Annotated in this window: 52 protein-coding genes and 1 riboswitch (2 of these 53 cut by a window edge); of the genes, 24 read left to right on the forward strand and 28 right to left on the reverse strand. The window is 61.8% G+C overall.

Annotated elements, in window-relative coordinates:
* On the reverse strand, positions 1-1050 hold the 5' portion of the coding sequence (locus V6607_RS19060) for a DUF726 domain-containing protein (protein ID WP_008437056.1). 504 nt of this gene lie to the left of the window's left edge; 1050 of the gene's 1554 nt are visible here — the first part of the coding sequence; it begins with the start codon at positions 1048-1050; the stop codon falls past the left edge of the window.
* 181 nt (positions 1051-1231) lie between these two features.
* Here V6607_RS19060 and V6607_RS19065 point away from each other — a divergent pair, with 181 nt between their 5' ends.
* Positions 1232-1633 carry a RidA family protein gene (locus tag V6607_RS19065; RefSeq protein ID WP_003208087.1) on the forward strand — a complete coding sequence of 134 codons (402 nt, stop codon included), beginning with the start codon at positions 1232-1234 and terminating at the stop codon, positions 1631-1633.
* Here V6607_RS19065 and V6607_RS19070 read toward each other — a convergent pair.
* The 3 genes from V6607_RS19070 to V6607_RS19080 form a co-directional block, all read right to left on the reverse strand.
* Complete coding sequence (locus V6607_RS19070) at positions 1623-2519, reverse strand: LysR family transcriptional regulator (protein WP_236260825.1); 897 nt, start codon at positions 2517-2519, stop codon at positions 1623-1625. The two genes, V6607_RS19065 and V6607_RS19070, sit on opposite strands and share 11 nt — an antisense overlap.
* 116 nt (positions 2520-2635) lie before the next feature.
* The gene (locus tag V6607_RS19075; RefSeq protein WP_003208085.1) at positions 2636-2941 is read right to left on the reverse strand and encodes an XRE family transcriptional regulator; all 306 of its coding nucleotides are present in this window, start codon (positions 2939-2941) and stop codon (positions 2636-2638) included.
* On the reverse strand, positions 2934-3299 hold the full coding sequence (locus tag V6607_RS19080) for a type II toxin-antitoxin system RelE/ParE family toxin (protein ID WP_003208083.1): 366 nt from the start codon (positions 3297-3299) through the stop codon (positions 2934-2936). Before V6607_RS19080 ends, V6607_RS19075 begins: the two co-directional genes overlap by 8 nt.
* A 359-nt stretch (positions 3300-3658) precedes the next feature.
* Between V6607_RS19080 and V6607_RS19085 the strand changes: the two genes are divergently transcribed.
* Positions 3659-5467 (forward strand): monovalent cation:proton antiporter-2 (CPA2) family protein, encoded by a 1809-nt coding sequence (locus V6607_RS19085; protein ID WP_102604789.1) that lies wholly within the window; start codon positions 3659-3661, stop codon positions 5465-5467.
* Between the two features lie 72 nt (positions 5468-5539).
* Positions 5540-6118, forward strand: coding sequence for a hypothetical protein (locus V6607_RS19090; RefSeq protein WP_177069037.1), 579 nt, complete (start codon positions 5540-5542; stop codon positions 6116-6118).
* A gap of 146 nt (positions 6119-6264) precedes the next feature.
* Here V6607_RS19090 and V6607_RS19095 read toward each other — a convergent pair whose 3' ends face one another.
* From V6607_RS19095 to V6607_RS19105, 3 genes are read right to left on the reverse strand one after another with little or no spacing between them, the layout of a single operon-like run.
* The gene (locus V6607_RS19095) at positions 6265-6984 is read right to left on the reverse strand and encodes a dienelactone hydrolase family protein (protein WP_003208077.1); all 720 of its coding nucleotides are present in this window, start codon (positions 6982-6984) and stop codon (positions 6265-6267) included.
* Between the two features lie 12 nt (positions 6985-6996).
* The gene (cobF, locus tag V6607_RS19100; protein ID WP_003208076.1) at positions 6997-7752 is read right to left on the reverse strand and encodes a precorrin-6A synthase (deacetylating); all 756 of its coding nucleotides are present in this window, start codon (positions 7750-7752) and stop codon (positions 6997-6999) included.
* A gap of 58 nt (positions 7753-7810) precedes the next feature.
* A complete protein-coding gene (locus V6607_RS19105; RefSeq protein WP_003208075.1) occupies positions 7811-8374 on the reverse strand; it encodes a histidine phosphatase family protein in 564 nt (187 codons plus the stop codon).
* A gap of 27 nt (positions 8375-8401) precedes the next feature.
* Positions 8402-8541: riboswitch (cobalamin riboswitch) on the forward strand.
* 31 nt (positions 8542-8572) lie between these two features.
* Here V6607_RS19105 and V6607_RS19110 point away from each other — a divergent pair.
* The gene (locus tag V6607_RS19110; RefSeq protein ID WP_003208073.1) at positions 8573-8785 is read left to right on the forward strand and encodes a CbtB domain-containing protein; all 213 of its coding nucleotides are present in this window, start codon (positions 8573-8575) and stop codon (positions 8783-8785) included.
* Between the two features lie 15 nt (positions 8786-8800).
* On the forward strand, positions 8801-9529 hold the full coding sequence (locus V6607_RS19115) for a CbtA family protein (protein WP_032899583.1): 729 nt from the start codon (positions 8801-8803) through the stop codon (positions 9527-9529).
* Between the two features lie 40 nt (positions 9530-9569).
* On the opposite strand, the gene V6607_RS19120 is transcribed toward V6607_RS19115, so the two are convergent.
* Positions 9570-10124, reverse strand: a complete 555-nt coding sequence (locus V6607_RS19120; RefSeq protein WP_087694166.1) for a DUF4865 family protein — start codon at positions 10122-10124, stop codon at positions 9570-9572.
* Between the two features lie 92 nt (positions 10125-10216).
* Here V6607_RS19120 and V6607_RS19125 point away from each other — a divergent pair, with 92 nt between their 5' ends.
* Entirely contained in the window at positions 10217-11083 is an 867-nt protein-coding gene (locus V6607_RS19125; RefSeq protein ID WP_087694167.1) for a LysR family transcriptional regulator, read from the forward strand.
* Here the strand turns inward: V6607_RS19125 and V6607_RS19130 are convergent.
* A complete protein-coding gene (locus tag V6607_RS19130) occupies positions 11061-13154 on the reverse strand; it encodes an EAL domain-containing protein (RefSeq protein ID WP_102604784.1) in 2094 nt (697 codons plus the stop codon). The genes V6607_RS19125 and V6607_RS19130 overlap by 23 nt on opposite strands.
* A 233-nt stretch (positions 13155-13387) precedes the next feature.
* Here V6607_RS19130 and V6607_RS19135 point away from each other — a divergent pair, with 233 nt between their 5' ends.
* Positions 13388-14704, forward strand: a complete 1317-nt coding sequence (locus V6607_RS19135; RefSeq protein WP_134326847.1) for a serine hydrolase — start codon at positions 13388-13390, stop codon at positions 14702-14704.
* Between the two features lie 27 nt (positions 14705-14731).
* Positions 14732-15061: a DUF6388 family protein gene (locus V6607_RS19140; RefSeq protein WP_087694170.1), complete on the forward strand. Its 330-nt coding sequence runs from the start codon at positions 14732-14734 to the stop codon at positions 15059-15061.
* On the opposite strand, the gene V6607_RS19145 is transcribed toward V6607_RS19140, so the two are convergent.
* The 16 genes from V6607_RS19145 to tssA are packed head-to-tail and all read right to left on the reverse strand — an operon-like array spanning position 15058 to position 34962.
* Complete coding sequence (locus tag V6607_RS19145; RefSeq protein ID WP_134326848.1) at positions 15058-15936, reverse strand: serine/threonine-protein kinase; 879 nt, start codon at positions 15934-15936, stop codon at positions 15058-15060. The genes V6607_RS19140 and V6607_RS19145 overlap by 4 nt on opposite strands.
* Positions 15924-16661, reverse strand: coding sequence for a PP2C family serine/threonine-protein phosphatase (locus V6607_RS19150; RefSeq protein ID WP_134326849.1), 738 nt, complete (start codon positions 16659-16661; stop codon positions 15924-15926). The genes V6607_RS19145 and V6607_RS19150 overlap by 13 nt, the downstream gene beginning before the upstream one ends.
* Entirely contained in the window at positions 16658-20044 is a 3387-nt protein-coding gene (gene tssM, locus V6607_RS19155) for a type VI secretion system membrane subunit TssM (protein ID WP_134326850.1), read from the reverse strand. Before tssM ends, V6607_RS19150 begins: the two co-directional genes overlap by 4 nt.
* Before the next feature lie 15 nt (positions 20045-20059).
* Complete coding sequence (gene icmH, locus V6607_RS19160; protein WP_134326851.1) at positions 20060-20920, reverse strand: type IVB secretion system protein IcmH/DotU; 861 nt, start codon at positions 20918-20920, stop codon at positions 20060-20062.
* Between the two features lie 4 nt (positions 20921-20924).
* The gene (gene tssK, locus V6607_RS19165) at positions 20925-22253 is read right to left on the reverse strand and encodes a type VI secretion system baseplate subunit TssK (protein WP_134326852.1); all 1329 of its coding nucleotides are present in this window, start codon (positions 22251-22253) and stop codon (positions 20925-20927) included.
* 1 nt (position 22254) lies between these two features.
* Entirely contained in the window at positions 22255-22737 is a 483-nt protein-coding gene (gene tssJ / locus V6607_RS19170) for a type VI secretion system lipoprotein TssJ (protein ID WP_023658927.1), read from the reverse strand.
* 5 nt (positions 22738-22742) lie between these two features.
* Positions 22743-23924 carry a type VI secretion system-associated FHA domain protein TagH gene (gene tagH, locus V6607_RS19175; RefSeq protein ID WP_134326853.1) on the reverse strand — a complete coding sequence of 394 codons (1182 nt, stop codon included), beginning with the start codon at positions 23922-23924 and terminating at the stop codon, positions 22743-22745.
* A gap of 18 nt (positions 23925-23942) precedes the next feature.
* Entirely contained in the window at positions 23943-24074 is a 132-nt protein-coding gene (locus tag V6607_RS19180; protein ID WP_003208049.1) for a hypothetical protein, read from the reverse strand.
* Between the two features lie 33 nt (positions 24075-24107).
* Positions 24108-25640: a sigma 54-interacting transcriptional regulator gene (locus V6607_RS19185; protein WP_134326854.1), complete on the reverse strand. Its 1533-nt coding sequence runs from the start codon at positions 25638-25640 to the stop codon at positions 24108-24110.
* Complete coding sequence (gene tssH, locus V6607_RS19190) at positions 25640-28204, reverse strand: type VI secretion system ATPase TssH (protein ID WP_134326855.1); 2565 nt, start codon at positions 28202-28204, stop codon at positions 25640-25642. Before tssH ends, V6607_RS19185 begins: the two co-directional genes overlap by 1 nt.
* A 12-nt stretch (positions 28205-28216) precedes the next feature.
* Positions 28217-29224: a type VI secretion system baseplate subunit TssG gene (tssG, locus tag V6607_RS19195; protein WP_134326856.1), complete on the reverse strand. Its 1008-nt coding sequence runs from the start codon at positions 29222-29224 to the stop codon at positions 28217-28219.
* Complete coding sequence (gene tssF, locus V6607_RS19200; RefSeq protein ID WP_087694181.1) at positions 29188-30963, reverse strand: type VI secretion system baseplate subunit TssF; 1776 nt, start codon at positions 30961-30963, stop codon at positions 29188-29190. Before tssF ends, tssG begins: the two co-directional genes overlap by 37 nt.
* A complete protein-coding gene (tssE, locus tag V6607_RS19205; RefSeq protein ID WP_102604773.1) occupies positions 30953-31378 on the reverse strand; it encodes a type VI secretion system baseplate subunit TssE in 426 nt (141 codons plus the stop codon). The genes tssF and tssE overlap by 11 nt, the downstream gene beginning before the upstream one ends.
* The gene (gene tssC / locus V6607_RS19210) at positions 31375-32850 is read right to left on the reverse strand and encodes a type VI secretion system contractile sheath large subunit (RefSeq protein ID WP_134326857.1); all 1476 of its coding nucleotides are present in this window, start codon (positions 32848-32850) and stop codon (positions 31375-31377) included. The genes tssE and tssC overlap by 4 nt, the downstream gene beginning before the upstream one ends.
* 28 nt (positions 32851-32878) lie before the next feature.
* On the reverse strand, positions 32879-33376 hold the full coding sequence (gene tssB / locus V6607_RS19215) for a type VI secretion system contractile sheath small subunit (protein WP_003208038.1): 498 nt from the start codon (positions 33374-33376) through the stop codon (positions 32879-32881).
* A gap of 32 nt (positions 33377-33408) precedes the next feature.
* Positions 33409-34962: a type VI secretion system protein TssA gene (gene tssA, locus V6607_RS19220; protein WP_134326858.1), complete on the reverse strand. Its 1554-nt coding sequence runs from the start codon at positions 34960-34962 to the stop codon at positions 33409-33411.
* A gap of 476 nt (positions 34963-35438) precedes the next feature.
* Between tssA and V6607_RS19225 the strand changes: the two genes are divergently transcribed.
* Positions 35439-35954 carry a type VI secretion system tube protein TssD gene (locus V6607_RS19225; RefSeq protein WP_003208034.1) on the forward strand — a complete coding sequence of 172 codons (516 nt, stop codon included), beginning with the start codon at positions 35439-35441 and terminating at the stop codon, positions 35952-35954.
* Positions 35955-36009: 55 nt separating this feature from the next.
* On the opposite strand, the gene V6607_RS19230 is transcribed toward V6607_RS19225, so the two are convergent.
* On the reverse strand, positions 36010-36831 hold the full coding sequence (locus tag V6607_RS19230) for an aldo/keto reductase (protein ID WP_008437004.1): 822 nt from the start codon (positions 36829-36831) through the stop codon (positions 36010-36012).
* A 108-nt stretch (positions 36832-36939) separates the two neighbouring features.
* Between V6607_RS19230 and V6607_RS19235 the strand changes: the two genes are divergently transcribed.
* The 15 genes from V6607_RS19235 to V6607_RS19305 all read left to right on the forward strand — a co-directional run bounded on the left by V6607_RS19235 (position 36940) and on the right by V6607_RS19305 (position 56014).
* Positions 36940-37434: a DUF1543 domain-containing protein gene (locus V6607_RS19235; protein ID WP_003208031.1), complete on the forward strand. Its 495-nt coding sequence runs from the start codon at positions 36940-36942 to the stop codon at positions 37432-37434.
* A 104-nt stretch (positions 37435-37538) separates the two neighbouring features.
* Positions 37539-38639: a polyamine ABC transporter substrate-binding protein gene (locus tag V6607_RS19240; RefSeq protein ID WP_134326859.1), complete on the forward strand. Its 1101-nt coding sequence runs from the start codon at positions 37539-37541 to the stop codon at positions 38637-38639.
* A gap of 25 nt (positions 38640-38664) precedes the next feature.
* Positions 38665-40083: an aminotransferase gene (locus tag V6607_RS19245; RefSeq protein WP_134326860.1), complete on the forward strand. Its 1419-nt coding sequence runs from the start codon at positions 38665-38667 to the stop codon at positions 40081-40083.
* A gap of 56 nt (positions 40084-40139) precedes the next feature.
* Complete coding sequence (locus V6607_RS19250) at positions 40140-40997, forward strand: helix-turn-helix transcriptional regulator (RefSeq protein WP_102370284.1); 858 nt, start codon at positions 40140-40142, stop codon at positions 40995-40997.
* Positions 40998-41084: 87 nt separating this feature from the next.
* Positions 41085-41366 (forward strand): peptidylprolyl isomerase, encoded by a 282-nt coding sequence (locus tag V6607_RS19255; protein WP_003208024.1) that lies wholly within the window; start codon positions 41085-41087, stop codon positions 41364-41366.
* Positions 41367-41506: 140 nt separating this feature from the next.
* A complete protein-coding gene (locus V6607_RS19260; RefSeq protein WP_003208022.1) occupies positions 41507-43366 on the forward strand; it encodes an extracellular solute-binding protein in 1860 nt (619 codons plus the stop codon).
* A complete protein-coding gene (locus V6607_RS19265) occupies positions 43366-44427 on the forward strand; it encodes a microcin C ABC transporter permease YejB (RefSeq protein WP_003208021.1) in 1062 nt (353 codons plus the stop codon). Before V6607_RS19260 ends, V6607_RS19265 begins: the two co-directional genes overlap by 1 nt.
* A complete protein-coding gene (locus V6607_RS19270) occupies positions 44427-45449 on the forward strand; it encodes an ABC transporter permease (protein ID WP_003208019.1) in 1023 nt (340 codons plus the stop codon). Before V6607_RS19265 ends, V6607_RS19270 begins: the two co-directional genes overlap by 1 nt.
* 11 nt (positions 45450-45460) lie before the next feature.
* A complete protein-coding gene (locus V6607_RS19275; RefSeq protein ID WP_134326861.1) occupies positions 45461-47032 on the forward strand; it encodes an ABC transporter ATP-binding protein in 1572 nt (523 codons plus the stop codon).
* A complete protein-coding gene (locus tag V6607_RS19280; RefSeq protein WP_134326862.1) occupies positions 47029-48426 on the forward strand; it encodes a sigma 54-interacting transcriptional regulator in 1398 nt (465 codons plus the stop codon). Before V6607_RS19275 ends, V6607_RS19280 begins: the two co-directional genes overlap by 4 nt.
* A 296-nt stretch (positions 48427-48722) precedes the next feature.
* Entirely contained in the window at positions 48723-50114 is a 1392-nt protein-coding gene (locus V6607_RS19285) for a GntP family permease (RefSeq protein WP_102606532.1), read from the forward strand.
* A 7-nt stretch (positions 50115-50121) separates the two neighbouring features.
* Entirely contained in the window at positions 50122-50895 is a 774-nt protein-coding gene (locus V6607_RS19290) for a 3-hydroxybutyrate dehydrogenase (RefSeq protein WP_008436986.1), read from the forward strand.
* A 169-nt stretch (positions 50896-51064) separates the two neighbouring features.
* Entirely contained in the window at positions 51065-53023 is a 1959-nt protein-coding gene (locus V6607_RS19295; RefSeq protein ID WP_134326863.1) for an acetoacetate--CoA ligase, read from the forward strand.
* 135 nt (positions 53024-53158) lie between these two features.
* The gene (locus tag V6607_RS19300) at positions 53159-55696 is read left to right on the forward strand and encodes a PAS domain-containing protein (RefSeq protein WP_023658930.1); all 2538 of its coding nucleotides are present in this window, start codon (positions 53159-53161) and stop codon (positions 55694-55696) included.
* A gap of 42 nt (positions 55697-55738) precedes the next feature.
* The gene (locus V6607_RS19305; protein ID WP_010173346.1) at positions 55739-56014 is read left to right on the forward strand and encodes a peptidylprolyl isomerase; all 276 of its coding nucleotides are present in this window, start codon (positions 55739-55741) and stop codon (positions 56012-56014) included.
* A gap of 124 nt (positions 56015-56138) precedes the next feature.
* Here the strand turns inward: V6607_RS19305 and V6607_RS19310 are convergent, their stop codons facing one another.
* Both V6607_RS19310 and V6607_RS19315 read right to left on the reverse strand, forming a co-directional pair.
* Positions 56139-57047 (reverse strand): sugar kinase, encoded by a 909-nt coding sequence (locus V6607_RS19310; RefSeq protein WP_003208005.1) that lies wholly within the window; start codon positions 57045-57047, stop codon positions 56139-56141.
* 129 nt (positions 57048-57176) lie between these two features.
* Positions 57177-57671: the 3' portion of an amino acid deaminase gene (locus tag V6607_RS19315; protein WP_102369341.1), read on the reverse strand. 714 nt of this gene lie beyond the right edge of the window; only the last 495 of its 1209 coding nucleotides appear in the window; its start codon lies beyond the right edge, outside the window; it ends in the stop codon at positions 57177-57179.

Raw genomic sequence — 57671 nt, forward strand, 5'->3', positions numbered from 1 at the left:
CGCCACGTCCTGGGCGATTTCGCGATAGCTCACGCCATGACCACGGGCCAGGTTCATAAAGGTGTCGCCGCCCATGCGCTGCAACTCGATGGCCAGCTTCAAGGGCTCGCGCACGGTGGCGTCGATAGAGGCACTGCGCTTTTGCGCCATCAGCTCGGCGAAAAACTGCAACTCCTCCGGCCGCGCCTGCACCAGCAGCGGGAACAGCTCGACATCCTCTTCCGCAAAGCGCACTTCGCTGCTGCGTTGATCGGCGCGGATCATGCCCCGGCGTTCCTGCAGCAGGTCGGTGTACTGCACCACCGTCTTCAGTTGCGGCCAATACGCGGCGTGGTCGAACGTGGCCAGGTGCACGTTGGCGACCTTGGCCTTGAGCGCCGGTGTCAGCGGGATCGCATAACGACCGATGCAGCGCTCGGTGTCCGGCTTGAGCGCCAGCGCCCAATCCTTGCTCGAGTGGCAGTTGATCACCCGACCGCTGAGCGGCGCCGAGACCAGGTCCCAGGGGCTGGAGGTACAAATCGCACCGCCCATCAGCAGCAGGTTGTTCAGCGGCAACTCACGGGCCACCTCAGGGCTGGCCAGCAGGCTCTTGACCAGGATGCGCGCGCCCAGGGAGTGGCCGATCAGGTTGATCTGCCGCACCTTGATCGACTCGCCATGGAGGTAGTTGGCCAATTCGGGCAGCAGGCTTTTGGCGACCTCATCCACCCGCGCCTCGACGCTTTTGTAGTGGTCGAGGAAATAGGCAATCGCCTTGCCCACCCCGATGGTTGCGGCACCCAGGCTACCGCCACCCAACATCGAGGTAATCACATCCTTGAACGGCGCAAACAGGTTTTCCAGGAAATGCCCTGCCGGCCAGAACAGCATCAGGTTGGTGGAGCCTTCGATGGTTGCCAGTTGCCGGGAGAAACTACCCAGTTGTTGCTGGTTGAAGAACGCCGAATAACCATGCACGTAGAGATTGAGCACATCCCCCTGGGGCTCGCCACACAACACAAACGTGGGCTTGCGGGTGCGGTGCATTTCATCCCACTGGTGTTGCATGTGACGGTGACTCCTGGCGACGACGGAGGGCGATAGTAACAAAGGGCGGGCTACGGGAATGTGAAAAACTGATACTCGGACTATCCATATCGCTGCACAGTGATGACAAAAAACGCGGATTTTGTTCGCAGATTCAGTCCATTAACCTTTGTCGGGTCAACCACTGAAACCGAGGAACACCATGAGCAAGCCCGAGTTTTTCATCACACCCGGTTACGGCGACATTGCACGCGAAACCCTGCATTACACCCAGGCGGTCAAAATCGGCAACCGCGTCGAAACCTCGGGCCAGGGCGGCTGGGATGACGAGTTCCAGATTCCCGAATCCCTCACCGACGAGATCGCCCTGGCCTTTCAAAACCTCGAACGCACCCTGGCGGCAGCCGGCGCCGGCTGGGAGCATGTGGTACACGTCAATTCCTACCACGTGGGAGGTTTCCCGCCGGAGGTGAACGAGCAGATGGTCAAGTGGTACCGCCATTACATGCCCAATCACGCCCCCATCTGGACTGAGCTGGGAGTAGAAGCCCTGGGGCTGCCGGCAATGCGCATTGAAATCCGCGTGACAGCGATTATTGCCTGACGCCGAACCGCTCGATCACCCAGTCGATAAATACCTTCAGCCGGGCGTTCTGATGGCGATTGGGTGGATAGATGATGTGCAACGGCGTGGCGGGCCGGGTCCAGTCTTCGAGTACCGGGACTAAATGGCCTGCCTCTACGTAGTAGTCAACGATGGTCTTGAAATGCTGCCCGACGCCCAGGCCGGCGAGCAGCATTTCCTTGAGGCCGTTGCCTTCGTTGGTGGAAAACGCGCAGTTGCCTACCTCATACCGAGTCGCGCCCTTCTCGAAAATCAACGGCTCCGGCTTACCCGACCCGGCAAAGAAATACCCCGCCTTGAGGTGGTTCTTCTCGAGGTCCTCGGGAGACACGGGCGTACCCATGCGCTCCAGGTAGCCGGGGGCCGCGCAAGTGACGTACTCGAGGTCGACAACCTTGCGGGCGATCATTGCCATGTCATCGAGCTTGCCAGCGCGCAGCACGCAATCCACACCCTCCCCCACGATATTCACGGCGCGGTCGCTGATGCCCAGGGCGATAGTGATCTCAGGGTACTCACGATGAAAATCCACCAGCGCCGGGATCAGCAGGCAATTGGCAAAGGACGCCGGCGCATCCACTTTCAGGTGGCCGCCGGGCTTGAGCTTCTGCCCGCGCAGGGCATTGTCCAGTTCATCGAGTTCCGCCACCAGGCACAGCGCGTGGCTGTAGTACTCCAACCCCTCCGGCGTCGCCGCCAGCGCACGGGTGGTGCGATGCATCAACTTGACGCCAAGGTGCTTCTCCAGGTCCGTGATGAGTTTACTGACGGTGGAACGCGGCAGTGCCAACTGGTCGGACGCGCGGCTGAAGGAGCCGGTTTCGACGACACGGACGAAGGCACGCATGGCGAGAAGTTGGTTCACGTTGATGTCCGATGGGGCGAGAATGGCGAGTATTGTCCATTAAGCTGCACAATGACGCCAGGCATTCAGCGAACAGAAAACCCGGCGCATGGCCGGGCTTTGACGGAGCGGATGACTCAGTGGGCAAAGTTCTCGATCTTTACCTGGCCATCAGGAAACGTAGCGACAATCTCCAGTTCTCCTCCCATGGCGCGGATATAGTTACGCAGCGTGCTGATATACATGTCGGTACGCCGCTCCATTTTGGACACTGCCGCCTGATTGATATTCAGCGCCTTGGCCAGCGTATCCTGGCTCATCTGTTGCGCCTTGCGCAGTTCATGCAGGGGCATTTCTTTCAGGTGTTGCTGGAAGATGCGCTCTGCATCGGCCCGGGCTTGCGGTGTCATGCGAGCCTGCAGCTCACTGAATTTTTTAGCCATGGTGACGGCCCTCTTTAAGCAGTGTTTCCAAATGTTCGTCATACAACTTCTCAGCCAGCGGGACGTATTCGTCATACCACCGGCCTCGACCGGTTTTATCCCCGCCAATCAGCAACAAGGCACACCGGCGCGGATCAAATGCATACAGGACGCGGTAAGGCCGCCCGGCATGTTGCACCCGCAACTCTCGCAGGCAGCCATGCCTGGAGCCCTTGATGTCACTGCTGTGGGGGAAGCCAAGGCCTGGCCCCAGAAGGCCCAGTAAATCCACACTGGCCGATACTGAGGATTGCTCCTTTGCATCCAGACCGCCCCACCAGATTCCAAACTCGTCCGTGTATTCAACGTCCCAACTCATGCAAATATGCCATCCATGGAATATAAACTCAAGAGCATAACTGTAGGAGTTCCTGGCGTGTACAGGCTTCCGTCTGTCCCGGAAAAGTGTTTGTAGATTATTCCCGCACAATGCTCAGCCCATAAAAAACCACCCTTTCGCGCGGCTGAAGACACGACCATAGCGCCGGCACCACGGATGATCCCGACCGCCACGTGCATAAAACTCATTGAAATAAATGGTATTAATAGTTTGGAGAGTGCCGCGAAAGAACCGGACGACATCCAATGAACCCGGAGGCGAAGGCCTTGGGACCTGCAAAGCAAGCTCGCTCCTACAGTAAAACCTGTTGATTCAGCAAAACGATCCCGGAGTTCCCAATGCCCCATGAAGGCAACCTGTTACAAGCGGCCGTTGTATTCCTGCTCGCTGCCGTCCTGACCGTGCCCCTGGCCAAGCGCCTGCAACTGGGTGCCGTGCTGGGTTACTTGCTGGCCGGAGTGATCATCGGCCCATCGGTGCTGGGCCTGGTGGGCAACCCGCAAAGCGTCAGCCAGTTTTCCGAACTTGGGGTGGTATTGCTGCTGTTCATCATTGGCCTGGAGTTGTCACCGAAGCGTCTGTGGGTGATGCGCAAGGCAGTGTTCGGTGTAGGCCTGGCGCAGGTGTTGCTGACGGGCACCGTGATCGGCGTGGTCGCGCTGTTCGTGTTTGGCCAATCATGGAACAGCGCGATTGTGCTGGGCCTTGGTCTGGCGCTCTCCTCCACCGCGTTTGGCCTGCAAAGCCTCGCCGAGCGCAAGGAACTCAACCAGCCCCACGGGCGACTGGCCTTTGCGATTCTGTTGTTCCAGGACATCGCCGCCATCCCGTTGATCGCCATGGTGCCGCTGCTCGCGGGCAGCGATCATCCCGCCACCACCTCCCAGGGCCTGCGACACGGCCTGGAAGTACTGGGCAGCATCGCCGTGGTGATCATCGGCGGGCGCTATCTGTTGCGGCCGGTGTTTCGCATCGTCGCCAAGACCGGCCTGCGGGAGGTCTCCACCGCCACCGCGTTGCTGGTGGTGATCGGCACCGCATGGCTGATGGAGCTGGTGGGCGTGTCCATGGCCCTCGGCGCCTTCCTCGCCGGGTTGCTGCTGGCAGACTCCGAATACCGGCATGAGCTGGAATCGCAGATCGAACCGTTCAAGGGCCTGCTGCTGGGTCTGTTTTTTATCAGCGTGGGCATGGGCGCCAATATCAGCCTGCTGTTCAGCGCGCCGGTGATCGTGCTGGGGCTGACCCTGCTGCTGATCGCCATCAAGTTGCCGCTGCTGTTTTGCGTGGGTCGCCTGGCAGGCGGCCTGAACCCTGAAAGCGCGCTGCGCCTGGGCGTGGTGCTGGCAGCCGGTGGTGAGTTCGCATTCGTGGTGTTCAAGATCGGCCGCGACCAGGGCCTGTTCGAGCCGCACCTCTACGACATCCTGGTGCTGACCATCACCCTGTCCATGGCCGTGACGCCATTGCTGCTGTTGCTCTGCCCGAAGCTGTTCAAGCCCAAGGCCAAGCCGGTGGAAGTGCCCGAGGAATACCGTGCCATCGAAAGCGATGCGCCACGGGTGGTGATCGCCGGGATGGGCCGCATGGGGCAGATCGTGGCGCGGATCCTGCGGGCACAGAACATCTCGTTCATTGCCCTCGACACCTCGGTGGAAACCATCGAACTGACCCGCAGTTTCGGCGGCATGCCGGTGTTCTACGGCGACCCGCAGCGCCCGGAAATCCTTCACGCAGCGAAAGTCGACCAGGCCGAGTTTTTCGTGATCGCCATGGACGACCCCGAGATCAACATCAAGACCGCCGCGCTGGTGCGCAGCCTCTACCCGCACATGAAGATCATCGCCCGCGCCCGTAACCGCCAGCATGTGCACCGCCTGGTGGACCTCGACGCGTCACCGGTGCGCGAGACGTTTTACTCCAGCCTGGAAATGAGCCGCCGCACCCTGGTGGGCCTTGGCTTGACCCAGGCCCAGGCCGACGCGCGCATCAGCCGCTTCAAAAACCATGACCTGCAATTGCTGGCGGCCCAACACGCCGTGTATGACGACGCGGCCAAGGTGATGCAGTCTGCCCAGGAAGCCCGGACGGAACTGGCACGGCTGTTTGAGATGGACCGGATCGAGGAAGAGTCCGACAAGGTGTAGGGATGGAGATGAACGATCTTGCGAATTTTCTGACAGAATACGGCGCAATTTCGTTCATCCCTGGAGAGCTTCATGGCCACCCTCAGCAAGACCGCAGCCCTCTTGGCCCTCGCGCTGGCCGCCGGGTTCGGCGCCAGCCAAGTCCTCGCCGCCAGCAAGCCAGCGGCGCAGAAGACCGCCACCCAGACCATCTCCACCCTGGATGGCAAGTTCAGCTTCAACCTGCCCAAGTCCTACCTGGCCGACCCACTGCCGGCCGGTGATGCCGAGCACGGCACCGCAGGCGCCAGCGGCACGATGTACAGTGACCAGGCCACCAAAAGCGTGATCTTCGTCGTCGAAAAACCGAGTGTCGCCGGCCTGATCAAGGACAACGACCCGCAGTTCCTCGACGGTGCCGTGGCGGATTTCGTCAAGGAACAAAGCGCCGCCCTGCCGGACTTCAAGAAAGGCGCCGAGAAGAAACTCACCGTGAAAGGCCTGGCTTTGCGCCAGGTCGACAGCACCGCGACCATGGGCGGTGGCAAGACACTGAGTTCCACCTTCCTGACGGGCTCCGGCAGCCACCAATTGGTGGTGCAGGCCATTTCCCGGGCGGATGACGAGAAAGGCCATGCACTGTTGGTGAAACAGATTATTGGCGGTAAATAACCGGTTTTAATCTGGCAATGAAAATCCAATGTGGGAGCGGGCTTGCTCGCGAAAGCGGTGTTTCAGTCAACACAGGTATTAACTGACCCACCGCTTTCGCGAGCAAGCCCGCTCCCACATTTTTGATCGCGCTCACATCGCAGGATTCAACGCAGGCTCTTTTCCAGCCACTGCTTCAAGTCCAGCAACTCCGCCTCACCGACGGTATGAATCATCCCCGGGTAGCCGTGGAATTCCGGGGTGAGGCCAATCCCCTGCAATACCTCGTTGGCCCGCGTTGCCGAGTAGTACGGCAGCGCCTGGTCCAGCGTCCCGTGACCGATGAAAATCGCCAGCTTGCCCAGTGGCGCATCCGGCTTGAGTTCGGCCTTGAGTACCGGCAGCAGGCTGCCGCTCAACGCCGCAATCCCGCGCAGAGTTTCGGGATGTCTTAACCCGACTTCATACGACATGATCGCACCCTGGCTGAACCCCACCAGAAACACCCGCTCAGGTTGGGTGTGGTACTTGGTGGTGGCCTGGGCGACGAAGGCCTCGATCAGCTTGGCGCTGCTCTGCAGGTCGGCGGTCTCGCCATCAAAATCGCCATCGCCCGGCTTCTTGCGAAACCAGCGATAACCACCGCCCTCCACCGGCATCGGTGCCCGTGCAGACAGGTAGGTCCAGGTCGACGGCAAGCGGTCCTTGAGCCCGAACAGGTCGGCCTCGTCACTGCCATAACCGTGCAGGAAGATCACCAGCGGCTCGTTGCGCGCATCGCTTTGGGTCTGCTCCAGGTAAGGCAGCGGCAGGTCGGTGTGCAATACGTCTTCGGCCTGTGCGGCGCCGGTAAACAGCGCCACCGTCAGGGCAATCAGTTTGAGCATGAGCATCAACCTCTAGGGTTTGCGCAACAAATAGGTATCCATGATCCAGCCATTGGCCTGGCGCGCCGCCTTGCGCACACGTTCAATCTCTTCGGCAACCTCGGCCACTTTGCCGCTGATCAGGATTTCATCCGGTGTGCCCAGGTAGGCGCCCCAGTAGATATCCAGGTCCTGATCGGCCACGGTGCGGTAGGAATCTTCGGCATCGAGCATGACAACCAGGGTGTCGGCATCACTCGCCTGCCCCGCCGCCAACCGGCGCCCGGTGGTGATTTCGATGGAGCGACCGATGCGGTTCAGCGGCACTTTGTGCTGCGCCGCCAACGCCTGGACGCTGGTGATCCCGGGGATCACTTCAAACTCGAATTCGCAGCTGCCGCTGGCGAGGATCGCCTGCAGGATACGAATGGTGCTGTCGTACAGTGCGGGGTCGCCCCAGGCCAGGAATGCGCCCACTTCGCCGTCGGCCATTTCTTCATTGATCATCCGTTCGAAGGTCTGCTGCTTGTCGCGGTTCAGGTCCTTCACGGCGGTGGTGTAGTCGATATCACCGCGCACCCGCTCGGGGCAATCGGCCTCGACAAAGCGGTAGGCGTGATCGGTGATGTAGGTCTCGCAGATTTCCCGGCGCAGGTCGATCAGCTTGTCCTTGCTCTGGCCCTTGTCCATCAGGAAAAACACGTCGGTGCGGTTTAGCGCCTTGACCGCCTGCATCGTGATGTAGTCAGGGTTGCCGGCGCCAATGCCGATGATCAGGATGCGTTTCATGGGAAAGTCTTCATGGGTGGTCTCGGTGCGGGGAACGGATTTTGCCATGTTCGGGACGTCAGGCGTGAGTTTCCAGGCGCAGGCGCCAACGCCCATTGAATCGCAACTCGGTGGATGACAGCGGTTCCACGTCGATCAGGTTGAACATGGCGGGTGGGCATTGCATGACATGCAGCAGCGCTGCGCGGATCACAAATGGATGCGTCACCGCCACGACATGCCCCGGGGATTGCTCGAGGGACTGCAACCACTGTCCTATCCGCTCACACAGTTGCACTACCGACTCGCCGCCGTGGGGCGCCGAGGTGCTGTCGGTCAACCAGGCCTGAAGCGCTTCGGGTTCGGCCTGCTGAACCTCCTCGATCGCCAACCCTTGCCAGCGGCCAAAATCACAATCGCGCAGGGCTGTTTCAACCAAAGCATCGTCGGCAAACAGCGCCGCCGTCTGCCGGGTCCGCGCCTCCGGGCCGCACAGCACCCGGGGTGCACGCTTGAAGCGTTGCCCCTGGGAAAGCGCCGCCTGCTGCCAGTCCATCTCCACCGACTCATCCAGCGCAAAGCGTGCCTGTTTCTGGGCACGGGTGCTGGCGTGGGCAACAAGGGTCAAACGGGTGGCCTGCATGACAAATCGCTCTGGTTTTAAGGTGCAGTCAGCGTAGACTTGCGAAGTTGTTTCAACATGTTTCAACTATTCTGCAACAGGAAGCCGGTTCAATGCCGGCGCGGTCGCGCCACTGTATTCGGCCTTTTAGCCGTAAGCCAGACCCTGTTTCAGCCAACTCGCTATCCATTTCGGGACGCGTCATCCCTGGAGGTTCTCATGGCTTATACCGCTGCAACTGGCTCCGACGTTTCAATACCGTCCATTCCCCTGGGCGAAATCCTGCCCTGGGCGATCTTCGGCGGCCTGCTGCTGTTGCTCGCGATTTACTTCGTCGGCGCCGAGCAAGGCGCGACGGCCGTGTTCAAAGGCATGTACGTGCATGAGTTTGTGCATGACGGTCGCCACCTGCTGGGTTTCCCCTGCCATTGATTGGAGCGTGACGACATGACAGGACATTTACTCGTTCGCGGGATGCTGGTGGGCCTGCTCGCCGGCATCCTGGCCTTCGGCTTCGCCAAGACTTTTGGTGAGCCGCAGATCGACAAGGCCATCGCCTTCGAAGATCAGATGGCACAGATGCACGGCGACGCGCCGGAAGAGGAACTGGTGAGCCGCGAAGTACAAAGTACCTTCGGCCTGTTCACCGGCGTGGTGGTGTACAGCGTCTCCCTGGGTGGCATTTTCGCCCTGGTGTTCGCCTACTCCCTGGGCCGCATCGGCAAGGTCGGCCCCCGTGGCTTGGCAGCGCTGCTGGCATTGGCGGCGTTTGTGACGATCATCGTGGTGCCGGGGCTGAAGTATCCGGCCAACCCGCCATCGGTGGGCGACCCGGCCACCATCGCGCAACGCACCAAGCTGTTCTTCCTGATGCTGCTGGTGTCGGTGGCGGCTGCGGTGATTGCGATCAACGCGGCGCGCAAGCTGATTGCCAGCCGTGGCCTATGGGCAGGCGCGATCCTCGGTGTGGCGCTGTATATCGTGATCGTGTCGGTGGCCGGCAGCTTGTTCCCGACCATCAACGAAGTGCCGGAACAGTTCTCGGCAGTGTTGCTGTGGAAATTCCGCGTGGCCTCCCTGGGGATTCAACTGGTGCTGTGGACCACCCTGGGCCTGGTGTTCGGCGCCGTGGCCGAGCGCAAGCTGAGCCAGCCTCAGGCGCGTCTCAACTCCTGACGGTACAGGTAGCCGCCGACGAATCGGCGGCTACCGGCATTCACACCCCGGGCCGCGCCAGGTAGAACACCTCGTAGCCATTGCCCGGATGGTTCACATCCAGCGCCTTGGCCGACAAGGTAATTCGCACCAGCTTCCACGCCTGCACATCCAGCGCCAGAAACACCGCGAAGTTATCGCTGCTGTCCGCGAGCTGCTGGTTGCGGGCCTTTTCTGCGGCGAGGATTTGCCCGCGGTCCGCCCCCGGCGCCAGCGCCCACTCCTCCCGATACAGGCTCAAGGCGTCTTGCGCCGGACCTCGCTGCACATCCAGCGGTAACCAGGACTCAATGTGCGGCTGGCCAAAACTGTCGAGGACCTTCTGGAAGCGCTCGCCGAGCAAGAAATCCGCAGCCTGCAAAGGATCCGACCACAGATAAACCGACGAATACAGGTTACCCACCCCCGGCCCCTGCCCTCTCTCCTGGGCGATAAACGCCTTGAACAGCAAACCCTCGGCATGATCCCACAACGGCCCCAGGCGAGCGGCCCGCTCACGGATGACACCCATGTCGTAATCGGCTGGCAAGCGGTGTGAATACTGTTTGGCAAACATCATGGCGCTCCTGTTCAGATGAGTGTCCAGCTTGCGCAGCGCCAATGATTTCAGCAAGATATCACCGGATATAGGTGTGATAAGGAATTGAAATGACCGACGCACTCAAGCCGCTGGATATCGACACCGTGCACGCCTTCGTCCTGGTCGCCGATTTCGCCAGTTTCACCCGCGCGGCCCAGGCACTGGACACCTCGCAGGCAGCCATCAGCCTCAAGCTCAAGCGCCTGGAAGAACGCCTCGGTTATCGCCTGCTGGTGCGCACACCGCGGCATGTGCGGCTGTCGCCCCAGGGCGAGCAGTTCATCGTCGCCGCCCGCGCGCTGCTCAATGCCCACGAACGGGCGTTGGGTGACATGGGCAATGGCGCCCCGCGACGGTTGGTGATCGGCATCAGCGACCACGTGGCCGGGCCGGACCTGCCACTGTGGCTCAGCCGCCTGGCCGCCTATGACCCGCTGGTGATCCTGGAGGTGCGGATTGCATCGTCCCGCGACCTGGTGGCGGCGTTCGACCGCAACGAACTGGACGCGGTGATCGTGCGCAACGAAGGCGATCGCCAGGACGGTGAGGTATTGGTGGTGGAGCGCTTTGGCTGGTTCGCCGCGCCTACCTGGCAGCACACGCCCGGCACGCCCCTGCGCATGGCAACCATGGCCTCGCCCTGCGGCGTGCGACACCTGGCGGTACGCGCGCTGGATGAGGCGCGGATTGACTGGACCGAAGTGTTTGTCGGCGGCGGCGTAATGGCGGTGGGTGCGGCAGTCAGCGCCGGCCTGGGTGTGGCGGCGCTGGCCCGGCGAGTGGCGCCGGCGGGCGCCGTGGACGTCAGCGAACAGTACGGATTACCGGCATTGCCCGTCAGTGAAATCGTGCTGCATAGCCGCATCAGCGACGGCCGCTCCCGCGAGACATTGCGAGCGTTGAGCGCAACCTTCAGAGGGGTTCTGGAGCGTTAGATTGCATCTGGGTATACCGCCCGCGCACGAACCGCTCCAGTTCATCGCCCGGCAGCGCCTTGCTGAAATACCAGCCCTGGATGATCAGCTCCGAGCCCGACTGCAAAAACGCCAGTTGCTCGGCGGTTTCCACGCCTTCCACCACTACCCCGAGGTTCAGCGCCTCACAGAACCGCAGCATCCCGGTCAACACCTGGGCGCCCTTTGGATCATGCTGGGCGACCACGAAACTGCGATCGATCTTGATGAAATCCACGGGGAACTGGTGCAGGTAACTCAGCGCTGAAAATCCGGTGCCGAAGTCGTCGATATACACCTTGGCACCAATCGCCTGGAGCTTCTCGATCATCTGCCGCGTGCCCTGGATATCGCCCACCAGCGCATCCTCGGTGATCTCCACCGAAACCTGCCCGTGGGCCTGGGCCAGTATCTCCACCAGCCGATCACCATACGCCGGGGTAGTCAGCGTGGCGCTGGAGATATTGATCGTCATCGGCAAGGTAAACCCGACCTTCTGCCACTTCTGGTACTGGCGCACAGCCTGGGATGCCACCCACACATCCACGTCGGGCATCAACCTGGCATGGGCCAGCCATTGCAGGAACTCCCAGGGTGAATGCACCGTACCTTCGGCGTCCCGGGCCCGCATCAACGCTTCGCAACCGGTGCATAGCCCGGTCCGGGTGGAAATCTGCGGCTGGAATTCGAGGTAGAACTCGTAGTCGCTGATCTGCTGGATATGGCTCAACTCGCTGACCTGGCGCGCCTGGGCCTTGTGGGACGCCATCACCGGGTCCAGCTCCAGCAAGCGGCCTTTTTCTTCCAGGCCGCGAAAGGTCATGTCCAGCGACTTCAAATACACCGTGCCGCCCTCCGTGGCCTGGCGGTTGATCGCGCGCACATAGGGCGCATAGATCAGCATGCCAACCCCCAGCAACACCACCTGCAGCAACACTGCCGCGAGATCGCCGTGGGTGCTCAGGTAGGCGTTGAGCAACACCGGCGCGGTAAATGGCACGCTCACCACCGCAGGCGACACCCAGCCAATCTGCACCACCATCAACGCCAGTATCACGTTGAACGCCGGGACCACCAGAAAGGGAATGAACAGCCGCGGGTTAAGAATGATCGGCAAGCCAAACAACAGCACTTCACTGACATTGAACAACGACAACGGCAGGCTCGCCATCGCCACCAATCGCATGGACCGGCTTTTGGAAAACAGCAGGATCGCCAGCAGCAGGCACAGGGCACCACCCGAACCGCCGATAAACGCGAAACTGCCCAGCAAGCCGCCATTCAGTAGATATTTGACCGGCTCGCCCGCGGCCACCGCCGCATTATTGAGCCCGACCGCCTGGTCCAGCACATCAAAAAACGGCTGCATGGCGTAGACCCCATGGATCCCGAAAAACCACAGCAGCGAATTCATCAGGGTCACAAACAGGCCGCTGCCATAGGGCGTCTCCAATGCATCGAGTACCTGCGGCCCCTGAAGCTGTGCCACCTGCGGAATCTGCAACAGCAACGACAGCACGAGCACCAGCCCGAGCGCCGTGATTGCCCCCGGCACCACCATATTGAGGGTGCCCTTGAGGTTGTGCCCCACCAGGTCTTCGTTGATCAACCGCGTCCAGCGACGCCGATGCAGCCAGGCGATGGCGGGCACATTGATCAGCGGTGAGGCGATGGCGATGAACAACACGAAGGTCGCCGAGGCTCGGGGAAAATCCCGCAGCACAAACGTGGCGATCACTACATGGGCCAGGCACAGGAACGCTACCGGGAGTTGCGGCAGGCGGTGCTGGATCGCGAGCATGTAACCGATGGAGGCTGCCACCAGCAGCGGGATCACCGAGCTGATCTGGTTGTGCAACCCCGCCAGGAAGGCCACCACCTGAGGGTCGAAACCCAGCACTCGGGCGCATTCGGACAGGATCAGGAAACCGGCCGATACCAGCAGGCACGGCAGGATCCACAACAGCCCCTCGCGTATGGCCCGCAACGACTCGGTACTGGCGAGGGCCGCCAGCCGCTGGGTGAAGAAAAGCTTGAACAGCGTTTGCGCCATCACCTGTCCCTCGGTACCTGATGCCAGGGTCGCAAAATAACACCTGGCTGTCGCCTTATCACGGGGTAACGCTACACGCCCTGACACCGCAAGCGAAAGGCTTTTGCCGCCCCTGGCGCATTTATTCAGAATCACCGCAGGGGCTTGCTGCTTGTCGATTGGCTCGGGTTGGCCCATCCTTTGGCGCACTGGTTGTCGTAAAAAACGACGCACCCCTCGAACGGACTCGACTGATGCTGCGATTCACTCCCCTCATGGCCTGTGCGCTGCTTGGGCTGACCAGCCCGTTGGCCGGCGCCGCCACCCCGACCTTCGCCGATGCCCAGGCCAGCGACCCGGCCAGGCTGCAATGGATGGTCGGCGCACCGCCACCGGCCGACCGCACCGTACGCTTTGAAGACGGCAGCTATTTCAGCTTCCCGGCGATGCGCTGGAGTGTCGCCAACTTTCGCCAATTGATGCCCACGGTTAACGTCTCCCGCGGGCTCGGCGCACCGCTGGCATTGCCACGCAAACTCGACCCGGCACTCGATGCAATCCCCGTGCAGCCAGTGGGTGCAGCCCAGCCGCTGACTTGGCGCCAGGCCCTGGACGCCACCTACACCGATGGCATCGTGGTGATGCATCGCGGCACGGTGGTTTATGAGCGTTATTTCGGGGTGCTCAAGGAGGATGGGCAACACGCGGCCATGTCGGTCACCAAATCGGTGATCGGTACCCTGGGCGCGATGCTGGTGGCCGATGGCACCCTGGACCCACAGAAAAAGATCGTCGACTACGTGCCCGAACTCGGCCGTTCGGCCTTTGGCAGCGCCACCTTGCGCCAGGTGCTGGACATGACCACCGCCCTGGACTACAGCGAAGAGTATGCCGACCCCAATGCCGAAGTCTGGGCCCACGCCCAGGCCGGCAACCCGCTGCCCAAACCCAAGGACTACACCGGGCCGCGCAGCTACTACGAGTTCCTGCAAACGGTTAAGCAGCGTGGCGAACACGGGCGTGCCTTCGGCTACAAGACCGTCAATACCGACGTACTCGGCTGGGTGATTGCCCGCGCGACCGGGCGCAACGTCGCGCAACTGCTCAGCGAACGCATCTGGAGTCGGCTTGGCGCCGAACAGGACGCCTACTTCACCGTCGACTCCATCGGCACACCCTTCGCCGGTGGCGGCCTGAACACCGGGCTGCGGGACCTGGCCCGGTTTGCCGAGATGCTGCGCAACGGCGGGCGCTTCAATGGCCAGCAGATCGTGCCCGAAAACGTGGTGACGGATATTCGCCAGGGCGGCGACAAGCAGGCGTTCGCCCAGGCCGGCTACGCTCAATTGAAAGGCTGGAGCTATCGCAACATGTGGTGGGTAACCCACAATCCCGACGGCGCCTTCATGGCCCGCGGGGTGCATGGCCAGAGCATCTACATCGACCCCAAGGCCGAAATGGCGATTGTTCGCTATGCCTCTCACCCGGTGGCCGGCAACGCCGCCAATGATGGGGTGACCTTGCCCGCTTATGCAGCCATGGCGGCTTTTTTAATGTCCAAGCCACACTGACCGTCTCTCTTACCGTGGAGTAAACCTTTGTCCCAACCCGGCGAAAACCACCAGCTAGCCCTGGACCGATTCTTGAGTGAACACCCGGCCCTGGCCGCGGAACTGAATACGTTGAACCCCCTGGCGGCCCAGGCCAAAGGGGAAACCATGGAGCAGTACCGCGCCGAGCGCCTGCATGAAGCCTTCGAGGCAGAAGCGGAGCAACAGGGCTTGTTTGCCTGGGAACTGACGCTGAAATTGACGGCGCATTCCCCGGCGGAGTTCGAGGCGCAACGCCTTGAGGTGCACAAGGAGGTGGCGCAAATGGCAGGCCTGAGTTGGTTCGAGTATTGCCAGCTGCACGACTTGCCCGTCTAGAACCAGCGGCCCAGGCCCTTCCTGCGATCAGCGAGCACCGCGCGTAATTCATCAAGGGTAACGGCCCTGCGTTCAGGGTCAGCCGTCAACGCCGTACGCAATACAGGCCAGCAATGACGAGGCAGTTGCCTGGGCCGGGCCGGCCGGTCACTGGCGTGGCGCCGGCCTTGTGCCAATTCGTACAACACACAGGCCACTGCATACAGGTCGGCGCTGGCCGACAGTGCTCCGCCAGCCAGCAACTCCGGCGCGGCGTACGCGGGCGTCCAGGCATTGAAGCGGCTGCGACTCAAGCCTGGAGAACCCGCCGGGGCCTGTCCGCAAGCCTCGCCCAGACCGAAATCGAACAAGCGCAACCCGCCGTCTCCCACCATGACATTGGCGGGTTTCACATCCCCGTGCAGCACACCTTGCTGATGGCTATGGCGCAACGCGTCGAGCAATTGCACGGCGATGCCTTGCAGCGTTTGCCAGGGTAAACCGCCGGGGCACTCCAGCAGCAACCGGTCCAGGGTCATGCCCTGGAGCAGCTCCATGGTGAAGAATGCGATCTGGCCGGGAGCATCCACTTCAAATGAATACACACGCACCACCTGCTCATGCCGCAGGCTGCGGGTCAGGGCAAACTCGTTGTACAGCAACACGTGGGCATCCGCAGACTCGCGAATGGCTTCGCCCAACACCTTGATCGCGACACTGGAACAGGGCTCGCCAAACTGTTCGTGCAGCAGGTCCCGCGCACGATAGACCACGCCCATGCCGCCTGCGCCCAACACGCGCTCGATCAGGTATCGCCCGGCCAGCAACTCGGGGGCTCCGTCGCGCGGTGGGTTTACCGGGGCCTTGGCAAAGGCAAAGTGGGTCAGATCGCGCATGACTGCACCACCACAGCGGTCAGGTTGTCGCCGGCCGTGCCGCGCAAGACACCTGCAAACAGCTGGTCCAGGACACGTTGCGGATTTCCCTGGCTCAAGGCCTGGCCCAACTCAGAGTGGCTAAGCGCCTGGTACAGGCCGTCGCTGCACAACAGAAACACATCCCCTGCCAAGGTACCGAGTTCCAGGACCTGCGGGCTCAGTGGTGCCCGCGAGCCGATGGCCCGGGTCAAGGCCCGTGCGTCTGGATGGGCCCTGGCCTGTTCCGGGCTCACCTGCTGGTCAATCAATTGCTCACACAGCGAATGGTCTCGCGACAGCTGGTACAGCGTCTGCCCGCGCCACAGATAGCAACGACTGTCACCGGCCCAGACACACGCAGCGCGATCGCCCTGAAGCAACAACGCCACGACCGTGCTTCCCATGATGGCCTCGGCGCCATGGGAGGCCAGCGTCAATTCATCGCCCAGCCGCCGGTTGAGCCATTGCAGGCAACGACGGGTCGCCTCGACGCGTTCATCCAGGCTGCCCTGGCCGGGCAATGACGCCAGGCCATCGACCACCAGCTGGCTGGCGATATCCCCCGCCTGATGCCCGCCCATCCCGTCCGCGACGGCCCAGCAGCCCGTCCCGGGGCAATCGAGAAAGGCATCCTCGTTGCGTAAACGGACCTTTCCACGGTCTGTGCGACCGGCGCTGTGCCAGCGGTCGCGAGGTTGGCTCACAACTGCTCCGGCAGGCGAAAAGTTCGCCACTGCGCCATCTGAAATGGATTGGGGGTGCGTCGGCTGGTCAGCAGGTAGTTGGCGCGCAAGCCTGCCAGGTCAGCCTTGAGGATCAGCTCATCCTGCCCGCTGGAGGGTTCGCTCTGCATCAAGTCGAACAAGCGAAACAGGGACCAGGCCCCGGTATTTTTTTCGAGCCCCAGCGCCCGCTCGCTGCCACGCTCCAGTACCAGGCTGCTGCGACCATTCTCAGCCTCGGCTGGCCATTGCATCGCCATGGGGACAATCGGCCCGTGCCGGTACTCCATCTGCTGGCCACCCAAACGCAAGACCGCGCGACTCACCGACGGGTCCAGGCTATAGGGTGCGAGCGTGAAACGAACCTGCAAGTCCCCCGGCTCATCCGCGAAAAAACCGCGCCTGATCACCTGCACCTTCGCCTGCTGGTCGAGCAACGCCCGAGACATCGGCAAGCTGCGCCCATCCAGGCTACGCAGCCTGTAGCGCCCGGAATCACCGCTGACAAAAGGCTTCAGATAGCTGTCAAAGAATCGCGCCATGATCCCCTCATGCTTGAAAAACTCCTGGAAGTCGTTGAGGGAAACGTCGCTGCTGGCGTGGGCATTGAACGGGAAACGCAGCTTGATCGCCCTGCTGTAGAAACCGTATACCTCGCTCTGATAACGCTGGTTCACATGCCGATAGGCCTGGTCGAGCATGAGGCGCCAATGCTCGTCGGCCAGGCTTTCGAACCAGCCCGCCAGCGGCAGCGGCAAACGCGCGGCCACGTTGCGCAGGTTACTCAGCGCATCCTGTTGCCCCTGGATCCGCCGCTTGACCATCTCGAACGCGACCGGCTCCGGCGCGCCTTCGCGATTCAAGCTCGCCAACTGCAGGTGCAAGTCGTTGAGCGCCTGTAACACGCCGGTCAACTCGGCCCCCGGGTTCTCCTGGCTGTCCAGCAACTGGTGCAAGGGCTCGAAGCGGCGCTGCATGGCTCGCCGTGCGCTGTCGGGCAAGGCATTGACCAGCCCGGCGGCGGTCGGCAACCGCTCTGCCGCTGGCCCAGGCAGCTTGGCAGCCAGCTCGTCGAGGCGCTCACTGGCCGACGGCAGGCGCGTGTGGTCACGAACCTGCTGCAACAACTGCAACAACGGCGACTGGGCCGACGTCAAGCTGGCGAGCTGCTCGGCGCCTTGCCTGGAGTTTTCAGTTTCACGCAGGCCAACCTGCCCAAGCGCCTCGCTCCAGACATCGGCATACTCGCTGAAGTAGCGTTGTTCAAGCTCCACCATCAACCGTTGCAAATCCATGGCGCTCAGGTCGGCGCCCTCTCCCAGCACCCAGTTGTCCTGGACGATGGTATTCACCAGCCGCGCGCCCTGCGCTTCAAAATGCCGCTGGTACGTGCGGGTATAAAACCCCGGAATGGAACGCTCGCCCCCGTCAAACACCCGCCCGTGTGCAAGGCGCAACGGTTCAAGGCCGCGAGCTTGTTCGCGCAGCACCCGGTACACCACGTCAACCAGCGATTCGCCGCGCAACACGTGGCGCGCGCGGGCCACCAGCTCGTCATCGAGCGGCTGCACAAACGGCTGCTCAAGCAAGCGCGCGAAATGTTCATTCAACCGGTTTTGCACGGAGGGCTCACCGGCAAACCGTACAGACCAATGCCCCGCCACCCGCTCACGCAGCCAGCCGACATCCCGACGCTCCCGCAGGTTGAGCATCAGGTATGCCCGGAGGTTATCCAGCAGCCGTTCACGATCTTCCAGGCTGCCGCGAACTTGTTCCTGCAGCATCTCGCTGACCTGGGACAGCAACAGCCGCCCCAAGGCACGCTCGTAGGCCTGCTCCAGCACCGGACGGCTGATACTGCCCTGATACAACCCCATCCGCTCAACCAGTCTGGCTTCGCCCGGCAAGGGGAAAATCCGCGTGGCCGCCAGGCGGCTGTCCAGCAGCGGCAGGAGTGCCTGGATAGCGTCTGACCCAGGCTGCACGGGTGCGGGCTGTCGTGCCAGCGCCTGCAGTTGCTCCAGACGTTGATGATTGGAGGAGTAACTGTGGGTCCACAGCAAGCCCGCCGCCACGACGACCACTAGCGCGCCCAGGGCCAGCCCCCCCTGGTGCCGGCGGATTCGACGGCGCTCCTGGCTATCGAGGTCCGCCAGGTCGGCTTGCGCCAGAATCACCCGGCTGAACAAGCCCTGGATAAAGTACGCACGTGGTTCAAGTGCCTGTGGGCCACCGTCGGCGCTGGTCAAGTAGAAACCACGAAAGCCGTTGGTGTGCTGATAACGCGGGCCGCAAAAAGCAACGTCGATATAGAGGCTCAGGCGCTCGCCAATCCGGGCCGCCTGATGGGGGAAGTCGAGCATCCGTCCGCGCAGATCACTGTTGCGTTCCTGGTGCAGGCGCTGCACAAGCTCACCGCTCAAGCGCTGCAGCAGTGCTTCAAACGCCTGTCGTACCTGGGCAATGCCAATACCCGCTTTGCCTGGGACGATAGATTCGCCCAACACCGCATCACTGCCTTCGCCCAACGGCCGCTCGAAGAACTCCGCAAACCCCGGCAGGTGGTCGGCCTGGGTCACCACCAGGTAGACCGGCACCTCCACATGCAACGTCCGGCGGATCTCCAGCAACCGACTCTGGACTGCCCGCGCCTCATTCTCCAACTGACGCTCGCTGCCATGGAGCAATGTGTCCGTGGACAGCGCCACCACCACACCGTTGAGCGGGCGTGTCCGGCGCCGCACCTTGAGCATCTCCAGCAGCGTCGACCAACCCGCGCCATCCACCTGGCTGTCAGGCTGGGTAAGGTAGCGGCCGGCGACGTCGAGCAACACGCCGTCCTCGGCGAAATGCCAGTCACAGTCCCGCGTGGCACCGCCCTGCGTCGCTACCGACGCGCCCTGATCCTGGAGCAACTGCAAGCCACTGGCGGCCAACATCCGGGACTTGCCACTGCCTTCCTTGCCGATCAGCAAATACCAGGGCAATGCATTACGCCAACGCGGGCTGCGTTCACCATAAATCCGGGAGTGTTTCAGGGTGTACAAAGCGTCCTTGAAGCGACCGCGCAGGTGCCGCTGCTCGTTTTCAATCTGGCTTTTGCGCGGGCGTGGCTCGCCGTCATCGACGGTTGATTGCCGGGCCATACTGCGCCAATTGGCATACACCATCGCCAGGCCCCACAACAAAAACAGCCCGCTGATTGTCAGCAAGCGCGATGCCGCCGCTTGCCAGAATCGATAGTCGTCGACAGCCAGCAGTGGCCCGAAGAACCACACGGTCATTGCGACCGCGAGCACCAGCAGCAGGCTCCAGACCCAAACCCTGCCCAGCACGGCGCCCGCGCTCCTGAAGAATGCGTTCATGCGTTGCTCCCTGCGTTAGAGCGGCGCCCGGAACATATCCGGCGCCACGAGTTGATACGGTTGCAACATCGCTTCACGCTGCTGGCCCAGCACCCAGGCAAATCCTGCATACAGGCTCAACAGGCTGGCGGCGACAAACACTGCAATCCAGGTGAGCGACACGACCCTCAGCCGTTTCCGGCGCGGCTGTTCCGGCCTGGGCGACGGCGCGCACGCCGCAGGCGTATCACCCCGCACATGCCGGATCTGCCGATACAGCGCGTCCCGAACCTGTTCAAGCTGCAACAACCCACGCTCCATGACCCGGTACTTGCCCTCAAACCCGAGGGACAGGCACAGGTACATCAACTCCAGCATCGCCAGGTGCTTGAAGGGGTCCCTCGACATGCGCTCAAGCAACTGGAAAAACTTCTCGCCGCCGAAGGTTTCGTTGTGAAAACTGCTCAGCAGGCTCATCTTCGACCAATCGCTCTGGCTGCCCCATGAGGTGGTGACCACTGCCTCGTCGATCACGCTGCACAGCACATACCGCGCCGCCATGACCTCGCTGGCCTGGGCCCCGTCATGCCGGGCCCGCGTCTCGAACAGCGTGACTGCAGCCGAGAGTCGTTCATTCAGGGCGCGCAGGCTTTCCTCGGCGGTACTGCGCTTGAGGCGGACCACCTCGGACAACAGCTCCCAGGCAGGCGCCACCAAACTGTTCAGGCCAATGTCGAAATGCTCCGCGCCCTGCAAGCGGGCCGCGTAGATCATCCGGTCTTCCAGTTGTTCGAAACGCGGCGGCGATGCGAAGTCGGTCATCGGTCCCTGCGCCGGTCCGCGTCCCTGTCGATCAAGCAGGACGGTTTTCTCGTCCTGCGGGTATTCCCTGTCCATGGTCTCAGTTCCTGATGGCCCAGAATTTCAGTTCCAGTTCGGCAAATTCACCGCTGACGTGGAAGGCAAATCCTCCCGACTGCTTCAACTGCTCAATGTCCCGGGCACCGAGTTCAAGCATGAAATAGGTGTTGGCGGCATGAAACGGTATCTGCCGGGGAGCCACCGGCAGCGGCTTGACCTTGATGCCCGCCAACTGCAGGTTGACCAACTCGCGAATCCGCTCCACGGGGCCGACCTTGAGGTGCGCCGGAAGCCGGTGTCGAAGCTCCTCGGCGTCACAATGGGCGCTGGCGGCCAGAATGAAGGTCGCCGAACCCAGCAGGTTGAGATCGCTCACCGGGCACACCAGCACCCCGTACTGGCGAGGCTGCAGCGCCAGCTCAATGGCATGCTGCTCAAGCACCATCGACAGCAGGCTGCGAATCGGCTCCATCAATCCACGAAAGCTGGCGCCCTGGTCGCTGTGCCGGTAATGCCCCTCGAAGTGCGCACGCTTGCTGTCGCTGGCAAACGTCGCGAGTTCACCCAGGATCGACAGCAATGTTCGATACAGCGTTTCAGGGCTGACCTGGCTCAGGCCCAGGTAGTGACGCAAGACCAGTTCGGTGCGATTGATCAATTGCAACATCAGGAAGTCGCCAACCTCCGCGCCGGCGGCGGTACCGTTGGCGCGAATCCGCTCGGCGATGGCATCCCCCCGGTAAGCGAGCAGGCTGATCACTTCCTTGAGGCAAGACAGCAGGTAGCCGGAGCCATGCAGGTGAATGAAGCTCGGGATAAAATCGGGGTCCAGGCTGACGCCCTCCTCAGTGCAACTGAGCACCTGGGCAACCTTGAGCTTCACGTAATGCGGGTCGCTGTGTTGCTCCCCCAGCAACAGGCGAAAATCCAGCTGCCCGCAATTGACCTGACGACGAGCTTCTTCCCCGGCGTTGGAGTCGCTGACGTCTACCGCAAGAGTCTTGTAGCGCGCCAACACATCAATCTGCTCGGGTCGACGGGCTTCAACACAGTTACCTGTGGCCAGCGGCAAGGCCAGGTAGATCGACTGCTTCCCGGTATTTACCGGAACCTCCAGCACCAGCGACTCCATCGCGCCACCCAGTTCGAACAGACTGCCATCCGGCAATATGCCGCTGGCCTGGCTGATAACGACCTTGCCCATATTGAGGTATTGCACATCGATTTCCAGGGCCAGGAAGCCCCAGGCGTGACGGCACAACAGCTGGGTGCGGCGCGTGAGTTGCTGATCGTGGTACCGATCGTTTTGCTGGAAATGCTGAGGGCGCAGCAACATGCCTTCCTGCCAGATGACTTTTTGGCTGTACATGTCAGTCGCCCGCCTTCGCGGGTTGCGGGTTGACCAACCGAATGCCGGCCTGATCAAGGATCAGTTCAGCGCCGGTCAATCGCTGCGCGGTCACCGGCAACACATAGCGCCATTGCGAGTGAGGCAAATCACGGTACGCCGCCAGCACACCGACATAACGACTGCCTGGCTCAAGACTGAGTTTGAGCGTGGAGTGATCGCCGGGGCGCAACTCCAGCTCTTCGAGGTTCACCAGGTCCTTGGGCAACGTGTGCTCGGCATGAGCATAAAGGCTGAAAAAGTCCGCATTTTCAAAAGCCACGGGGTGTCGAAGCTCCATCAGGTGCACCACGATCGGCGACGGGCGACCATGGAGATCAGGGTTGACCCGTTCGCTGGCGGTCAGTGTCAGGTCCAGCTTGGTCAACTTCGAAAAGGGCGACAGGGAGCAACCACCCAGCAAACCCATTACAGCGCACAACAATGCAACGGTGACTCGGGACATGAAGATCATCCTGGATAACGGTGAAGGGTTGAGATCAGACGAATCTGTTCCTCGTACGCCTTGGCGAAGTCGCTGCCCAGCAGGCGCTCGCTCAAGTGCTCGTCCTCGATCAGTGTCTGGTAATGGCGCTGATACGCGCGCCAGCGGGCGCCACACCGGGGGATCAGCGGCGGCCTTGCCTGGCGTTCGAAGCACAGCAGCAAATGGCCGGGCGCAAAGGCTGCCAGAGCGCCGCGTACTGCCGCGCGGCAGGCCGCCAGCAAGGCCACTTCGTGAGCCTGCATGTCGCGGTACGCCCGCATGACAAGCATCTCGGCGGAAACCTGCCCCAGCTGCCCGACACCCAGCAGCGACCCCAAGGCCGCACTGGCGTCTGCGCTGTCTCTAAGTGGGTTGGGGCTTTGGAGCGGCGTCTGGGTGAGTGCCAGTTTCAGCTCTTGCCTGAGCTCGTTACGGGTGCCCAGGCTCTGTTGCAACCCTTCAGTCATTTGCCGGAGCAAGCTCGCGGCCTTGATCGCCAGGACTTCTCTTGCCGACTCATCGAGGTCGCCCAGATCAATACCGAGTGCCTGCGCAAACCCCAACCAGAATGGCCCTGAGCCGTGACCTGGAACGGGCGATTGCGGACTTGGGGCAACCTGGCGCGCAGGCTTCACAAGCTCGGGAACCGTCAGGTGATCCCGGTCCGCCGCCGCGTGGTCCGTCCAGCGCAATGTCTCGTAGGTGGTCATGTTCAGGGCCGCCAGCTCCTGCGACCCGTCCTCGCGCTGCAGTTCGCTGGCCATTGCCCGCAGTGGGTCCAGCTCAAGGAATGCATCATCGGGAATCAGCCTGTGTAATCCGTCCTGGCCCTGTCCCAGCGGTGGGCTGACCAGTCGTGCGCGAATACTCAGCGGCCCCAGCTGAAATACCGCGCCGTCATCTATCGGTTGCTGCTGCCCCTCATGCAGACGCTCACTGCGGCCTGCCAGGCGGGTTCCATTGCTGCTGATATCCGTCAGGAAATACCGGCCGTCACGATAACTGATCACCGCGTGACGACCGGAAACCTGGCGACTGGTGTCAGGCAGGGTCCAGTCGCAACCGCCCCCCCGGCCGATGACGCCCCCCACACCGTCAAAGACTTTGCGCAGCGCCGGCGCGGACTCTGCTGGCCCCGCAGGGCACACCTCAAACACTAGCTGCATGGCAGGACTCCTCCGCGCTCACAGGCCACGACCGGTGGACCGCGGATCACCCAGCGGACGGTAGTCATCGTCGTCAAAGACATGATTGGTGTTACAGCCACTCAGCAAAAACAACACAAGCACCAGGGCTTGCCACTGACTAACAGGCATCAGGTATCTCCCGGAATTGAAAGGGTGTGCCATTCAGCACTCTCCCTGGACTTCGCCAAACGGAATGTCCAGGCGAGCAAGGCGGTACAACAACGTGCGCCGGGCGAGGCCCAGTTCACGGGCGGTGCGGGTTCGATTGCCACGGTTCTTGCGCAGGCAGTCGATCAGCACTACCCGCTCGACTCGCTCCATGCGCTGGCGCAGCGTTGCGTCGACAGCGGGCGCGGACAGGGTTGATGGCAGCGATAAATGCGCAGGCAGGATCACCTCGTCGTCGCACAGCAGCACCGCCCGCTCCACCATGCATTTGAGCTCACGAACATTGCCGGGAAAGTGGTGGCTGGACAGTTGATCCAGGGCCGCACTCGACCAGCCCACCGTGGCTCGCCCCAACAGTGCACAGGCCTTGTCGGCGAAATGCCGGGCCAGTTGCAGCACGTCCCCGTCCCGCTGGCGCAGCGCCGGCAACTCGATAGGAAACTGCGCCAGCCGGTAATAAAGGTCCTCGCGAAAGCTTCCTTCAGCCACCATGCTGGTGAGGTCCCGGTGGGTCGCCGCGACGATTCGCACGTCGACCTTGTGGGACGTGTTGGCGCCCAACGGCCGAATCTCGCCCTCCTGCAGGACCCGCAACAACTTGGCCTGCAGTGACAGCGGCATATCACCGATTTCGTCGAGCAGCAGCGTGCCGCCGTGGGCGGTGTCAAACAGGCCGGCATGGTCTCTTTCGGCCCCGGTGAACGCGCCTTTGCGGTAACCGAACAACTCACTTTCGAGCAAGCCTTCGGGAAACGCTGCGCAGTTTTGCACCACAAATGCCTTGCTGCTGCGCGGGCCGGCAGCATGAATGGCCCGGGCGACCACCTCTTTACCGGTGCCGGTCTCGCCCCGGAGCAGCACGGTGTAGGGGCTATGCACCACCTTGCCGATCAGGCGGCACGTCTCGTCCATGGCCGTGCTGTTTCCGATCAAGCCGTAGGCGCTGGTGCTGCGGGTGCTGCGAACCACCTTCAACGCACCGGGAGCCCGGCGCATTCGCCGCAACAGGGCCAACTGGCTCAAGACAAAACTGCCCAATTGGCCCAGGGACGCACCGTAGCCAGCCAGCTCCGTCGCTCGCAGGCTGGCACACAACACCATCCCGGATACCTGCTTGCTCGGCCCCGGTAACGGCACGCACAGGAGTGATTGCCAGGACGCCGCGCCCGCTGGCAGAAACCCCGTGTCATACACACTGCTGCCTGCCTCGGTGAGGTGGAACACGCGGTTCTGTTGCAGCACGTACTGCAACAGTTGCTCGTTCCGCAAATCCGCGCCCGAGCTCACAACCGCCCCTGGCGGCGACAGGCCCGGCAAATACTGGGCAGCCAGTTCGAGGCGGCCAGTGGCCTGGTCGAGCAGGTACAACTGGCCAAGCTCGCAGCCGCTCAGTTGCGCGGCGCCTGCCGCAAAGTCATCGGCCAATGTCGATTCGTCACTATTGACGCCCAACCGGGTAAACCATCCCAACAAGGCAGCGGCGTAGTCCAGCGGGCTTGGCAACTGGGTAAACGGATTGTCCGCCATCAGCTGAACTCACAGATTACGGTGCCATTGGCATCCAGCCTGGCATGGACGAACTGCAGGGACTTGCCAACGGCCATCGCATCCAGCAGGCGATCCACCACCTGCGGCAACAGGTTTTCCTCGATCCATTGGTCGACAAACCGCGCGCCACTCCCACTGTGGCTACAGTGCTCGGCCATGTGTGCGACAAGATCCCCTGCGTGACTGAATGCGAGCTTGCGCTGAAGCAGACGCTGGCCCAGGCGCTGAAGTTTGTGTTCAATCAGTTGGTGCAGCACCGCGCCTGCCACCGGGTAATACGGCACGACTCGCATACGGGCCAGCAGCGCCGGCTTGAAATGAGCTGTCAGTACCGGCCGGATCGCGGCGTGCAGTACTTCGACAGCCGGTCGGTGACCGTCGGCGCACAGCCCGGTGACAAGATCGCTGCCCAGGTTGGAAGTCATCAGGATCAGGGTATTGCGAAAGTCGATTTCACGTCCTTCTCCATCATTGGCTACCCCTTTGTCGAACACCTGGTAAAACAGGTTCAGGACATCCGGATCCGCCTTCTCCACCTCATCGAGCAGCACCACTGAATAGGGCTTTTGCCGCACCGCCTCAGTCAGCACCCCGCCCTCCCCGTAACCGACATAACCCGGTGGTGCGCCGATCAGCCGGGACAGTGAGTGTTTCTCCTGGTATTCAGACATGTTGATCGTGGTGACAGAGCGCTCGCCGCCATACAACAGGTCGGCCAGGGCGTGGGCTGTTTCAGTTTTGCCGACACCACTGGGGCCCACCAACAGAAATACCCCCACGGGGGCATCAGGCTTGTTCACGCCGGCCGCGACAGCCCGCAGGCAACGGTCCAGGACCTGCACGGCACCTTCCTGGCCGAGGATGCGACCACGCAGATCATCCGCAAAGTTCAGGACCTTCGCGCTGTGTTCGCGGGCAAGCTGCTCCAGGGGAATACCCGTCCAGGCGCTGATAACCTGTGCCACCAACCGTGGGCATACTTCGAAGCTGAGCAATCGCTGTTCGTGCTGTATGGCCTGCAACGCCTGATGGTTCTGGGCCAGGAGCGGAGCGAGAGCCTCAGTGCTTTCGCCAAGGTTACCGGCGTCGGCAAGTTGCTGGCGCAGCGAGAGCACCTTCTCGGCCAGTTCGCGCTGGTGGGTCCAGCGTTGTTCAAGCTGTAACTGTGCGACTTCTACTTCTTCCAGTCTCCGGGTGAGGTGCTGCAGCACCTGTTCATCGATGGCCAACCCCGCGTCGGCATCCCTGCGCACGGCACGTTGCTGGCGCGTGCCCTCGGCCAGTTCGGCGCGCAACTGCTGCAGTTCGTCCGGCGCCGTGACCAGGCTGATCCGCACCCGGGCACAAGCGGTGTCCAGCACGTCCACAGCCTTGTCCGGCAACTGGCGGCCGGCCAGGTAGCGGGCACTCAACTGCGCGGCGGCGACCACGGCGTCATCGCGCACGTAGACTCCGTGGCTGGCCTCATACACCGGGACCAACCCACGCAAAATCGTCACGGCATCGTCAACCGTCGGCTCGTGCACCTGCACCGGCTGAAAACGCCGCGCCAACGCCGGGTCTTTCTCGAAGTACTTCTTGTACTCCGACCAGGTCGTCGCGGCGATGGTACGCAACTCACCTCGTGCCAGCGCTGGCTTGAGCAGGTTGGCGGCATCGGAGCTGCCGGCCGAGCCGCCTGCGCCGACCAGGGTATGAGCCTCATCGATGAACAGGATGACCGGTTGCGGCGAGGCGTTGACCTCATCGATCAAGCCTTTGAGGCGGCGCTCGAACTCACCCTTGATGCTGGCACCGGCTTGCAGCAGGCCCATGTCCAGGGTCAGCAGGCGCATCTTCCTTAGCACCTCTGGCACTTGCGCGCTGACGATCCGCAGGGCCAGGCCCTCGACTATCGCGGTTTTCCCGACACCCGCCTCGCCCACCAGAATGGGGTTGTTCTTGCGCCGCCGCGCGAGCGTATCGATCATTTGCCGGACTTCGTTATCGCGACAGAGCACGGGGTCGAGTTTCCCGTCCCGGGCCTGGCGAGTCAGGTCATGGGTAAAGCGCTCCAGCAAGGAACTCCCCGCCTCAGCGGGAGCCGCCTGCGCGTTTTCACTCAAGAGAAATCCGAGCACACGCGGTGCATCAAGCGTGCTCATCACCGCCTGGTAACGGCTGCCAGCGTGCTGCATCGGGTTGCGCAACAAGGCGAGCAGCAAGGCGCCATGGTCCACTTCCCGTCGGCCCAGCTCCAGATGGGCAACCAGCAACGCCTGCTGCAGCCATTGCACCAGGGCGGGCGAAAACACCGGATTGCGGGACGCGCTCTGGTCGACCCGAGGTTGCAGCACGGCCTGCAATTCCCCGGCATCCACGCCCGCATCCTGCAGCGCTCGCATAAGAACACCCTCGGGAGGCTCCAGGAGCGTCAGCAGCAAGTCTTCCACCAGGACCTCGCCGCCGCCCCGGGTGACACAACGCTCGGCGCTGCGTTCCAGGTCGCGCCGTGTGGACGCCGTCAATGCCTGGATAAGTTGTTGCAGATCCACATTCATCATATCCATCAATCCCTAATGATTTTTACTGGCCAGGATGACCACGCCGTCTGCCCGCTCATGCCCCAGCCAACTGGTCCAGCCCAGGCGGCAGACGTTGTGCTCGCCAAGGTGCAACGGCCGGACCTCGCCCGCCGCCAACACCAGTCGCACGTCGTATTCCAACGGGTCCCGGGCGGCAAAACGCACCAGCGCACACAGCGGCTCGTAACCCGCCCCGGTGGGCAAAAACTCGTGAAAACGCTGCCAATCGAGTGCCGATACATGAACCCTGAACATGCCACTGCGGTCGATAAGGCACTCCCCCAGCACCAGGTCCGAACCCAACGAGCTATAGGCGCGACCAAGGTCATTGCGCTGCTCCTGGTCGATCACTACCCTGCGCTCGACCCACTGCTCGATGACCAGCCGGTTGTGCTTGAAGTAATAACGCAGCACGGTCTCGATCAGCGCGGCGGAGTGCACGCGCAGGCTCAGCAGCCCCAGGTAGGGCAACAGGCGTTTCCAGTTCAGTTGAGCCGCGCTGCGAATCGCGCTGCCACCCAGGCCCACCCATGCAAACATCTGCTCGAAAAAGGGATCGCGGGCGCCCGTTTGAAAACTCGCCTGATAACGATATTTTCGCCAGATCGGCACTATCAGCCGGTGCAGGCGATGGTGAAAAAGATCAAGAAATTCCCGCGTCGGATTACCGCCCGCTACCTCGGCAAAGGCTTGCTCGCCATAGAACGCCGGCAGCGGTGACCCTGTACCAAACAGGCCCAGCACATTGAGGCGAAGCCGTGCCCGCAAATGGCCGTGCTCGACAAAAAACTCCACACGATCAATGTCGTTGCCGGGAAAGCCAAAGCCTGGGTTGGCCTGGAACTCCAATTGATCGTAGAGCGCATCATCGTCCAGCGAGGGATGCGCCTCGCGCAGGCGCTCGATAATCTGCGCAACCGCCTGAAACACCGAGTACTCGCGAATCACTCGGGACAGTGCGGTTAAAGCAGGGGCTGCTGGCCCATCCGGGGTGGCCATAGGTACACGTCTCCTTGTGTGCTGATGACTCGCAGTTCGTGGTACGAGTTGAGGCTGGCGTAAAGCGCGAAGAACTCGTTGAGCACCGAGGCAAAGACGAACACGTCGCCCTCCCCCAGGTAGCCTTCAGGATCGATGGTGAGGTCAACCCGTAAGCCGCGAAATGGCAGGCCTCGGTGCAGCCGGTCTACGGGCTGGTGACTGATCGAACGGAGGGCGCCCAGCCTTCGCCTGCTGACCTTTTCCACCTGGCGGTCGTGATAACGCGGCAGGTCGTAGGTTTCGAGGATCACCCTCAAGGCGTTGATATCGGTCAATGACAGATAGTTGAGCGACATATTGCTGATCAGTCGCCACAGGAAGTCGCTGTCCAGGGGTGGCGCAAAGCTGGGGGTTGCCGCGGTGATGTTGCGAAACGAGAGAAACTCGGGCGTCTGTTCGCACGCCTGATTGATATCGCCCACCTGCAGCAGGCATGGCAGGTTGTGGTTGGTGCAGGTCAGTTCAATCGACAGGGTTTCCTGTTCATGCACTGGACACCGGTCGAAACTCAGCCAGGTATCCAGGCCGGCATGTTGCAGGGATGGCCGCTGGCGAACGCCATAGCTGGGCGCGGCGCTGCCAAAATCGTGCTCAAACGATTCGAACGGAACATATTCCTGGTACCCGAGGCCTCCCGGCCGCCATCCCGTGACCTTGTCGACGGAAAATACACCGCAGTTCCCCCTGGCGTATTCGCCAGGCAACAACAGGTATTCGTCCTGCTTGCCGTCCAGGCGAATCGGTACGCCGTCGTGCCTGAACAGATTGACGATGGGCGTGCAGTACAGCTTCACGTTGTCCAGGGTAGGCGCCATTCGCTCAATACCGCGACCACGCATGTCGAAGCGTAACGTCACGCCATGTACCTGCTTGAGTACGTCAATAGGCAACCTGCTCAGCGCGCCAAGGCCACTCACATCGACAAACAGGTATTTGTCGGGAAAGGCGAAGTACTCCTGCAAATGGCGATAGCCACGAAAGGTATTCAACGGATAAGGGATCAGTGCCTCATCCTCGGAAAAGCCCACAGGACTGATATCGTTGCTGGACAGACGCAACGAAACAGGCTCGCCGTCGGCGCCGATGACCGGCAGCCCGTCGCGCCCGAAAGGCTGCAACTCGAACCCGTCCAGGTGACGCAAAAGCCCCAGGTAAAGCGCCTGGCTGACGGGCTGCTCCCCCGCGAGATGCAAACGCAGGCAGTTCAGTTCCAGCTCACTGAAGTTGCCCTCGGCCGTCATTTCCAGGCGCAGGCAGAGCAAAGCGCCCTCGCCCTGTACCGAGTACTCCATGGCGGCCAGTTGCAGCGGCAAGACCTGCGTCGGGTAACAGGTACGAAAACGGCAACGTTCACCGTCGATCGCAATGCTTTCCACCGGTGTATCCCGCTCGACCCTGATGGCCGGCCCTGTGCGCTTGAGCGGATCAAACTGCAGCATGCTGAACGACGGCAGCGGCCGCATATAGTTGGGCCACAGCAGATGCATCAACGAGTGACTCAACTCCGGCAATTGATCATCAAGCTTCTGCCGCAGGCGACCGGTGAGGAATGCAAAACCCTCAAGCAACCGTTCTACATCCGGGTCTTGGCCAGCGTCCCCAAGAAACGGCGCGAGTGCCGGGTTGCGCTCGCAGAAGCGTCGCCCCAACTGTCGCAGTGCGCTCAGCTCGCCCTGGTAGTAGCGGTTAAACGACATCCGGTTTGACCTCGACCCGTGCGCCGTGAGCCAGGCTGGCGCAAAAGGCGACCGCTTGCGTCATGCCATTGACTTCCATGGCCCCCTCGATGGAAAAAGCCAGCACCATCGGGTCACGGTCCTGAGGCAATGCCTTGACACGGACATCCTTCAGACGGGGTTCGTAGGCCTGGATAAAGCGCTCAATCAGGAACCGAGCCTGGCTCAACGCGTCATGCAGGCTGAGGCGCATGTCATTCAGATCAGGTAACCCGTAATCAGGTAGCGTCTGGACACTGCCCGCACGGGTGCTGAGCATTTTCGCCAGATGACCCGCCACGGATTCCACGACGCAACCTTGCGGGCTGCGCCCCACGCCGGACTCCAGGCGCTCGAAAAGGCTGCGGTTTTGGGTAATCACGTGGCGGCGGCTCATTCTTTATCGAGCTTGCCGACGAGCGACAGAGTGAAGTCTGCCCCCATGTACTTGAAGTGCGGGCGAACGCTCAGGTTGACGCGATACCAGCCGGGCTCCCCGTCGACATCACTGACAACAATGCGCGCAGCCCGAAGCGGGCGCCGTCCACGCACTTCGGTGCTGGGGTTGTCCTGGTCGGCTACGTATTGGCGAATCCATTTGTTGAGTTCCAGCTCAAGGTCGGTGCGCTCCTTCCACGACCCCAGCTGTTCACGCTGCAGCACCTTGAGATAGTGGGCCAGGCGATTGACGATCATCATGTACGGCAATTGGGTACCGAGCCGGTAATTCAGCTCGGCAGCCTTGCCTTCGGCACTGATTCCAAAAGACTTGGGTTTTTGCACCGAACTGGCGGAAAAGAACGCTGCATTGTCACTGCCCTTGCGCATGGTCAGGGCAATGAAGCCCTCTTGCGCCAGCTCGTATTCGCGTCGGTCGGATACCAGCACCTCGGTAGGAATCTTGGTTTCGATCTCGCCCATGCTGTGAAAGTGATGCAGCGGCAAGTCCTCCACTGCACCACCACTCTGCGGGCCAATAATGTTCGGGCACCAGCGATACCGGGCGAAACTGTCCGTCAAGCGGGTAGCAAAGGCATAGGCCGTATTACCCCACAGATAGTGTTCGTGGCTGCTGGCCACATGTTCCTGGTAGGCGAACGTCTTGACCGGGCAATCAACGGGATCGTACGGCGTACGCAATAGAAAGCGCGGTACGGTGAGGCCGATGTAGCGGGCATCTTCGCTCTGGCGAAAACTCTGCCATTTGGCAAACTGCGGCCCTTCAAAATGGTCCTTCAGGTCCTTGAGGTCAGGCAGGCCGGTAAAGCTCTCCAGGCCGAAGAAGCCAGGACCCGCCGCCGCAATGAACGGTGCATGAGCCATGCAGGCCACGCTGGAAACGTACTGCATCAGCCTGACGTCGGGAGCACTGGGGGAAAGGAAATAATTGGCGATGATTGCCCCTACGGGCTGGCCGCCGAACTGACCGTATTCGGCACTGTAGATGTGCTTGTAGAGTCCGGACTGAGTCACCTCCGGTGAGTCCTCGAAGTCATCCAGCAGGTCCTGGCGGGAGACGCTGAGCAGTTCGATCTTGATGTTTTCACGAAAATTGGTGCGATCAACCAGCAACTGCAGGCCACGCCAGGAAGACTCCAGTGCCTGGAAGTCGGGATGGTGCAGGATTTCATCCATTTGCTGGCTGAGCCTTGCGTCAATCTCGGCAATCATCCGGTCAACCAGGCGCTTCTTGACCGGCTCGCCCTTGTTTTGCGGCTTGATCAGCTCCACGATAAATGCCGAGACTCCGCGCTTTGCAATACTGTAGGCCTCGTCGTCGGCGCTGAGGCGGGTCTGGGCAATGATGTTGTCGAGAATGCTGTACTCATCCGTGATGGGCGCATGCGACGGGCTTTGGCTGGTAGTCATGGTGTCAGTGTCCTTTTAACTGAGAGAGTTATACGGCGGAGCTGTCCAGCCCCAATTCAGCCAATACCCGCTTGCGCGAATCGTCATCGGCGAGGGCATTTTCAATGGCCTTTCGAAAGCTCGGCGTGTTGCCCAGCGGCCCCTTGAGCGCCACAAGTGCATCGCGCAGGTCCATGAGCTTTTTCAGCTCGGGTATCTGCTCAACCAGCTGTGCAGGATTGAAGTCCTTCATCGAATTGATCCTGACCCGGATCGCCAACTCGTCAGGTTCGGCTGAATCCTGCAGCCGGTTGGGGACGCTCAAGGCCAGGCCCAAGGCCTGCTTGGCCAGCACCTCGTCGAGGCTGTTCTTGTCGATGCCGACGGGCTTGCGGTCTTCGAGCTTGCGCAGGTCTTCACGCTGGGTGAAGTCACCAAGCACCAGCAATTTCAACGGCAGCTCGACCTCTTCCTGCGCAGTGCCGACGGCGGGTTTGAACGTGATATTGATGCGTTCCCTGGGGGCTACCGAACCTTCTTTCGCCATGGTGTTTCTCCTTTTTCGGGGGGCTCGAAAGCCTATTCAAGTACCGCTTCGAGATCGAAGTGGCACAGCCTGCGATGGACATCTTCCTTGCGCTCACGCACGGAATGGCTCTGGGGCAATACGTCACAGCAGCCATGCAAGAGCTGCAGTACTTCAACCGCCAGCTCGGGCTCCCAGCGCTGCAGGCCTGAGTGCTGCAGCTCGTGGTCCAGGTGATCGAGCTGGACTTTGGCCAGGTCATGCTTGCCTGCCAGCAAACACAACCTGGCCAGGCCAAGCCGCCAATGAAACCGGGCACGATCACCTGTTGCGGTTTGCATGCCCTGCTTGAGGGACCGCACAGCCACCTTGAAGCCGTCCTTGCGCAGCACGGGCATGACGTCGTGCAACGCTTTGTCCCAAGGCGCAGCCTGGGCATCAGGTGCCGACCTGAGTGGAACCGGGGCTTGCAAATGGCGGGCAACCTGGGTGTTGATCCAGCCACGGGTGACGTCGTCGGCGAAGGGTGTTCCGTCGTGGAAGCGCAGCTGTGCAAGCCCCGGCAAGCGCTGGAGCAACAGCGCGAAGTGCACTTCCAGCTCGGTCATGGCCAGGTCGGCCTGGAGTGCCTGCAGGCACTCCCACACCCGGTACAAGCCGTCGAACCAGAAAGGTGCTCCGGCCAGGCTGCCCTCAAGCTCCAGCAGCAGGTCGGTATGCTGCCCTTGGGCAAAGCGCTCCTGGTACCGCTTGAGCTTGTCGGGCGCCGGCCCGCGCAAAGGCGTTACCTGTTCGCTGTCACAGTCCGGAAGACTGGTGATCGTCAGCCAGGTCAACGTTCGGTTCAGACGCAGTGCGCGCAGGTCAGTGGCATTCTGGCGCTGCCACCAGGCCGACAAGGGCCGGGCATGTTCCTGCAGCGTGCGCAGCAGCTTGTGGGCGTCCTTTTCGTTTTCCACAATGGGCTCGGGCGCCATCAACTGAGTCGCGACCTGCCTGATATGGGCGATCACCCCTGTGCTACCGCCTGCTGGAGGCTCGCTTTCGGTGGACTGTTGCAATCGGTCCGACAGCTGCCTGCGAACCGGCAGTAACAGTGGCGCATCTTCGAGAAGGTGTTCGGTCCACAACTCGTCCAGCCGCGCCAGGTGTTCGAGCATGCAGTGGAACAAGGGCCGCTGATCCTTGAGCGAAACAGGTTGTGCAAGCACCTGCTCGAGGCGCGGGACCAGCCAGCCAAAGGCGGCACTGCGGGTACGCAGCTTGCCCGGATAAACGACCGCCCAATGATGCTCACAGAGGTAGCGCAGCAATCCGAGGCCTGCGAGTAGCCCGGGGAAGGACTCGCGCTGATGCAAGGCCCAGGTCAACCAGACAGCGACCCGCAAGTCCTTGGACTGGTGGCGTAACAGCGCCTCGCTTTTTTCCACGACCCATTGCCAGTCAGGCTGACTGTTTCCGTGAATGGAGTGCGCCTTGCCCAGTTCAGTTTCAAGCGCCTCATACTCGGTCGAAAAACGCATATCGGCCCCCGCATAACTCGTTTTCGAGTTGGGTGCCTGCGCAAGTTCGAGGTAATAATCGGAAAGCCTGTCTGAGTAAACCATTATGGGCCGCACTTTACTTTCCTGAGCATGTTCAGTGAACTAATGGCCATTCAAGCGCACATCAGGACATTGATTAAAGTTTGCCTTCCCTACGAGAAGAGCACGAACCTTATCCATGCAAAAAGCATTGTTCAAGCCACCAAATAGCAGTTAAGGAGTTTCCTACAAGAATAGAAAAATCACCGACGCGCAAGAATTTGCGCAGCCAAAGCGATAGGCTTCATCATTAATGAGGTGAACTCTGCGAATAACAACGCCCATCAACATGAGCAACTAACTGCACACCCCTGCGCAAACAAATACAACTAAATCGAATTAAAACCTTTAATGCCGCTCAAAATGAAAACCAATAAAACCTTAACCCCCTGCTTTCATTGACGCTCGAACTTTCCGGCACGCTTCTTGATATCGAGCATTACCCGGCCGGCAAGTCCGTCGGCCGGGACGACCTCATTTATCAGGCAAGGAAAACCGTCATGCCAACACCCGCGTATCTATCCATCACCGGCACCAAGCAAGGCTTGATCACGGCAGGCACGTTCACCCAGGACTCGGTCGGCAACATTTACCAGGAAGGCCATGAAGACCAGATCCTGGTGGAAGCATTCCAGCATCAGGTGATCATTCCCCGTGACCCGCAATCCGGCCAGCCCACCGGCCAGCGTGTGCACAAGCCCCTGATGATCAGCAAGGTATTCGATAAATCGTCGCCATTGCTGTTCAGCGCATTGACCTCCGGGGAAATGGTCAAGTGCCGGCTTGAGTGGTACCGAACCTCTTCAGCCGGAACCCAGGAACACTACTTCACCATCGAGTTGGAAGACGCGATCCTGGTGGACATCCAGTCACGGATGCCCAATTGCCAGGACCCGAACAACGCACACTTCACGCACCTGGAGGATGTGTATTTCACTTACCGGAAAATCGTCTGGACCCATGAGGTCTCCGGTACCTCTGGCTCTGATGACTGGCGCAGCCCGGTAGCCGGCTAAGCAGCCACCGAAACAGAAACGGCATCGCCATGGACGGCACCGTTTCTGTCGGCCACTAGACCATCGCCAGCGGATGCTTGCGCTTCGGCGCCCCAAAAACCCGGTCAATCGCGTCCAGGTCGTGCTCATCCAGCACCAGCTTCGCCGCTGCGGCATTGAGCCGGACATGCTCTGGCGTAACAGCCTTGGGAATCGCGATCACACCGTCCTGGCGCAAGACCCAGGCCAGGGAAACCTGGGCGGGTGTGACCTCGTGGCGACGGGCAATTTGCTTGAGGGTCGGGCTGGCCAACAGGTCGCCACCCTGGGCGATGGGACAGTAGGCCATCAAGGGTAAATTGTGTTGCTGCCACCATGGCAGCAGGTCGAACTCGATGCCGCGCTCCTCGATGTTGTAGAGCACCTGATTGGTGGCACAGGCCGGGGAAGCCAGCTCCTGCAGGTCTGCCACATCAAAATTGGACACACCCCAACGACCGATCTTGCCTGCCTCACGCAAGCGCTCGAAGGCTTCTACCGTTTCTTCAAGGGGGTATTGCCCACGCCAATGCAACAGATACAGATCAATGTAGTCGGTGCCCAAGCGCTGGAGGCTGGCCTCACATGCACGTGGAATGCCTTTGTGGCTGGCATTGTGCGGGTACACCTTGCTGACCAGGAACACCTGGTCGCGCTTGCCGCGAATCGCCTCGCCGACGACTTCTTCGGCACCGCCTTCGCCATACATTTCAGCGGTATCGATCAGGGTCATGCCCTCATCGATACCCAGTTGCAACGCGGCCACTTCGGCGCTGCGCTTGCCGGGATCCTCGCCCATGCGCCAGGTCCCCTGGCCGATGACAGGGACGGGTACGCCGGCCAGATCAATGGTGCGCATGACGACCTCCTGATGAATTTGCGAATTAACAGTGTGGCACCGACTGGACAAAAGGGTTCAATCGAAGGAAGGTGGCCCTTTCCATCCCAGCCATAGAAAGGGCATGCAATGCTGTTTGTGGTCATGTTGGGGGGTAAGCACCCCCGGGCGAAAATCGAAGTGCATGATGTGGTGTTCGCCGTCGCCGACACCCTGGAAGCCGCCTACCCGCAACTGCGCGAGGGCTGGTTTGGCAGCCAGAAAGGTGTGCATATCGACTCCTGGATGACGGTGGATGGCGTTGACGGCTGGAAAGTCCAGCTCAGCCACCTGGCGCCGAACGCCGGGGCGCCGCGCCTGTACTTCATCAACCTGGGCGGGTATGAATCGAACGTCTTTGGCGAGGCACACCACTACCTGCTGGTGGTTGCGCGCACGGCCAGGGAGGCGGCAGCCCAAGGCAAACAGCAGATGCTCACGCACTGGACGCAATCCCACACCGACGGCGTACTGGATATCGACGACTGCCTGCCCATCGACCTGGTAGACGGGCGCTACATCCACCTGGAACCCGGCGTACACCGCCCGGTCATCACGCGAAACGACTACATCGTACTGCCCTGACCGCCTCCTACCCGAACGGGGTATGGCGCCCCACCCGCCACCTGCCTGAAAGTGCCATCAGCCCCTCGGCCTGACAACAAGCACAACATCAAGGTGGGTTCGCCATGCATAAAGCCGTTATCGCCCTGTTCAGCGCTGTCTTGCTTGCATCAACGTCCGTCAGCCAGGCCGCTGACGACCCGGGCAACACCTTGCGCATCTACAACTGGGCCGATTACATCGGGGAACACACCCTCGCCGACTTCGAGAAAGCCACCGGCGTCAAGGTGATCTACGACACCTACGACTCCTACGAAACCGTGCAGGGCAAGCTGCTGTCCGGGCGCTCGGGTTATGACCTGGTGGTGCTCAACGCGTCCCTGGTGCCGCTGCTGATCAAGGCCCAGGCCTTCCAGCCCCTCAACAAAGCGCTGCTGCCGGACTGGAACAACCTCGACCCGCAAGTGCTGAAAAGCCTGGAAACCCATGATCCGGGCGTTACCTATTCCGCGCCTTACACCTGGGGCAGCAATGGCGTGACCTACAACATCGACAAGATCAAGGAACGCATGCCGGATGCGCCCATCGGCTCACTGGCGATGATCTTCGATCCCAAGATCGTTTCGCGCTTCGCCGACTGTGGCATCACCTTCATGGACTCCCCTACCGACATGATCCCGCTGGCCCTGACCTACCTCGGCCTGGACCCCAACAGCGTGGCGCCCAAAGACCTCAAGGCCGCTCAGGACGTGCTGATGGCCGTGCGCCCGTACATCCGCAAATTCGACTCCAGCGGCTTTATCAACGGTCTGGCCAATGGCGAGCTGTGCATGGCCACCACCTGGTCCGGCGACTACGCCACGTCCCAGGCCCGGGCGGCGGAAGCCGGGGCCAAGGTCAACCTGAGTTACTTCATCCCCAGGGAAGGCTCGCTGATCTGGTTCGATAACTTCTACATCCCGGCCGACGCACCCCATGTGGCGAATGCCCACAAGTTCATCGAGTTCCTCCTGCAACCCGAGGTTATCGCCGGCGTCAGCAACACCATTCACTACGCCAACAGCAACCTGGCCTCCAAGCCCTTTGTAAATGCCGATATACGCGACAACGCGGCCATCTACCCGGACCCGGCGACGATGCAGCGCTTGTTCACCCAGAAAAGCCAGTCCCAAGCCGCCGTGCGCCTGATCACCCGTACCTGGAATGCCGTGAAGACCGGCAAGTGAAACCCAGCCATTGAAGGTAAACGCCATGACCCTGCCAAATCCTGACTTTTTCGCCCAGTTCGACCACGACCAACTGGACGCCGCCGACAAGGCCTATTACATGCACGGTTTTCATATGTTCGACGAACACCGTGAACAAGGCTCACTGAATATCGCGGCGGGTGACGGCGCCTACATCTACGACACCGCCGGCAACCGCTACCTGGATGCGGTCGGCGGCATGTGGTGTACGAATATTGGTCTGGGCCGCGAGGAAATGGCAGACGCCATCGCCAACCAGGTTCGCCAGCTGGCGTACTCCAACCCGTTCTGCGACATGGCCAACGTCACCGCCATCGAACTGTGCGCCAAGCTTGCCAGCCTGGCTCCCGGCGATCTTGATCATGTGTTCCTGACCACCGGCGGTTCCACGGCTGTCGATACCGCCTATCGTCTGGTGCAGTTCTATCAGAACAGTCGCGGCAAGCATGAGAAGAAACACATCATCTCGCGCTTCAGTGCGTATCACGGCTCGACGTTCCTCACGATGTCCATCGGCAACAAGGCCGCCGACCGCGCGCCGGAATTCGATTTCATGAGCGACTTGTTCCACCACATTTCGTGCCCCAACTACTACCGGGCGCCGCAGGGCATGAGCGAGGCGCAGTTCCTCGATTTCCTGGTGGATGAGTTCGAAGACAAGATCCTGACCATCGGCGCCGACAAAGTGGCCGCGTTTTTTGCCGAACCGATCATGGGCTCGGGCGGCGTGATCATTCCGCCCAAGGGTTACCACCGGCGCATGTGGGAAGTCTGCCAACGTTATGACCTGCTCTACGTGGCGGATGAAGTGGTGACATCCTTCGGCCGGCTGGGAAAATTCTTCGCATCCCAGGAAGTGTTCGACATGCAACCGGACATCATCACCACCGCCAAGGGCCTGACGTCCGGCTACCTGCCGTTGGGCGCGTGTATTTTCTCGGACCGCATCTGGCAAGTGATCGGCGAGCCGGGCAAGGGCCGCTGCTTTACCCACGGCTTCACCTACAGCGGCCACCCAGTGAGTTGCGTGGCGGCGCTGAAGAACATCGAGATCATCGAGCGGGAAAACCTGCTAGCCCACGTCGAAGACGTCGGCGTGTACCTCGAACAGCGCCTGCAAACCCTGGCCAACCTGCCGCTGGTGGGCGATGTGCGCTGCCAGCGGCTGATGGCCTGCATTGAGTTCGTCGCCGACAAACACACCAAGGCGCTGCTGCCGGACGCGGTGAACATCGGCGAGAAGATCCACCTGCGGGCCCAGGCCAAAGGCTTGCTGGTACGGCCCATTGGCCACCTGAATGTGATGTCGCCGCCGCTGATCATCACCCATGCCCAGGTGGATCAAGTGGTGGAAATCCTGCGCCAGTGCATCCTCGACACCGCCGAAGAGCTGCGCCAGAGCGGCGAGTATCAAGGCCGATGAGCCTGGGCGCCCCGGTGCTTTTGCCGGGGCCCTGGCCGGCGGGTAGACTGGCCGGCATGAACGAGCATGCCGATCACTGCCCTGCCCCGTCCTTCCAGGTGCTTGACGCCTGGAATGGTGCGTTGGCCCACGCCTTCGCCAGCGTCGACGAAGCGTCATTCCTTGAACACCTGGCCTGCGCCCTCAGTGCGCTGACCCCTATCGAATCGATGATGATAAGCCTGGAGCGCCAGGGTCAGGCGCCACACTTGCTCTACCAGCAAGGCATCCCCCGGCCGCACTACGAAGAGATCATCAACCGTTACTTCTCCCGGGGCTACCTGCTGGACCCGTTCTGTCTCGCGGTAGACAAGGGCCTGGCCGAAGGTTTCTACCACCTGGCGCAGATCGCCCCGGACGATTTCTTCAACAGCGAGTACTACAAAACCTACTACCTGCGCAGCGGCGGCGCCCAGGAGAGCTACTACATCGTCGACCTGTGCCCCAACAGCAAGATTTCGTTGTGCATGTTCCAGGGGCTGAGTGCCGGCCAGTTCAGCGACGAACAACTGGCACTGCAACGAACCGCCCAACCCATCGTGCGCGAACTGCTGCGCCGCTTCGGCACCACGGGCGGGCTGTGCAAGGTGATCAGCGACGAGGCCTTCACCCAGACCCAGGTGCATCAGCAGATTGAAGCGGCGTTCATGCATTTTGGCAGCGGCGTATTGACCGTGCGCGAACGGGAAATCGCCCACCTGATATTGCGCGGGCACTCGGTGAAATCCACCGCGCAGGTGCTGGGCATTTCCCCGGAAACCGTGCGCATGCACCGCAAGCATTTGTATACCAAGCTTGAAATCAACTCCCAGGCGGAGCTGTTTGCGCTGTTTATCGATTGGCTGACCCACAGCGGCGTAATGGCCCGATCCTGACCGTCCAGGCAACCCAGGGGAACTTTGCCAGGAAATAACCACCTGAATCCGGTACGCTCAGCATTTTTACCCAAGGAGATACCCCTCATGGCCAAAGCCACCGCCCGTCACATCCTCGTTGCCACCGAAGACAAGTGCAACGAACTGAAAGCGCAAATCGAAGGCGGCGCCGACTTCGCCGAAGTTGCCAAAGCCAACTCGTCCTGCCCGTCCAGCCGTCAAGGCGGCGACCTGGGTTCGTTCGGCCCGGGCCAAATGGTCAAGGAATTCGACACCGTCGTATTCAGCGCCCCGGTCAACACCGTGCAAGGCCCAGTGAAAACCCAGTTCGGTTATCACCTGCTGGAAGTAACCAGCCGTCAGGACTGATCCAGTCCGCGCTAATGTTTAAAACAACGGCCCGCCCTTTGGTGGGCCGTTGTGCATCTGTGACAGTGTGATGACTGGCGAGGCGTACGCGCATAGCGTACAAATCCCTTTACCTCTTCACCCGGCGCCCAAGGCTGATAATGCGAGTCGCTTTTTCTACCCTGTTTTGCTCCACCCTGGCCCTGTTGCTGGCCAGCACCGCCGTGATCGCCGCGCCGCAATCGGCATTGACCGTGTACGGCGAGCCGGCCAAATACCAACCCGGCTTCACCCATTTCGACTACGCCAACCCCAATGCCCCCAAGGGCGGCAGCCTGCGGCGTTCGGCGATCGAAATCGGGCGCTACGACCATGTACTGCCTTATGGCGACAAAGGCATCGGGGTCAGCCAGGTCGATGGCTGGCTGTATTCGCCCCTGGCCCTGCGTTCGCTGGACGAGCCCTACACGGTCTACGGCCTGGTGGCGGAAAAGATGGAGCGGTCAGACGACGGTCTGTCCCTGCGTTTCTACCTGAACCCCAAGGCGCGTTTCGCCGATGGCCAACCGATCACCGCCGAAGACGTGCGTTACTCCTTTGACCTGCTGATGACCCAGGGCAGCCTGCGCTACCGCACGCTGTTCGCCGACGTCAAACACGTCGAAGTCGAAGGCCCGCGCCAGGTGCGCTTCGATTTCGCAAGCAATGAAAACCGCACCCTGCCCCTGGATGTCGCGACCCTGCCGGTGTTCCCCGAACATTGGTGGAAGACCCGCAACTTCGCCGACGGCGGCGGCTACGAGATTCCCCTCGGCAGCGGCCCCTACACCATCAGCAAGGTGGATGCCGGCAACACCATCACGTTCAAGCGTGACCCGAACTGGTGGGGCAAGGACCTGCCCATCAGCCGTGGCCTGTACAACTTCGATCACCTGAGCCTGGAATACTTCGGCGACACCGAAGTCGCGCGCCAGGTCCTGCGGGGCGGTGCCTACGACTTCAACCGCGAATTCTCCGCCACCGGCTACTCCATCGGCTACAACGGCCCGGCCCTCGATGATGGCCGCCTGCAACGCGCGCACCTGGCCAAGGAGGCACCGCAGCCGGCCCAGGGCTACGTATTCAACGTGCAAAAACCGATGTTCAAGGACCGCCGCGTGCGCCAGGCCCTGGCCATGCTGTGGGACTTCGAGTGGGCCAACCGGCAGATGATGCGCAACATGTACATCCGCCAGCAGAGCTTCTTCTCCAACAGCCCGCTGGCGGCGACCCAACTGCCGGATGCCCAGGAACTGGCGATTCTGGAACCTTTGCGCGGGCAGATTCCCGACGAAGTCTTCACCCAGGTGTTCAAGGCCCCCACCACCGACGGTACCGGGATGATCCGCGACAAGCAGCTGCAAGCCCTGGCCCTGCTGGAACAGGCCGGCTGGAAGCCCGACGGTGACAAGCTGGTGAATGCCGAGGGCGAGCCGCTGGAGTTCACCTTCCTCAACGCCCAGAACGGCCTTGAGCGCCTGTTGTTGCCGTACAAGCGCAACCTGGCGCAGATCGGCATCACCCTCAACATCCGCCGCATTGACTCCTCGCAATACGTCAACCGCCTGATGGCCCGGGACTACGACATGATCGTCACCGGCTTCCCGGTTACCACCTCGCCGGGGATGGAGCTGTACAACTACTTCGGTTCGGCCGCCGCGTTTGATACCGGCGCCAACAACTACATGGTGCTGAAAGACCCGGCCGTCGACAGCCTGATCAACGGCCTGGTCAAGGCCGATACCCAGTCGCTGATGCTCAGTTACGCCCACGCCCTGGACCGCGTGCTGCAATGGAATTACCTGTGGATCCCCAACTACTACCCGCCGGGCACCTCCGCCGCGTGGTGGAACCGCTTCGGCCGCCCGGCCGTGGAAGCCAAGACCGATGAGGCCCTGGAAACCTGGTGGGAAATCAGCCCCACGCCGCTGACCAATGAACAGATGAAAGCCGAACTGACCAAACGCCCGGGAGCCCGCTGATGTTTGCCTATATCGTGCGGCGCCTGCTGCTGATCATTCCCACCCTGGTGATTATCCTGCTGGTGAATTTCGTTATCGTGCAGGCCGCGCCCGGCGGGCCGGTGGAACAGGCCATCGCCCACCTGCAAGGCATCGGTGGCGGTGGCGTCGGCGGCTCGTCTGCCGAAAGCCTCAGCAGCGGCTCCCGGGCCAGCCGTGGCCTGGACCCGAAACTGATCAAGGACATCGAAAAACAATACGGCTTCGACAAGCCCGCGCCGGAACGCCTGTGGCTGATGCTCAAGAGCTACGCCCAGCTGGACTTCGGCAACAGCTTCTTCCGTGGCAAAAGCGTGACCGACCTGATCCTCGAAAAGATGCCGGTGACCATTTCCCTCGGCCTGTGGGCCACCTTGATCACCTACCTGGTGTCGATCCCGCTGGGCATTCGCAAGGCGGTGCGCCATGGCAGCAGTTTTGATGTGTGGAGCAGCACCGCGATCGTGATTGGCTATGCGATGCCGGCGTTCCTGTTTGCGATGTTCCTGATCGTGGTGTTCGCCGGCGGCACTTCGTTGAACTGGTTCCCGGTGCGCGGGCTGGTCTCGGAAAACTTCGACCAGTTGAGCACCGTCGGCAAGATCGCCGATTACTTCTGGCACCTGGTACTGCCGGTCAGCGCCCTGGTGATCGGCGGCTTCGCCACCTTGACCATCCTCACCAAAAACTCGTTCCTCAATGAAATCACCCGCCAGTACGTGGTCACCGCCCGGGCCAAAGGCTTGAGTGAACGCCGGGTGCTTTACGGGCATGTGTTCCGCAATGCCATGCTGTTGGTGATCTCGGGGATTCCCCAGGCATTTATCGCGGTGTTCTTTGCCGGTTCGCTGCTGATCGAGGTGATCTTCTCCCTCGACGGCCTCGGTCGCATGAGCTACGAAGCTGCAGTTTCACGGGACTATCCGGTGGTGTTCGGTTCGTTGTTTATCTTCACGCTGTTTGGCCTTTTGATAAAACTCATCGGTGACCTCTGCTACACCCTGGTGGACCCGCGTATCGACTTCGCCGCGAGGAACGCCTGATGCTCAAGCTCTCTCCCGTGGCCCGTCGGCGCTTTGAACGCTTCAAGAAAAACCGTCGCGGCTGGTGGTCGCTGTGGCTGTTTATCGGCCTGTTTATCCTGACCCTCGGCGGCGAGTTGATCGCCAATGACAAACCCCTGGTGCTCAGCTACCAGAACGAACTGTATTTCCCGGTGTTCAAGCGCTACACCGAGCAGGAGTTCGGCGGGCAATTGCCATTCCAGGCGGATTACCGCAGTGAATACGTGCAGAACCTGATCAAGAAGGACGGCGGCTGGATGCTGTTTCCGCCAATCCCGTTCAGCGACGACACGCCCAACTATGAGCTGACCCGCCCTGCCCCCAGCCCGCCCTCCAGCGTGAACTGGCTGGGCACCGATGACCAATCCCGCGACGTGCTGGCGCGGGTGATCTTCGGTGCCCGGGTGTCGATCCTGTTTGCCCTGGCTCTCACCGCCATCAGCGCCGCCATCGGAATCGCGGCGGGTGCGTTGCAGGGATATTACGGCGGCTGGGTCGACTTGCTCGGGCAACGAATATTGGAAGTGTGGTCCGGGCTGCCGGTGCTGTACCTGCTGATCATCCTGTCAGGCTTTGTCGAACCGAATTTCTGGTGGCTGCTGGGGATCATGGCACTGTTTTCCTGGCTGGCCCTGGTGGACGTGGTGCGCGCCGAGTTCCTGCGGGGGCGCAACCTGGAGTACGTCAAGGCCGCGCGGGCGTTGGGCCTGGGGGACGGCAAGATCATCCGCCGGCATATCCTGCCGAACGCGATGACCGCGACCCTGAGCTACCTGCCGTTCATTTTGACCGGGGCGATTTCTACCCTGAGCGCCCTGGATTTCCTCGGTTTCGGCATGCCCGCCGGCAGCGCGTCATTGGGTGAGCTGATCGCCCAGGGCAAGCAGAACCTACAAGCGCCGTGGCTGGGGCTGACCGCGTTTTTCACCCTGGCGCTGATCCTGTCGTTGCTGGTGTTTATCGGCGAGGCGTTGCGTGACGCCTTCGACCCACGCTCATGAAGGCCGTTGAGATGACTGAAAACCTGATCGAGATTCGCGACCTGAGTGTCGCCTTCAACGGCCAGACCGTGGTGCGCAAGCTGTGCCTGGACGTGCGCCCCGGCGAGTGCCTGGCGCTGGTGGGCGAGTCGGGTTCGGGCAAATCGGTGACCGCCCATTCGATCCTGCAACTGCTGCCCGAAGCCGGCACCGAAACCACCGGCTCGGTGCGCTATCGCGGCCAGGAACTGCTCGGCGCCTCGCCCGCCACCCTGCAAAAACTGCGGGGCAACCGGATTGCGATGATCTTCCAGGAGCCGATGACGTCCCTGAATCCGCTGCACAGCATCGAGAAGCAGATCGGCGAAACCCTGCTGTTGCACAAGGGCCTGAGCGGCAAACAGGCCCAGGCGCGGATCCTCGAATTGCTCGAACTGGTGGGCATCCAGAAGCCCCGGGAACGCCTCAAGGCCTACCCCCACCAACTCTCCGGCGGCCAGCGCCAGCGGGTGATGATCGCCATGGCCCTGGCCTGTGAACCGGAACTGCTGATTGCCGATGAGCCGACGACTGCACTGGATGTGACGGTGCAGCGCAAGATCCTGCTGCTGCTCAAGTCCCTGCAACAACGCCTGGGCATGTCGCTGCTGCTGATCAGCCACGACCTCAACCTGGTGCGCAGCATTGCCCAGCGGGTGTGCGTGATGAAGGCCGGGGAAATTGTCGAACAGGCGGATTGCGAAACCCTGTTCTGCGCCCCGCAGCACCCTTACAGCCGCCTGCTGCTGGATGCTGAACCGGCAGGCATCGTCTTGAATCACGAGGCGCGGGAGACGGTGTTGCAGGTGGATAACCTGAGTGTGCAGTTCCCGCTGGGCGGCGGACTGTTCCGGCGCAAGCAGTACCTGCAAGCGGTGGATGGCATCAGCCTGGAGGTACAGCGCGGCAAGACACTGGGGATTGTCGGCGAGTCCGGCTCGGGCAAATCCACCCTGGGCCAGGCGATTCTGCGGCTGCTGGATTCCAGCGGCGCGATTCGCTTCCAGGGCGAGGCCCTCGACGGCCTGACGCAAAAGCAGATGCAACCGTGGCGCAAGCAGATGCAGGTGGTGTTCCAGGACCCGTTCGGCAGCCTCAGCCCGCGGATGTCGGTGGCGCAGATCATCAGCGAAGGCCTGGAAGTGCATGCGCCGTGCAGCCTCAAGGACCGCGAAGCCCAAGTGATTCGCGTGCTGGAAGACGTGGGCCTGGACCCTGCCAGCCGCCATCGCTACCCCCATGAATTCTCCGGCGGCCAGCGCCAGCGCATCGCCATCGCCCGTGCGCTGGTGCTCAAGCCGGCGCTGATCCTGCTGGACGAACCCACTTCTGCACTAGACCGTACCGTGCAGAAACAGGTGGTCGCCCTGTTGCTTGAGTTGCAGGAAAAGTACGGCCTGACGTACCTGTTTATCAGCCATGACCTGGCGGTGGTGCGGGCCCTGGCCCACGACATGATCGTGATCAAGGACGGCAAGGTGGTGGAACACGGGCCCAGCGATGAAGTGTTTGCCGCGCCTCAACACCCTTACACCCGGGAACTCCTCGCGGCGGCGCACCCATGAGCACCACTGGCAGCCTCAAGGATTACCAATACGTTCGCGGCCTGGCGATCCAGTCGCTGTTCGAGATCATCGAGCAGTCCAGCGAAGGCACGGTGATTGTCGACGGTGACGCGAACATCGTCTGGATGAACGAGCGCTACGCCAAGCGCTTCGGCCTGAAAAGCGCCGACGAAGCCATCGGGCAACCCTGCGAGCAGGTGATTTCCAACAGCCTGTTGCGCCAGGTGGTGCGTAACGACCAGCCGATATTGCTGGATATTCAGGACACGCCCAAAGGCCCGCTGGTGGTGATGCGCCTGCCGATCCATGACGACGCCGGCAAGGTGATCGGCGCCATCGGGTTTGCGTTGTTTGATGAGCTGCGCAACCTGTCGCCGCTGATCGAGCGCTACCTGAGCATGCAGCAGGAACTGGCTTCCACTCGGTCGCTGCTGAGGTCGCGGCAGAGTAAATACAACTTCGCGCACTTTATCGGCACCAGCGCGGCCAGCCTGGAAGTCAAACGTCGGGCGCGGCGCAGTGCGAGCGCGGAGTCGCCAGTGTTGCTGCTGGGGGAAACCGGGACCGGCAAGGAGCTGCTGGCCCAGGCGATTCATGGTGCATCGCCTCGCGCCCATAAAGCTTTCGTCAGCATCAACAGCGCAGCCATCCCGCATGATTTGCTGGAGGCGGAATTCTTCGGCACCGCGCCCGGCGCGTTTACCGGCGCCGACCGCAAGGGCCGCCCCGGCAAGTTGCAGATTGCCCAGGGCGGCACGCTGTTTCTGGATGAGATCGGCGACATGCCGCTACCACTGCAAAGCAAATTGCTGCGGGTGTTGCAGGAGAAAGAGTTCGAGCCGGTGGGCTCCAACGAGATGATCCACAGCGATGTGCGGGTGATTGCGGCCACGTCCATGGACCTGGAAGCGGCAATCAAGCGCGGGGAGTTTCGGGCGGACCTGTATTACCGGCTGAATGTGCTGCCGATCCAGGTACCGCCGCTGCGCGAGCGGCTGGATGATTTGCCGGCGTTGAGCGAGGCGATTCTGGAGGAGTTGCGCAGCCAGCATGAGCTGGACCGCGAGGCCTTGGCGTTATTGGCGCAGCATGCGTGGCCGGGGAATATCCGCGAGCTGCGCAATGTGCTGGAGCGGGCGGCACTGTTGAGTGATGACCTGGTGCTGGATGCCAGTGAAATTCGCGCAGCAATTGGTACATTCAGCCCGGTTGAGCAGAGTTCGGTAGAGACCGTTGAGGGCGAGAGTTTCAGCGCGGCCCGGGAGCGGTTTGATCGGCAGGTGATTGGGGCGGCGTTGAAGGCGTGTGAAGGGAATGTGGTGGAGGCGGCGAAGCGGCTGGGGCTGGGCCGGTCGACCTTGTACAAGAAAATGGTTGCGCTGGGCATCGCATAATCTCAAAAAAGAGACACAATTCCAAATACAGAGAAAATCCAATGTGGGAGCGGGCTTGCTCGCGAATGCGGTGTGTCAGTGCCTGAATTACTGCCTGATACACCGCATTCGCGAGCAAGCCCGCTCCCACATTTGATCTCCAACAGTCTCAAATTCGGGACAAAACCTGAGAACGCTCTCACAGATCAAGAATTTCTCTATATATTTCAACAGGTTAATAACTTGGCACACATCTCGCTAAAGCCCCTCCCCACCGCCTCACCCCCACAAAAATAACAATCAGATGGAGACACACCATGAGTGTGATCATTGCCCTAGCGGCCCTGGCGCTGCTGATGCTGGCCGCCTACCGTGGCTACAGCGTCATCCTGTTCGCCCCCATCGCCGCCCTCGGCGCCGTGCTGCTCACCGACCCTTCCGCCGTCGCTCCCGCGTTCACCGGGGTGTTCATGGAAAAAATGGTCGGCTTCCTCAAGCTGTATTTCCCGGTATTCCTGCTCGGCGCGGTGTTCGGCAAGCTGATTGAAATCTCCGGCTTCTCGCGCTCCATCGTCGCCGCCGCGATCCAGTTGCTCGGCACCCGCCAGGCGATGCTGGTGATCGTGCTGGTGTGCGCCCTGCTGACCTACGGCGGCGTGTCGCTGTTCGTGGTGGTGTTCGCGGTGTACCCGTTTGCGGCCGAGATGTTCCGCCAGAGCAATATCCCCAAGCGCCTGCTGCCGGCGACCATCGCCCTCGGCGCGTTCTCGTTCACCATGGACGCCCTGCCCGGCACGCCGCAGATCCAGAACATCATCCCCAGCACCTTTTTCAACACCACCGCCTGGGCCGCGCCGTGGCTGGGGCTGATCGGCACCATCTTCGTGTTCTGCGCCGGCATGCTGTACCTGGCCCGCCAGCGCAACAAGGCCCAGCGCGCCGGTGAAGGCTATGGGACCGAGCTGCGCAACGAGCCGGAAACCGCCGAAGACATCAAGCTGCCCAACCCATGGATCGCCCTGTCGCCGCTGCTGCTGGTGGGCCTCATGAACCTGCTGTTCACCCACTGGATTCCGCTGTGGTACGGCAAGACCCACACCCTCAGTCTGCCGGGCATGAGCGCGCCGGTGCAGACCGAAGTCGCCAAGCTCACGGCAATCTGGGCGGTGCAGGCGGCGTTGCTGGTGGGGATTATCGTGGTGCTGGTGTTCGGCTTCTCGGCGATTCGCAGCAAGCTCGCCGAGGGCAGCAAGAGCGCGGTCAGCGGCGCGCTGCTGGCGGCGATGAACACCGCTTCGGAATACGGTTTTGGTGCGGTGATCGCCTCGCTGCCGGGCTTCCTGGTGCTGGCGGACTGGCTCAAGGGCATTCCCAACCCACTGGTCAACGAAGCGATTACCGTGACCCTGCTGGCCGGCATCACCGGTTCCGCCTCGGGCGGCATGAGCATCGCGCTGGCGGCCATGTCGGAGAGCTTTATTTCAGCGGCCCATGCGGCCAATATCCCCCTTGAAGTACTGCACCGGGTCGCGGCCATGGCCAGCGGCGGCATGGACACCCTGCCCCACAACGGCGCCGTGATCACGCTGCTGGCGGTCACCGGGCTGACCCACCGCGAAGCCTATAAAGATATTTTCGGCATCACGATCATCAAGACCCTCGCGGTGTTCGTGGTGATTGGTACTTTCTACGCCACCGGCATTGTGTGAGGTTGATATGACGACATTGAACGGCAAGACCGCCCTGGTCACCGGCTCCACCAGTGGCATCGGCCTGGGCATTGCCCTGAGCCTGGCCAAGGCCGGCGCCAACCTGATCCTCAACGGCTTCGGCGATGCCAGCGCGGTGATCGCCCAGGTGCAGGCCTTCGGCGGCAAGGTCGGGCATCATCCGGCCGACGTCAGCGACCCGGCGCAGATCGCCGAGATGATCGCCTACGCCGAGCGCGAGTTTGGCGGCATCGACATTCTGGTGAACAACGCCGGGATCCAGCATGTGGCGCCGGTGGACGAATTCCCGGTGGAGCGCTGGGATTCGATCATTGCGATCAACCTGTCGTCGGTGTTCCACAGCACGCGTTTGAGCCTGCCGGGCATGAAAGCCAAGGGTTGGGGGCGGATCGTCAATATCGCCTCGGTGCATGGGCTGGTGGGTTCGGTGGGCAAGGCGGCTTACGTCGCTGCCAAGCACGGGGTGATCGGGCTGACCAAGGTGGTGGGCCTGGAAACAGCCCAGAGTAATGTCACCTGCAATGCCATCTGCCCGGGCTGGGTGCTGACGCCGCTGGTGCAGAAGCAGATTGATGACCGCATTGCCAGCGGGGTTGACCCGCAGCAGGCGCAGCAGGATTTGCTGGCGGAGAAGCAGCCGTCGCTGGAGTTCGTGACACCGCCGCAATTGGGGGAGCTGGTGCTGTTCCTGTGCAGCGAAGCCGGCAGCCAGGTGCGGGGCGCGGCGTGGAATATCGACGGTGGCTGGCTGGCCCAGTAAACGACGATTCCCAAGACACCGCAGCTCAAATGTGGGAGCGGGCTTGCTCGCGAATGCGGTGTATCAGTTAACACATCTGGAACTGACCCACCGCATTCGCGAGCAAGCCCGCTCCCACATTTTGATCGGTGTCGTTAGATAGATCAGATAATAAAAAAGAGATTTCCTTATGTCCGAAATACTCTGGCAACCCTCCCCCGAACGCATCCACAACACCCGGATGGACCAGTTCCGGCGCTTCATCAATGATCGCCATGCCTTGCAGATCAGCGACTACCCGGCCCTGCACCAGTGGAGCATCGACCAGCGCCCGGACTTCTGGCAGTCGATTGTCGAGTTTTTTGAGGTGCAGTTCCGCACGCCGCCCAGCGCGGTGCTGATCGAAGACGCCGAGATGCCCAGCGCCCAGTGGTTTCTCGGCGCTACCCTGAACTTTGCCGAACACCTGCTGCGCCGCCGCGACGATCACCCCGCCGTGGTCGCGATCAGCGAAGACGGCCAGCGCGAGCAACTGACCTACGCCGAACTGGCCCGCCATGTCGCCGGCCTGCAACGCAGCCTGCGGGGGGCCGGTGTGGGCATCGGTGACCGGGTGGCCGCGTGCATGCCCAACACCTGGCAAACCCTGGTGGGCATGCTCGCCACCACCAGCCTCGGCGCCATCTGGTCGTGCTCTTCGCCGGACTTCGGTACCCAGGGCGTGATCGACCGCTTCGGCCAGATCGAACCCAAGGTGCTGATCACCTGCGCCGGCTACCGCTACGCCGGCAAGGTCATCGACCAAAGCAGCAAGCTCAACGAAATCCTCCAGCGGCTGCCGTCCCTGCAACAGCTGATCATCGTGCCGTATGCCCGCCCGCAGGCGCGTCCCGAGGATTATCAGACCCGGGCCAACGTCGCGCTCTGGGACGCCTTCTACAGCCCCGGCGGCGAACCCGATTTCGTCGCCGTGCCCTTCGATCATCCGCTGTACATCCTCTATTCCAGCGGCACCACCGGCGTGCCCAAGTGCATCATCCACGGCACCGGCGGCGTACTGCTCACCCACCTCAAGGAGCACGGCCTGCACGCCGACCTGTCCCGGGATGACTGCCTGTTCTACTACACCACCTGCGGCTGGATGATGTGGAACTGGCTGGTGTCGGTGCTGGCCATCGGCGCCACGGCGGTGCTGTATGACGGCTCACCGTTTCACCCGGGTCCGGAACGCCTGATGGACTTGATCGACCAGGAAAAAATCAGCGTGTTCGGCACCAGCCCGAAGTTCCTCGCCACCCTGGAAAAGGCCGGGCTGCAACCGCGGCTGAGTCACGACCTGGGCAGTCTCAAGGGTTTGATCTCCACCGGCTCGCCGCTGTCGCCCCAGAGCTACGACTACGTGTACCGCGAGATCAAGCCGCAGATGTGCCTGTCGTCGATGTCCGGCGGTACCGACATCGTCTCCTGCTTTGTGATCGGCAACCCGGTGCTGCCGGTGCGGCGTGGCGAGATGCAGTGCAAGAGCCTGGCAATGGCTATCGAAGTGTGGGACGACCAGGGCCACCCGCTGGTGGGCGAAAAAGGCGAACTGGTGTGCACCCGGCACTTCCCGGCAATGCCTATCGGTCTGTGGAATGACCCGCACCAGGAAAAACTGCGGGCCTCGTATTTCAGCCAGTTCCCGGGCGTGTGGGCCCAGGGCGACTACACCGAACAGCGACCCAATGGCAGCTTGCTGATCCATGGCCGCTCGGACGCCGTGCTCAACCCCGGCGGCGTGCGCATCGGCACCGCAGAGATCTATCGCCAGGTGGAAAAAGTGCCTCAGGTCCTGGAAAGCCTGGCCATCGGCCAACGCTGGCAGGATGACGTGCGGGTGGTGCTGTTTGTGCGCCTCAACGATGGCATCGAACTGGACGACGGCCTGGAGCAGCAGATCCGCCAGGTGATCCGCGCCAACACCACGCCGCGCCACGTGCCGGCGAAGATCCTCGCGGTGACGGATATCCCGCGCACCATCAGCGGCAAGATCGTCGAGCTGGCGGTGCGCAACGTGGTGCATGGGGAGGCGGTCAAGAACACCGACGCACTGGCCAACCCCGAAGCGCTGGAGCAATTTCGTGATCGCCCGGAGCTGGCAGAAAGATGAAACGTTTTAGCCTTTAAGCACTCATTTGAAGACAAACCCCTCAAGCATGCTATTTTTCGAGGGTGGAAAGCCGATCACTCCTCACGGGATAATCGGCTTTTGTCATTCTTCAAGCGTTACGCGCAGGGCATTTACATGAACGTATCACCCACCGGCAGCGAGGCCGCAGCACTGATTGCGCGGCTGGACTGGGCACGAAGCCCCCTCGGTGACGCCATTGATTGGCCGCAAAGCCTCCGTACAGCCGTGGACATCGTGATCCATTCACCGATGCCGATGCTGTTGCTGTGGGGTGCCGAACTCACCCAGATCTACAATGACGGCTTCGCAATGCTGGCCGGCAACAAGCACCCGGCCGCCTTCGGCCAACCGGCTGACCTGATCTGGCCTGAGCTCAAGCCGTTTACCGACCCGATCTACAGCGCCGTCCTCATGGGCCAGGTGCGCACCTTCACCGAGCAGCGTTTCGTCCTGCAGCGCAACGACCGCGACACCGAGATCTGGCTCGACCTGACCTACAGCCCGATTCGCGATGAGCGCGGCGAGGTCGCCGGGATCCTGATTACCGCCATCGAAACCAACGAGCGCCGGCGCATCGCCCTGGAACTGCAGCAGCGCACCGAAAACAGCCTCAAGGCCCAGCGCAACACCGAGCAGCGCCTGCAGCTGGCCCTGGCCGCCACCGATGCCGTGGGCACCTGGGACTGGGATATCGGCGAAGACCGCTTTATCGCCGACGCCCATTTCGCCCAATTGCACGGTGTTGACCCGTGCGACGCCGACCTGCTGCCCATCAGCGACTACCTGCAAGGCGTGCACCCCGAAGACCGTGGCATGGTGGCCCGCAGCATCAAGCACTGCATCACCCACGGCACCGAGTACGCCGAGGAATACCGCCTGCAGCGCGCCGACGGCGAAGTGCGCTGGGTGTTTGCCCGGGGCCGCTGCTACAAGGACCACCATGGCCGACCGGCGCGTTTTCTCGGCGCCGCCCTCGACCTGACCGAACGCAAGCACACCGAACAGGCCCTGCGCCAAAGCCAGACCGAGCTGCAACTGATCATCAACGCCATGCCGGTGTTGATCGGTTATGTCGACCACGAGCAGCGTTTTCGCCTGAACAACAGTGCCTATCTGGAATGGTACGGCATGACCCCGCAGGAGTTGTACGGCAAGAGCATCCGCGAAGTCGTGGGCGACGAAATCTATGCCGGGCGCGTCGACAAGATCGAGGCGGCGCTCAAGGGCAAGGCCTGCAGTTTCGTTACCGTCACCCCGCACCATGACGGGCGGCCACGCCACGCGCTGATGAAGTACCTGCCGCGTTTCAGCGCTGACGGTTCAGTCAACGGTTTCTATATTTTTGTGATCGACGAGACCGAGCGCAAACTGACCGAGGAAGCCCTGCGCCACCTCAACGAAAACCTCGAAGAGCGCGTCAGCCAGCGCACCCAGGCCCTGGCCGAAGCCAACCAGCGCCTGCAAAACGAGATGTTCGAGCGCGAGCGTGCCGAAGACGCCCTGCGCCATGCCCAGAAGATGGAAGCGGTCGGCCAGCTCACCGGCGGCATCGCCCATGACTTCAACAACATGCTCACCGGGATCATCGGCAGCCTGGACCTGATGCAACGCTATATCGCCGCCGGGCGCAGCGACGAGATCGGCCGTTTCACCGACGCCGCCGTATCCTCGGCTCATCGCGCCGCTGCGCTGACCCATCGCCTGCTGGCCTTCTCCCGCCGCCAATCCCTGGACCGCAAGCCGGTCGACCCGAATCAATTGGTGGCGTCCCTGGAAGACCTGTTCCGCCGCACCAAGGGCGCGCACATCGAACTCAAGGTGCAACTGGGAACCGACGTGTGGCCAGTGAACACCGACGCCAGCCAGCTGGAAAACGCCCTGCTCAACCTGGTGATCAACGCCCGCGATGCGATGCCCGACGGTGGGCAATTGTGCATCGAGACCGCCAACAGCTACCTCGACGGCACCGACATCACCACCCTGGAACCGGTCAAGGCCGGCGACTATGTGATGCTCGGCGTGAGCGACAACGGCGCCGGCATGACCGCGAAAATCCTCGCCAAGGCCTTCGACCCGTTCTTCACCACCAAGCCCATCGGCCAGGGTACCGGGCTTGGGCTGTCGATGATCTATGGGTTTGCACAGCAATCCGGCGGCCACGTGACCATCCAAAGCGAACCGGGCCAGGGCACCTGCGTGCGCCTGTACCTGCCGCGCCTGCATGGCACGGCACTGGAGCGGACCACGCCCGCTACCCAGGGCGAAGCCCCGGTAGCGCTGGAAGGCGAAGCCGTGGTGGTGGTCGAGGACGACCCGGCAGTGCGGATGCTGGTGGTGAATGTGCTGGATGAACTGGGCTACACCGCACACCAGGCGGCGGATGCACGGGCGGCGCTGCCGTTGCTGGAGTCCGACTTGCGCGTGGATTTGCTGGTGACTGATGTGGGCTTGCCGGGGATGAACGGCAGGCAACTGGCGGAAATCGCCCGGCAACACCGGCCGGACCTGAAGGTGCTGTTCATGACCGGTTACGCCGAGAAAGCCGCCGAGCGCCAGGGGTTCCTGGAGGAAGGCATGGACATGGTGGCCAAGCCGTTTTCGATTGACCTGCTGGCCAACAAAATCCGCAGCATGATCAGCTCAGAGGCTTGACTTCAGGCATAATCGCGCGCCGTTTCACATCAGGACCGATCAATGAAAGCCCAAGCCCGTCACATTCTGGTGAAAACCAGTGAGGAAGCCGAACAGCTCAAGCAGCGTATTGCCAAGGGCGAAGCGTTTGATGTGTTGGCCAAGAAGTACTCCACCTGCCCTTCCGCCAAGCGCGGCGGTGATTTGGGTGAAGTGCGGCCGGGGCAGATGGTGGGGGTGATTGATGCGGTGATCTTCAAGAAGCCCGTGAAGGTGGTTCATGGGCCGATCAAGAGCAAGTTCGGGTATCACCTGGTGCAAGTGTTTTACCGCGATTGATGGCTGATCGTTCCCACGCTCCGCGTGGGAATGCCTCACCTGACGCTCTGCGTCCGCTCTTGGGACGCAGAGCGTCCCTGGCTGCATTCCCACGCGGAGCGTGGGAACGATCAGCCGATCAGCGTCAGTCTCGAGGAATGAGTGCACCTGGCACCTGAATCACCCGGCTCGCCAGCCGATGCCCGGCCAGTGCTGCATCCTGCGGCGAGCCGCCCTTGAGCCGACTGGCCAGGTACGCCGCACTGAACGAATCCCCCGCCGCCGTAGTGTCGACCACCTTCTCCACCACCAGCGCCGGCACCTCGAACCGCTCATCCTCCCAGCGAATCAAACACGCATCCGCCCCGCGCTTGAGCACCACCTCGGCAATCGTCGGGTACGCCGCAAACACCTGCTCGCTGTCTTCATAGCCGAACAACGCCCGCTCGTCATCCTCGGTCAGCAAGGCGATATCTACCTCGGCCAACACCGCGTGATACGCCGCGCGTGCGGCGTCCACGCTGGCCCACAGGCGTGGCCGGTAGTTGTTGTCGAACACCACCTTGCCGCCGCGCTTGCGGGTTTCGACCAGGGTTTCCAGCAGGCGCGCACGGCCCACTTCGCCCAGCACCGCCAGGGTGATGCCGCTGAAATACACCACGTCGTACGTCGGCAACGCTGCCAGGATCGGCTCGGCCGCCGGTGTGGTGAAGCAGTCGCGCACGGCCGCTTCATTGCGCCAGTAGAGGAATTTGCGCTCGCCGTTGGCATCGGTCTGGATGCAGTACAAACCCGGCAGGCGCCCGGGCAGGCGCTGGACCATGCCCAGGCCCAGGCCTTCTTCGGCCCAGTGCTTGCACATGGCATCGCTGAAGCTGTCATCGCCCAGGGCGGTGACGTAGTCGACGGTGCTCGGTTCACCCAGCTCGCGGCGCAGGTAGACGGCGGCGTTCAGGGTGTCGCCGCCGAAGCTTTGTTGCAGGCTGCCGTCGGCGCGGTGTTGCAGTTCGATCATGCATTCGCCGATGAGGGCGATGCGGGGTTTTGTGTTCATGCCTGGGGTCTCTCGATGTACTGGAGGGCCTCTTCGCGAGCAAGCCCGCTCCCACATTTGAATGCATTTCAACTGAAGGAACTCGGTCGAATGTGGGAGCGGGCTTGCTCGCGAAAGGCGCGACTCGGTCTAGAAGCAGGTATGCAGGCTTTCGATCACCTGCAACTGCTCATCCACCAGATTACCCACTTGCCACTTGTCGAAGGTCAGGCACGGGTGGGATGTGCCGAAGGAGATGATGTCGCCAATGCGCAGCTCAACCCCCGGTGCGACGACCATGAACGCATGCTGGTCCATCACGGCGGTGACCTTGCACGCGGTCACGTCATCACCCTCGGCTGGCAGCACGCCAGCCTTGTAGCGCTTGAGCGGCACCGGCAGGCCGGCGTCGTAGGCGACGTCGCGCTTGCCCAGGGCGATCACCGCAAAGCCCGGCTCCGGCAGCGATTGAACATGGGCCCAGACTTCCAGCGCCGGGCGCAGGCCTTCGTTGAGGTCGCTGCGACGGTCCAGTACGCAGCACTGCGCGTCTTTGTAGATGCCGTGGTCGTGAGCCACGTAGCTACCCGGGCGCAATACGCTGAGGAAGCGGCCGGCGGCGTTCTGGGCTTCGAAGGATTCGGC

This window comes from Pseudomonas sp. KK18, from assembly GCF_037094675.1.
Taxonomy (GTDB): Bacteria; Pseudomonadota; Gammaproteobacteria; order Pseudomonadales; family Pseudomonadaceae; genus Aquipseudomonas.

Coding starts and splice junctions, on each gene's coding strand:
- V6607_RS19245 (WP_134326860.1), top strand. CDS start 38,665: ATGACCCTGCCAAATCCTGACTTTTTCGCCCAGTTCGACCACGACCAA.
- V6607_RS19135 (WP_134326847.1), top strand. CDS start 13,388: ATGCTGCGATTCACTCCCCTCATGGCCTGTGCGCTGCTTGGGCTGACC.
- tssA (WP_134326858.1), bottom strand. CDS start 34,962: ATGGTTTACTCAGACAGGCTTTCCGATTATTACCTCGAACTTGCGCAG.
- V6607_RS19280 (WP_134326862.1), top strand. CDS start 47,029: ATGAGCACCACTGGCAGCCTCAAGGATTACCAATACGTTCGCGGCCTG.
- V6607_RS19085 (WP_102604789.1), top strand. CDS start 3,659: ATGCCCCATGAAGGCAACCTGTTACAAGCGGCCGTTGTATTCCTGCTC.
- V6607_RS19305 (WP_010173346.1), top strand. CDS start 55,739: ATGAAAGCCCAAGCCCGTCACATTCTGGTGAAAACCAGTGAGGAAGCC.
- V6607_RS19290 (WP_008436986.1), top strand. CDS start 50,122: ATGACGACATTGAACGGCAAGACCGCCCTGGTCACCGGCTCCACCAGT.
- V6607_RS19120 (WP_087694166.1), bottom strand. CDS start 10,124: ATGTTTGCCAAACAGTATTCACACCGCTTGCCAGCCGATTACGACATG.
- V6607_RS19105 (WP_003208075.1), bottom strand. CDS start 8,374: ATGCAGGCCACCCGTTTGACCCTTGTTGCCCACGCCAGCACCCGTGCC.
- tssE (WP_102604773.1), bottom strand. CDS start 31,378: ATGAGCCGCCGCCACGTGATTACCCAAAACCGCAGCCTTTTCGAGCGC.
- V6607_RS19255 (WP_003208024.1), top strand. CDS start 41,085: ATGGCCAAAGCCACCGCCCGTCACATCCTCGTTGCCACCGAAGACAAG.
- V6607_RS19110 (WP_003208073.1), top strand. CDS start 8,573: ATGGCTTATACCGCTGCAACTGGCTCCGACGTTTCAATACCGTCCATT.
- icmH (WP_134326851.1), bottom strand. CDS start 20,920: ATGGACAGGGAATACCCGCAGGACGAGAAAACCGTCCTGCTTGATCGA.
- V6607_RS19075 (WP_003208085.1), bottom strand. CDS start 2,941: ATGGCTAAAAAATTCAGTGAGCTGCAGGCTCGCATGACACCGCAAGCC.
- V6607_RS19180 (WP_003208049.1), bottom strand. CDS start 24,074: ATGCCTGTTAGTCAGTGGCAAGCCCTGGTGCTTGTGTTGTTTTTGCTG.
- V6607_RS19300 (WP_023658930.1), top strand. CDS start 53,159: ATGAACGTATCACCCACCGGCAGCGAGGCCGCAGCACTGATTGCGCGG.
- V6607_RS19260 (WP_003208022.1), top strand. CDS start 41,507: ATGCGAGTCGCTTTTTCTACCCTGTTTTGCTCCACCCTGGCCCTGTTG.
- V6607_RS19310 (WP_003208005.1), bottom strand. CDS start 57,047: ATGAACACAAAACCCCGCATCGCCCTCATCGGCGAATGCATGATCGAA.
- tssG (WP_134326856.1), bottom strand. CDS start 29,224: ATGGCCACCCCGGATGGGCCAGCAGCCCCTGCTTTAACCGCACTGTCC.
- V6607_RS19095 (WP_003208077.1), bottom strand. CDS start 6,984: ATGCTCAAACTGATTGCCCTGACGGTGGCGCTGTTTACCGGCGCCGCA.
- tssB (WP_003208038.1), bottom strand. CDS start 33,376: ATGGCGAAAGAAGGTTCGGTAGCCCCCAGGGAACGCATCAATATCACG.
- V6607_RS19265 (WP_003208021.1), top strand. CDS start 43,366: ATGTTTGCCTATATCGTGCGGCGCCTGCTGCTGATCATTCCCACCCTG.
- tssM (WP_134326850.1), bottom strand. CDS start 20,044: ATGAACGCATTCTTCAGGAGCGCGGGCGCCGTGCTGGGCAGGGTTTGG.
- V6607_RS19080 (WP_003208083.1), bottom strand. CDS start 3,299: ATGAGTTGGGACGTTGAATACACGGACGAGTTTGGAATCTGGTGGGGC.
- V6607_RS19270 (WP_003208019.1), top strand. CDS start 44,427: ATGCTCAAGCTCTCTCCCGTGGCCCGTCGGCGCTTTGAACGCTTCAAG.
- V6607_RS19225 (WP_003208034.1), top strand. CDS start 35,439: ATGCCAACACCCGCGTATCTATCCATCACCGGCACCAAGCAAGGCTTG.
- V6607_RS19185 (WP_134326854.1), bottom strand. CDS start 25,640: ATGGCGGACAATCCGTTTACCCAGTTGCCAAGCCCGCTGGACTACGCC.
- V6607_RS19065 (WP_003208087.1), top strand. CDS start 1,232: ATGAGCAAGCCCGAGTTTTTCATCACACCCGGTTACGGCGACATTGCA.
- tagH (WP_134326853.1), bottom strand. CDS start 23,924: ATGCAGCTAGTGTTTGAGGTGTGCCCTGCGGGGCCAGCAGAGTCCGCG.
- V6607_RS19285 (WP_102606532.1), top strand. CDS start 48,723: ATGAGTGTGATCATTGCCCTAGCGGCCCTGGCGCTGCTGATGCTGGCC.
- cobF (WP_003208076.1), bottom strand. CDS start 7,752: ATGAAACGCATCCTGATCATCGGCATTGGCGCCGGCAACCCTGACTAC.
- V6607_RS19235 (WP_003208031.1), top strand. CDS start 36,940: ATGCTGTTTGTGGTCATGTTGGGGGGTAAGCACCCCCGGGCGAAAATC.
- tssK (WP_134326852.1), bottom strand. CDS start 22,253: ATGTACAGCCAAAAAGTCATCTGGCAGGAAGGCATGTTGCTGCGCCCT.
- V6607_RS19130 (WP_102604784.1), bottom strand. CDS start 13,154: ATGGCGCAAACGCTGTTCAAGCTTTTCTTCACCCAGCGGCTGGCGGCC.
- V6607_RS19125 (WP_087694167.1), top strand. CDS start 10,217: ATGACCGACGCACTCAAGCCGCTGGATATCGACACCGTGCACGCCTTC.
- tssH (WP_134326855.1), bottom strand. CDS start 28,204: ATGATGAATGTGGATCTGCAACAACTTATCCAGGCATTGACGGCGTCC.
- tssJ (WP_023658927.1), bottom strand. CDS start 22,737: ATGTCCCGAGTCACCGTTGCATTGTTGTGCGCTGTAATGGGTTTGCTG.
- V6607_RS19145 (WP_134326848.1), bottom strand. CDS start 15,936: ATGCGCGATCTGACCCACTTTGCCTTTGCCAAGGCCCCGGTAAACCCA.
- tssC (WP_134326857.1), bottom strand. CDS start 32,850: ATGACTACCAGCCAAAGCCCGTCGCATGCGCCCATCACGGATGAGTAC.
- V6607_RS19275 (WP_134326861.1), top strand. CDS start 45,461: ATGACTGAAAACCTGATCGAGATTCGCGACCTGAGTGTCGCCTTCAAC.
- V6607_RS19090 (WP_177069037.1), top strand. CDS start 5,540: ATGGCCACCCTCAGCAAGACCGCAGCCCTCTTGGCCCTCGCGCTGGCC.
- tssF (WP_087694181.1), bottom strand. CDS start 30,963: ATGTCGTTTAACCGCTACTACCAGGGCGAGCTGAGCGCACTGCGACAG.
- V6607_RS19115 (WP_032899583.1), top strand. CDS start 8,801: ATGACAGGACATTTACTCGTTCGCGGGATGCTGGTGGGCCTGCTCGCC.
- V6607_RS19250 (WP_102370284.1), top strand. CDS start 40,140: ATGAACGAGCATGCCGATCACTGCCCTGCCCCGTCCTTCCAGGTGCTT.
- V6607_RS19230 (WP_008437004.1), bottom strand. CDS start 36,831: ATGCGCACCATTGATCTGGCCGGCGTACCCGTCCCTGTCATCGGCCAG.
- V6607_RS19240 (WP_134326859.1), top strand. CDS start 37,539: ATGCATAAAGCCGTTATCGCCCTGTTCAGCGCTGTCTTGCTTGCATCA.
- V6607_RS19295 (WP_134326863.1), top strand. CDS start 51,065: ATGTCCGAAATACTCTGGCAACCCTCCCCCGAACGCATCCACAACACC.